The organism is Aeoliella straminimaris, from assembly GCF_024054565.1.
Taxonomy (GTDB): Bacteria; Planctomycetota; Planctomycetia; order Pirellulales; family Lacipirellulaceae; genus Aeoliella; species Aeoliella straminimaris.
Window position 1 is genome coordinate 57,672 of the sequence record NZ_JAMXLR010000006.1, and the last position, 57,233, is coordinate 114,904.

Annotated in this window: 50 protein-coding genes and 1 tRNA gene (2 of these 51 cut by a window edge); 31 read left to right on the forward strand and 20 right to left on the reverse strand. The window is 60.4% G+C overall.

The window, feature by feature from the left end:
- The 10 genes from NG895_RS01610 to NG895_RS01655 form a co-directional block, all read left to right on the forward strand.
- On the forward strand, positions 1 to 132 hold the final stretch of the coding sequence (locus NG895_RS01610; protein WP_252850691.1) for a hypothetical protein. 858 nt of this gene lie to the left of the window's left edge; the window shows 132 of its 990 coding nt (coding positions 859-990); its start codon lies beyond the left edge, outside the window; the stop codon is at positions 130 to 132.
- Positions 133 to 203: 71 nt separating this feature from the next.
- Positions 204 to 2,066: a UbiD family decarboxylase gene (locus NG895_RS01615; protein WP_252850692.1), complete on the forward strand. Its 1,863-nt coding sequence runs from the start codon at positions 204 to 206 to the stop codon at positions 2,064 to 2,066.
- 60 nt (positions 2,067 to 2,126) lie between these two features.
- Positions 2,127 to 2,630, forward strand: a complete 504-nt coding sequence (locus NG895_RS01620; RefSeq protein WP_252850693.1) for a hypothetical protein — start codon at positions 2,127 to 2,129, stop codon at positions 2,628 to 2,630.
- A gap of 26 nt (positions 2,631 to 2,656) precedes the next feature.
- The gene (locus tag NG895_RS01625; RefSeq protein WP_252850694.1) at positions 2,657 to 2,983 is read left to right on the forward strand and encodes a prepilin peptidase; all 327 of its coding nucleotides are present in this window, start codon (positions 2,657 to 2,659) and stop codon (positions 2,981 to 2,983) included.
- 520 nt (positions 2,984 to 3,503) lie between these two features.
- Complete coding sequence (locus tag NG895_RS01630) at positions 3,504 to 4,892, forward strand: MBL fold metallo-hydrolase RNA specificity domain-containing protein (protein ID WP_252850695.1); 1,389 nt, start codon at positions 3,504 to 3,506, stop codon at positions 4,890 to 4,892.
- A gap of 123 nt (positions 4,893 to 5,015) precedes the next feature.
- Positions 5,016 to 5,906: an LOG family protein gene (locus NG895_RS01635; protein WP_252850696.1), complete on the forward strand. Its 891-nt coding sequence runs from the start codon at positions 5,016 to 5,018 to the stop codon at positions 5,904 to 5,906.
- A 426-nt stretch (positions 5,907 to 6,332) separates the two neighbouring features.
- Positions 6,333 to 7,544 carry a TlpA family protein disulfide reductase gene (locus NG895_RS01640; protein ID WP_252850697.1) on the forward strand — a complete coding sequence of 404 codons (1,212 nt, stop codon included), beginning with the start codon at positions 6,333 to 6,335 and terminating at the stop codon, positions 7,542 to 7,544.
- A gap of 112 nt (positions 7,545 to 7,656) precedes the next feature.
- A complete protein-coding gene (locus tag NG895_RS01645) occupies positions 7,657 to 8,718 on the forward strand; it encodes a M28 family peptidase (RefSeq protein WP_252850698.1) in 1,062 nt (353 codons plus the stop codon).
- 117 nt (positions 8,719 to 8,835) lie between these two features.
- Positions 8,836 to 9,237 carry a hypothetical protein gene (locus NG895_RS01650; protein WP_252850699.1) on the forward strand — a complete coding sequence of 134 codons (402 nt, stop codon included), beginning with the start codon at positions 8,836 to 8,838 and terminating at the stop codon, positions 9,235 to 9,237.
- Positions 9,238 to 9,278: 41 nt separating this feature from the next.
- A complete protein-coding gene (locus NG895_RS01655) occupies positions 9,279 to 9,944 on the forward strand; it encodes a hypothetical protein (protein ID WP_252850700.1) in 666 nt (221 codons plus the stop codon).
- A 10-nt stretch (positions 9,945 to 9,954) separates the two neighbouring features.
- On the opposite strand, the gene NG895_RS01660 is transcribed toward NG895_RS01655, so the two are convergent.
- Positions 9,955 to 10,272, reverse strand: a complete 318-nt coding sequence (locus tag NG895_RS01660) for an ASCH domain-containing protein (protein WP_252850701.1) — start codon at positions 10,270 to 10,272, stop codon at positions 9,955 to 9,957.
- Positions 10,273 to 10,507: 235 nt separating this feature from the next.
- Between NG895_RS01660 and NG895_RS01665 the strand changes: the two genes are divergently transcribed.
- The 4 genes from NG895_RS01665 to NG895_RS01680 all read left to right on the forward strand — a co-directional run bounded on the left by NG895_RS01665 (position 10,508) and on the right by NG895_RS01680 (position 14,034).
- Positions 10,508 to 10,580: transfer RNA gene (locus NG895_RS01665), tRNA-Gly, on the forward strand.
- A 314-nt stretch (positions 10,581 to 10,894) separates the two neighbouring features.
- Entirely contained in the window at positions 10,895 to 12,376 is a 1,482-nt protein-coding gene (tig, locus tag NG895_RS01670) for a trigger factor (RefSeq protein WP_252850702.1), read from the forward strand.
- A 289-nt stretch (positions 12,377 to 12,665) separates the two neighbouring features.
- Positions 12,666 to 13,325, forward strand: coding sequence for a ClpP family protease (locus NG895_RS01675; protein ID WP_252850703.1), 660 nt, complete (start codon positions 12,666 to 12,668; stop codon positions 13,323 to 13,325).
- A gap of 124 nt (positions 13,326 to 13,449) precedes the next feature.
- On the forward strand, positions 13,450 to 14,034 hold the full coding sequence (locus tag NG895_RS01680; protein ID WP_252850704.1) for an ATP-dependent Clp protease proteolytic subunit: 585 nt from the start codon (positions 13,450 to 13,452) through the stop codon (positions 14,032 to 14,034).
- A 107-nt stretch (positions 14,035 to 14,141) separates the two neighbouring features.
- Here NG895_RS01680 and NG895_RS01685 read toward each other — a convergent pair whose 3' ends face one another.
- On the reverse strand, positions 14,142 to 14,576 hold the full coding sequence (locus tag NG895_RS01685) for a VOC family protein (RefSeq protein WP_252850705.1): 435 nt from the start codon (positions 14,574 to 14,576) through the stop codon (positions 14,142 to 14,144).
- Between the two features lie 158 nt (positions 14,577 to 14,734).
- Between NG895_RS01685 and NG895_RS01690 the strand changes: the two genes are divergently transcribed.
- Both NG895_RS01690 and NG895_RS01695 read left to right on the forward strand, forming a co-directional pair.
- Positions 14,735 to 15,331 (forward strand): hypothetical protein, encoded by a 597-nt coding sequence (locus NG895_RS01690; protein WP_252850706.1) that lies wholly within the window; start codon positions 14,735 to 14,737, stop codon positions 15,329 to 15,331.
- A gap of 224 nt (positions 15,332 to 15,555) precedes the next feature.
- Positions 15,556 to 16,329, forward strand: coding sequence for a hypothetical protein (locus tag NG895_RS01695; protein ID WP_252850707.1), 774 nt, complete (start codon positions 15,556 to 15,558; stop codon positions 16,327 to 16,329).
- A 56-nt stretch (positions 16,330 to 16,385) separates the two neighbouring features.
- Here the strand turns inward: NG895_RS01695 and wrbA are convergent, their stop codons facing one another.
- Positions 16,386 to 16,997 (reverse strand): NAD(P)H:quinone oxidoreductase, encoded by a 612-nt coding sequence (gene wrbA / locus NG895_RS01700; RefSeq protein ID WP_252850708.1) that lies wholly within the window; start codon positions 16,995 to 16,997, stop codon positions 16,386 to 16,388.
- A gap of 222 nt (positions 16,998 to 17,219) precedes the next feature.
- Positions 17,220 to 17,423: a hypothetical protein gene (locus tag NG895_RS01705; protein WP_252850709.1), complete on the reverse strand. Its 204-nt coding sequence runs from the start codon at positions 17,421 to 17,423 to the stop codon at positions 17,220 to 17,222.
- A gap of 473 nt (positions 17,424 to 17,896) precedes the next feature.
- Between NG895_RS01705 and NG895_RS01710 the strand changes: the two genes are divergently transcribed.
- A complete protein-coding gene (locus NG895_RS01710) occupies positions 17,897 to 19,312 on the forward strand; it encodes a PQQ-binding-like beta-propeller repeat protein (RefSeq protein WP_252850710.1) in 1,416 nt (471 codons plus the stop codon).
- 496 nt (positions 19,313 to 19,808) lie between these two features.
- On the forward strand, positions 19,809 to 21,299 hold the full coding sequence (locus tag NG895_RS01715; protein ID WP_252850711.1) for a sulfatase family protein: 1,491 nt from the start codon (positions 19,809 to 19,811) through the stop codon (positions 21,297 to 21,299).
- Positions 21,300 to 21,530: 231 nt separating this feature from the next.
- Here NG895_RS01715 and NG895_RS01720 read toward each other — a convergent pair whose 3' ends face one another.
- Together NG895_RS01720 and NG895_RS01725 are read right to left on the reverse strand one after the other, a co-directional pair.
- On the reverse strand, positions 21,531 to 22,337 hold the full coding sequence (locus NG895_RS01720) for an HAD-IIB family hydrolase (protein WP_252850712.1): 807 nt from the start codon (positions 22,335 to 22,337) through the stop codon (positions 21,531 to 21,533).
- A gap of 71 nt (positions 22,338 to 22,408) precedes the next feature.
- Positions 22,409 to 24,151 carry an alpha-amylase family protein gene (locus tag NG895_RS01725; RefSeq protein WP_252850713.1) on the reverse strand — a complete coding sequence of 581 codons (1,743 nt, stop codon included), beginning with the start codon at positions 24,149 to 24,151 and terminating at the stop codon, positions 22,409 to 22,411.
- Positions 24,152 to 24,962: 811 nt separating this feature from the next.
- Here NG895_RS01725 and NG895_RS01730 point away from each other — a divergent pair.
- Entirely contained in the window at positions 24,963 to 26,093 is a 1,131-nt protein-coding gene (locus NG895_RS01730; protein ID WP_252850714.1) for a hypothetical protein, read from the forward strand.
- Positions 26,094 to 26,138: 45 nt separating this feature from the next.
- On the opposite strand, the gene NG895_RS01735 is transcribed toward NG895_RS01730, so the two are convergent.
- The 4 genes from NG895_RS01735 to gap form a co-directional block, all read right to left on the reverse strand.
- Positions 26,139 to 26,954: a spondin domain-containing protein gene (locus tag NG895_RS01735; protein WP_252850715.1), complete on the reverse strand. Its 816-nt coding sequence runs from the start codon at positions 26,952 to 26,954 to the stop codon at positions 26,139 to 26,141.
- Positions 26,955 to 27,172: 218 nt separating this feature from the next.
- Complete coding sequence (locus NG895_RS01740; RefSeq protein ID WP_252850716.1) at positions 27,173 to 27,460, reverse strand: zf-HC2 domain-containing protein; 288 nt, start codon at positions 27,458 to 27,460, stop codon at positions 27,173 to 27,175.
- Positions 27,460 to 28,062 (reverse strand): RNA polymerase sigma factor, encoded by a 603-nt coding sequence (locus NG895_RS01745; RefSeq protein ID WP_252850717.1) that lies wholly within the window; start codon positions 28,060 to 28,062, stop codon positions 27,460 to 27,462. The genes NG895_RS01740 and NG895_RS01745 overlap by 1 nt, the downstream gene beginning before the upstream one ends.
- Positions 28,063 to 28,272: 210 nt before the next feature.
- Complete coding sequence (gap, locus tag NG895_RS01750; RefSeq protein ID WP_252850718.1) at positions 28,273 to 29,292, reverse strand: type I glyceraldehyde-3-phosphate dehydrogenase; 1,020 nt, start codon at positions 29,290 to 29,292, stop codon at positions 28,273 to 28,275.
- Positions 29,293 to 29,469: 177 nt separating this feature from the next.
- Here gap and NG895_RS01755 point away from each other — a divergent pair, with 177 nt between their 5' ends.
- Together NG895_RS01755 and NG895_RS01760 are read left to right on the forward strand one after the other, a co-directional pair.
- On the forward strand, positions 29,470 to 30,291 hold the full coding sequence (locus NG895_RS01755) for a class I SAM-dependent methyltransferase (protein ID WP_252850719.1): 822 nt from the start codon (positions 29,470 to 29,472) through the stop codon (positions 30,289 to 30,291).
- A 54-nt stretch (positions 30,292 to 30,345) separates the two neighbouring features.
- A complete protein-coding gene (locus NG895_RS01760) occupies positions 30,346 to 32,028 on the forward strand; it encodes a tetratricopeptide repeat protein (RefSeq protein WP_252850720.1) in 1,683 nt (560 codons plus the stop codon).
- A 48-nt stretch (positions 32,029 to 32,076) separates the two neighbouring features.
- Here NG895_RS01760 and NG895_RS01765 read toward each other — a convergent pair whose 3' ends face one another.
- The gene (locus tag NG895_RS01765; protein WP_252850721.1) at positions 32,077 to 33,627 is read right to left on the reverse strand and encodes a glycerol-3-phosphate dehydrogenase/oxidase; all 1,551 of its coding nucleotides are present in this window, start codon (positions 33,625 to 33,627) and stop codon (positions 32,077 to 32,079) included.
- Between the two features lie 59 nt (positions 33,628 to 33,686).
- Positions 33,687 to 35,177, reverse strand: a complete 1,491-nt coding sequence (glpK, locus tag NG895_RS01770) for a glycerol kinase GlpK (protein ID WP_252850722.1) — start codon at positions 35,175 to 35,177, stop codon at positions 33,687 to 33,689.
- A gap of 172 nt (positions 35,178 to 35,349) precedes the next feature.
- Here glpK and panB point away from each other — a divergent pair, with 172 nt between their 5' ends.
- Entirely contained in the window at positions 35,350 to 36,147 is a 798-nt protein-coding gene (panB, locus tag NG895_RS01775) for a 3-methyl-2-oxobutanoate hydroxymethyltransferase (protein ID WP_252850723.1), read from the forward strand.
- Between the two features lie 98 nt (positions 36,148 to 36,245).
- A complete protein-coding gene (locus tag NG895_RS01780) occupies positions 36,246 to 37,040 on the forward strand; it encodes an ABC transporter ATP-binding protein (RefSeq protein ID WP_252850724.1) in 795 nt (264 codons plus the stop codon).
- Positions 37,041 to 37,107: 67 nt separating this feature from the next.
- Here NG895_RS01780 and NG895_RS01785 read toward each other — a convergent pair whose 3' ends face one another.
- Positions 37,108 to 38,022 carry a diacylglycerol/lipid kinase family protein gene (locus tag NG895_RS01785; protein ID WP_252850725.1) on the reverse strand — a complete coding sequence of 305 codons (915 nt, stop codon included), beginning with the start codon at positions 38,020 to 38,022 and terminating at the stop codon, positions 37,108 to 37,110.
- Between the two features lie 244 nt (positions 38,023 to 38,266).
- Between NG895_RS01785 and NG895_RS01790 the strand changes: the two genes are divergently transcribed.
- The 5 genes from NG895_RS01790 to tmk all read left to right on the forward strand — a co-directional run bounded on the left by NG895_RS01790 (position 38,267) and on the right by tmk (position 46,319).
- Positions 38,267 to 39,910 carry a hypothetical protein gene (locus NG895_RS01790; RefSeq protein ID WP_252850726.1) on the forward strand — a complete coding sequence of 548 codons (1,644 nt, stop codon included), beginning with the start codon at positions 38,267 to 38,269 and terminating at the stop codon, positions 39,908 to 39,910.
- A gap of 286 nt (positions 39,911 to 40,196) precedes the next feature.
- A complete protein-coding gene (locus tag NG895_RS01795) occupies positions 40,197 to 42,104 on the forward strand; it encodes a hypothetical protein (RefSeq protein ID WP_252850727.1) in 1,908 nt (635 codons plus the stop codon).
- Positions 42,105 to 42,434: 330 nt separating this feature from the next.
- Positions 42,435 to 44,735, forward strand: coding sequence for a TolC family protein (locus NG895_RS01800; protein ID WP_252850728.1), 2,301 nt, complete (start codon positions 42,435 to 42,437; stop codon positions 44,733 to 44,735).
- Positions 44,662 to 45,633, forward strand: a complete 972-nt coding sequence (locus NG895_RS01805) for a helix-turn-helix transcriptional regulator (protein ID WP_252850729.1) — start codon at positions 44,662 to 44,664, stop codon at positions 45,631 to 45,633. The genes NG895_RS01800 and NG895_RS01805 overlap by 74 nt, the downstream gene beginning before the upstream one ends.
- 65 nt (positions 45,634 to 45,698) lie before the next feature.
- The gene (gene tmk, locus NG895_RS01810) at positions 45,699 to 46,319 is read left to right on the forward strand and encodes a dTMP kinase (protein WP_252850730.1); all 621 of its coding nucleotides are present in this window, start codon (positions 45,699 to 45,701) and stop codon (positions 46,317 to 46,319) included.
- A 125-nt stretch (positions 46,320 to 46,444) separates the two neighbouring features.
- Here the strand turns inward: tmk and NG895_RS01815 are convergent, their stop codons facing one another.
- Positions 46,445 to 47,422: a DUF368 domain-containing protein gene (locus tag NG895_RS01815; protein WP_252850731.1), complete on the reverse strand. Its 978-nt coding sequence runs from the start codon at positions 47,420 to 47,422 to the stop codon at positions 46,445 to 46,447.
- A gap of 242 nt (positions 47,423 to 47,664) precedes the next feature.
- Here NG895_RS01815 and ispE point away from each other — a divergent pair, with 242 nt between their 5' ends.
- Positions 47,665 to 48,576 carry a 4-(cytidine 5'-diphospho)-2-C-methyl-D-erythritol kinase gene (ispE, locus tag NG895_RS01820; protein ID WP_252850732.1) on the forward strand — a complete coding sequence of 304 codons (912 nt, stop codon included), beginning with the start codon at positions 47,665 to 47,667 and terminating at the stop codon, positions 48,574 to 48,576.
- A 29-nt stretch (positions 48,577 to 48,605) separates the two neighbouring features.
- Positions 48,606 to 49,217 carry a septation protein SpoVG family protein gene (locus tag NG895_RS30765; protein WP_425267189.1) on the forward strand — a complete coding sequence of 204 codons (612 nt, stop codon included), beginning with the start codon at positions 48,606 to 48,608 and terminating at the stop codon, positions 49,215 to 49,217.
- Between the two features lie 38 nt (positions 49,218 to 49,255).
- On the opposite strand, the gene NG895_RS01830 is transcribed toward NG895_RS30765, so the two are convergent.
- Both NG895_RS01830 and NG895_RS01835 read right to left on the reverse strand, forming a co-directional pair.
- Positions 49,256 to 51,763: a bifunctional serine/threonine-protein kinase/ABC transporter substrate-binding protein gene (locus tag NG895_RS01830; protein ID WP_252850733.1), complete on the reverse strand. Its 2,508-nt coding sequence runs from the start codon at positions 51,761 to 51,763 to the stop codon at positions 49,256 to 49,258.
- 70 nt (positions 51,764 to 51,833) lie between these two features.
- A complete protein-coding gene (locus tag NG895_RS01835; protein ID WP_252850734.1) occupies positions 51,834 to 52,418 on the reverse strand; it encodes a sigma-70 family RNA polymerase sigma factor in 585 nt (194 codons plus the stop codon).
- Positions 52,419 to 52,927: 509 nt separating this feature from the next.
- Here NG895_RS01835 and NG895_RS01840 point away from each other — a divergent pair.
- Positions 52,928 to 53,635 (forward strand): response regulator transcription factor, encoded by a 708-nt coding sequence (locus tag NG895_RS01840; protein ID WP_252850735.1) that lies wholly within the window; start codon positions 52,928 to 52,930, stop codon positions 53,633 to 53,635.
- Positions 53,636 to 53,678: 43 nt separating this feature from the next.
- On the opposite strand, the gene NG895_RS01845 is transcribed toward NG895_RS01840, so the two are convergent.
- The 4 genes in view from NG895_RS01845 to NG895_RS01860 are tightly spaced (at most 15 nt apart) and all read right to left on the reverse strand, a layout consistent with a single transcriptional unit that may run on beyond the window.
- The gene (locus NG895_RS01845; RefSeq protein ID WP_252850736.1) at positions 53,679 to 55,427 is read right to left on the reverse strand and encodes an asparagine synthetase B family protein; all 1,749 of its coding nucleotides are present in this window, start codon (positions 55,425 to 55,427) and stop codon (positions 53,679 to 53,681) included.
- A gap of 6 nt (positions 55,428 to 55,433) precedes the next feature.
- Complete coding sequence (locus NG895_RS01850; RefSeq protein WP_252850737.1) at positions 55,434 to 55,928, reverse strand: tetratricopeptide repeat protein; 495 nt, start codon at positions 55,926 to 55,928, stop codon at positions 55,434 to 55,436.
- Between the two features lie 15 nt (positions 55,929 to 55,943).
- On the reverse strand, positions 55,944 to 56,918 hold the full coding sequence (locus NG895_RS01855; RefSeq protein ID WP_252850738.1) for a toprim domain-containing protein: 975 nt from the start codon (positions 56,916 to 56,918) through the stop codon (positions 55,944 to 55,946).
- On the reverse strand, positions 56,915 to 57,233 hold the 3' portion of the coding sequence (locus tag NG895_RS01860; RefSeq protein WP_252850739.1) for a cupin domain-containing protein. 413 nt of this gene lie beyond the right edge of the window; only the last 319 of its 732 coding nucleotides appear in the window; the start codon falls outside the window, past its right edge; its stop codon occupies positions 56,915 to 56,917. The genes NG895_RS01855 and NG895_RS01860 overlap by 4 nt, the downstream gene beginning before the upstream one ends.

The following is a 57,233-nucleotide window of genomic DNA, read 5'->3' on the forward strand; positions in this document are numbered from 1 at the left end:
TTTGAAGTCGCCTTCCCAGCTGGGGTGCAAGTGATGACCATTAACGAGAAAGGTCGCAAGCATATCGTCCTGCCGCGCAAGGATAAGCCAATTCCCGCAGACGAGTGGCAGTTTGGCAAGTCCGAGGATTAGGGGCGGTGTGCGGTGGGGGGCTGGCGGTGCTACGATACTCGTAACCCACTGCACACCGCCCACGGCCCGCCATGACCTACCGCTCCCTAAGACAATGCACCGACGACCTCGAGCGTCACAAGCACTTGGTGCGGATCGATGCGCCGATCGACGCTAACCTCGAAGCGGCCGCCATTCATCGCCGGGTGTTTGCGGCTGGTGGGCCGGCGCTCTTGTTCACGAACGTGGTCGGCTGCAAGTTTCCGATGGTGAGCAACCTGTTCGGCACCTGGGAGCGATGCCAATTTCTATTTCGCGACACGTATGATGCCGTAGAGCGATTGGTGCAGCTGAAGATCGACCCGATGGCCGCGCTGCGCTCGCCGCTCAAATACGCCACCGCGCCGCTGGCGGCCATGACCATGCTGCCGAAGCTGGTGGGTGACGGGCCGGTGATGGCCCACGAGACCACCATCAGCCAGCTGCCGCAGTTGGTAAGTTGGCCGCGAGATGGTGGGCCGTTCGTCACGCTGCCGCAGGTTTATACCGAGGACGTTCGCGCTCCTGGGCTCAAGCGGTCGAACCTGGGGATGTATCGCATTCAGCTCGCCGGCCGAGACTACAAGGCCGACGAGGAGATCGGGCTGCACTATCAGATCCATCGCTCAATTGGTGTGCATCAGCGGATGGCCATGGACGCCGGCAAGCCGTTTCGCGTGAACATCTTCGTCGGTGGCTCCCCGGCCATGAATCTGGCGGCCGTGATGCCGCTGCCCGAGGGGATGAGCGAGTTGACGTTCGCCGGCGCGCTGAGCGGTCAGCGCATCCGGATGGTTCGCCGCCCCGATGGTCTGCCGGTGCACGCCGATACCGACTTCGCGATCTGCGGCACCGTCATTCCCGGCGCGCTCAAGCCCGAGGGGCCCTTTGGCGATCACCTGGGATACTATTCGCTGGAGCATCCCTTTCCGGTGCTCAAAGTGGAGCACGTCTATCATCGCAAGGACGCCATTTGGCCATTCACGGTGGTGGGCCGGCCGCCGCAGGAAGATACGTTTTTCGGTAGGCTGATTCACGAGCTCACGGGCCCGATCATTCCCACCGTGCTGCCCGGCATCAAAGCAGTACACGCGGTGGACGAGTCGGGCGTGCATCCACTGCTCTTGGCGATCGGCAGCGAACGGTACATGCCGTTCCGCGAGGTCGACCGCCCGCAGGAGCTACTCACTCAAGCATGTGCGATTCTCGGGCAGGGGCAGTTGTCGCTAGCCAAGTTCCTCTGGATTGCGGCCGAGCACGACGACCCCGCGCTCGATCTGCACGATATTGAAAAGTTCTTCACCCACATGCTGGCCCGCGCCGACTGGACACGCGACCTGCACTTCCACACCGAGACGACGATCGACACGCTCGACTACTCGGGCAGCGACTTAAATGCCGGCTCAAAATTGGTGGTCGCGGCGGTTGGCCCGCCGCGGTTCGAACTTGCCACGGAAGTTCCCAGCAACCTCCGCCTGCCGGAGGGCTTCAGCAACCCGCGCGTCGTGATGCCGGGCGTGCTGGCGGTTGACGGCCCGAAGCTGCCCGCGCCAACGTTCGAACTGCCGAGTTCTACGCCCGACACGCAGTCCGAAGTGCGCCGCTTCTGCGAATTCTACTCGTCCAATGACGCGATCAATCGTTTCCGCATGGTACTAGTGGTGAACGATGCGAACTTTGTGGCCGAGTCGCTGAGCAACTTCCTGTGGGTGGCTTTCACACGCACCAACCCGGCGGCCGACGTCGATGGCATCGAAGCTTTCACCCGCAACAAACACTGGGGCTGCCGCGGGGCGTTGGTGCTGGATGCGAGGATCAAGCCGCATCATGCACCGGTGTTGGAGGAGGATCCGGAAGTGACGAAGAAGATTGAGACGATGGCTGTGAGCGGAGGACCATTGGCTGGAGTGATCTAGCCGATGATCTACTGAATTGGAGCTTGTTTCCACTGTCAGAGCAACATTGAGAGGTACCAGATGAGTTTTGACATCTTCTTCATTTCCAGCCGCTGGTCAGATGAGCCCCAATCTAGGACCAATCCTTTCACGGGAGAAACATCGTGCGAGAAGGTGCTATTGCCATTGTCCGATAGAGAGCGCATAGCGGCACAAGCTGTCCTAGAAGAACTAACCCCAGAAGGGCTGGACAATCATGGCTGCTATTCTCGTGACTTCGCAGAAGGTGGTTCGGTTGAAGTGTTTGCGGAAGATCTGGTTGACGGGTGCATGGTCGCCATTCGAGGCAGTCTATCAGACCCGGTGCTTGACCTGCTGCTTCGGCTTGGGACAGCAGGCAATATGAGCATGTGTCCCGCAATGGATCCACCAGTCGTAGTCGCCACGTCGGATCAAGTACTGCGAAACGCTCCTGCCACTTATAAGAACCGCGCGCTATGCACTACCATAGAAGAATTACGTGCAGTCCTCGCTAATGGCTTTGAAGGCTGGAAGCGATTCCGTGATATGGTGGTCGACAGTTAGTCAAGAAAGCAACGGCCGAGCGTTTTATGCTCGCTAGTTCCCTCAATCTGAACGACGCCCAGTGGTGGTTGGTGATGGTGTTCGTCGCCTTCCTGGGTGGGTGCGTCGGTAGTTTTTTGAACGTGGTGATGTACCGCCTGCCGCGCGGCGAAAGCATCGTGTGGCCCGGCTCGCACTGCCCCAAGTGCCAGCATGCCATTCGCCCCTGGCACAACTTGCCGGTACTGGGCTGGCTGATGCTCCGCGGCAAATGCTACGACTGCAAGGAACCCATTTCGCCCAAATACCCACTGGTCGAGTTCGTCACGGCCGCCGTGTTCGTCCTGGTGGCGCTCGCCATGGGGATGAGTTAGACTCAAGGAACTGCAAGAGAGAATAACCACAGAGGCCACAGAGGGACACGGAGAAGAGATTTGGAAATCGCTCGCCCCATTGATCCCGGTTTCTCTACGGCGGATGCCGATCACCCTGCACTTCACTACGAGGACCATACACTCGTCTTGGAGTTCGTCGATTGGCGTGAGAAACAAGTGCGTGTGTGCTTTGACACAGTGTATGCAATGCGATGGCAATCTATCGAGGAGCTATTGGACCAAGAACGCTACGATGGAGCCTGCGAGGTTCTAAACTCAGATTGGTTCGCCAAACACGTTTCTCAGCAGTGCCTGGACGACGACGGCGAAGAGCACCACCACTATAGATTCAATTTTAATTCAGCAGGATCTCTTGATGTGATTTGTAGAGACTTCAGCCTTGAATCACCGTGACACTCTCGGTGTCCTCTGTGCTCTCTGTGGTTAGTCTTCTTCGAATCCTTAGCGGTTCCATACGAAATTCCCTGATCCCCGACCCCTGACCCCCGACCCCTCATCTATGGTTCAACTCACTTTTCACGGTGCGGCTCGTACGGTAACTGGTTCGAAGTATCTCTTGGAGGCCGATGGCGCCCGGGTGCTGGTCGACTGTGGCATGTTTCAGGGGCTCAAGAAGCTCCGCCAGAAGAACTGGGAGCCAACGCCGTTCGATGTGAAGTCGCTCGACGCGGTGATGCTTACCCACGCTCATCTCGACCACGTTGGCTATCTGCCGAAGATCGTTCGCGAAGGTTACAACCACCGGGTGTTCTGCACGCCGGCCACGGCGGAGCTGGCCGAGTTGATCATGCTCGACTCGGCAAAAATTCAGGAGTACGACGCCAAGTACGCCAACAAGAAGGGCTTCTCGAAGCACAAGCCGGCGCTGCCGCTGTACGAAGGGCGCGATGTGCTGTCGGCGGTGAAGCTGCTGCGCGAAGTGGAGCGCGAAAAATGGCATCACATCGCGGGTCCCATCCATGCCCGGTTCCACGATGCGGGGCATCTCTTGGGTTCGAACATGATCGAGGTCGAAGTTCGCGATCGCGACCCGGCGCTGCGGATCTTGTTCTCGGGCGACGTGGGCCGTTACGACGGCCCGCTGTATCACGACCCCGCGCCGGCGCCTGAGTGCGACGTGCTGGTGTGCGAAAGCACTTACGGCAATCGCGACCACCCCGACAAGGACCTGTCCGAAGGGCTGGCCGACGTGTTCAACCGCGCTGTGAAGCGCGGCGGCGTGATCCTGATGGCCTCCTTCGCCGTGGGGCGAGCGCAGCAGCTGATCTACCTGATGCAGGTACTAAAGTGCGAAGGCAAGATTCCTGACCTGCCGATTTACCTCGACAGCCCCATGGCCTGCAACGCCACGGACATCTACCGCGAGTTCTCGGTGGATCACGACCTGTCCGAGGGCGATCTGTGCGGCGACCGTCCCGTGCTCGGCGGGCCGGCCGTGCATTTGTGTCGCTCGGTCGACGAGTCGAAGGCGCTCAACCACATCGAGGGGCCGGCCGTTATTATTTCCTCCAGCGGCATGATGACCGCCGGGCGGATCGTGCATCACTTGAAGCGGCGGCTGCCCGAGAAGAAAAACACCATCGTGCTGGGCGGCTACATGGCCGTCGGCACCCGCGGTCGGGCGATCGAGGAAGGAGCCCCCACAATCCGCATGCACGGCATGGACGTCCCTGTACACGCGGCGGTGGAAAAAGTGCCCGGTCTTAGCGGTCACGCCGATCGTAGCGGCCTATTGCGCTGGCTGTCGCACATCGAACAGCCGCCCAAACAGGTGTTTTTGACGCACGGCGAGCCCGACTCGGCCGAGGCGCTGGCCAAAACGCTAGCAAAAGATCGCGGGTGGAAAGTGACAGTGCCCGATCTGGGCGAATCGCATACGCTAGGTTAGATAGGGCGCGAAGTTCGCCCCCCCATGGAGCCATCGGCCATCCTCACGCAGCGAGAACCCTGCGAGCGGGTGGCGGAGACCGCTTCCGACCTACGTATAACTGCCAAACCACTCGTATCCCCCATGCCCAAGCCCGCACCCGACGAATTCACCCTGGATGCCCATCGCGAGGACCTCGAAGAGGCCGTGGAGCGTAACCGGCAGGCAATCCTCCGCTCGCCCAGCTACAAGCTGGCCGAGTACGACGTCGACTTTCTAAAGCGGTCGGAGCAACGCCCGGTGCGGATGCAGCTCGAGCTGCAGAAGACCGAACAACTGCTGCGCGACCACAAGATCGAATCGACGGTCGTCGTATTCGGGGGGACGCAGATCGTGCCCAAGGAAGAAGCCGAGGAGCGGGTGGCGGCTGCGAAGCTCGATCTGTCCGAAGCGCCCGACGACGAACGCCTGCAACGTACGCTGGCCCGGGCAGAGGCGCAAATGGCCAAGAGCTATTACTACGACCATGCCCGAGAATTCGCCAAGCTGGTCTCCGGCGTCTGCCAGACCGATGGCAAGTGCGAGTTCGTGGTCACCACAGGTGGCGGCCCGGGCATCATGGAAGCCGCCAACCGGGGGGCGTTCGAAGTGGGCGCCAAAAACGTGGGCCTGAACATCGAATTGCCCCACGAGCAGGAGCCCAATCCTTACATCACGCCGGAGCTGTGCTTCCAGTTTCACTATTTTGCCATGCGGAAGTTCCATTTCATCCTCCGCGCCGCGGCGTTGGTGGTTTTCCCCGGTGGCTATGGCACGCTCGACGAGTTGTTCAACACGCTGTGCCTGCGTCAGACAGGCCGTATGCAGGCAATTCCCATCATCTTATACGGACGCAAGTATTGGGAGTCGGTTATTAACTTTCAGACGCTGGCCGACGAAGGGGTGATTGCCGACGAGCATATGGACCTGATCTCGTTCGCCGAAACGCCGCAGGAAGCCTGGCAACTAATAGCCGACTTCCATGGCGTCAAATAGCGCAGCAGATCCTGCCGGCTCGCATCACCGGCATGCTGGCACTGCTGTCCATGGTCGGAGGAATGCCGTGGATGTGGTCCTCCAAATGTCCGCTTTCGACTTTTGGCTTACCTGTTTCGCTTTTGGGCTGCTTTCGCATTCGGAGTGTGATATTCCGCAGCGGTCATATTGACCGTTTTCGCTTGCTTCTTGTCGCCGAATCGGAATACTAAGGAATTAACCATCCAGCTCGGCGGTTCGAGTCTGGCAGAGAACAGGTTCTTTGTGACGATTCCCAGGGCAAGGCGGCTCTCCCCCACCATTTAGCAATGCTCGGCAAGCAGGAATGCCAGGCGATGCTCCTACCGACTGGTTTGCAACGCGGCCCGACAGTGCCATGCACTGACGCCAGGTCATCCGCGGCAACCGTCTCCACAGGTGAGTTGTATGAATGCCACAAGGTCAGGCTTGTTGCAGTTGACTTCTTCCGCGCTGCTGCTGGGTACATGCATGGTGCTGCCCTGCCCCTCGATGGCCGAAGAACAGGACACCCAGGCGAAGGCGAAAGCCAGTAGCGATCCCTACAAAGTTCCCGATGGCGACGTCGACCGGATGATGCGCTACCTGCGTACCGGCAAGCAGAAGATGGACCCCAAGACCGTGCCTGACGCGCAACGGATGTTCTGGGCGCTCGACAAGGCGGCCGAGCGAGTGTTCCGTTCGCCCGACGCAACGGTCGACCAGCGTCTGAAAGTGGCGCGGTACCGCACGTTCGACTACCTGCGATCGCTGCAGGTGCTGAATGCCGATGGTGCGACCAAGAAGCTCAACACATTTCTCGACGAAGCGGCGAACGATTCGGTGCCCGAAATTCAAGCCTTCGCCAAGCTGACGAAGTTCGGACAACGCATGGAACAATGGCCACGCATGCAGCCACAGGACCGCGAGAAACTGATTGCCGAAGTGCAAGAAGGCGTGAGTGGCGACGACGCCCAAGGGGCGGACGTGGCCGTGCTATTGATGCTGGCCGACACGGTGGCGCAGACTCCCGAATCAGGGCGCGTGGTCGAAGTGATTCGTGGTGCGTTGCCACAGCTGGCCGACAACCCCGACCCAGGTGTTGCCCGACGCGTGCAGCGGCTCGAAGGCGTGGTGCGGCGGCTCGACTTGCCTGGCAACCCACTGGAAGTCGAAGGCACTTTGCTCGATGGCGAACAGGTCGACTGGCAGTCGTACCGAGGCAAGGTGGTGCTGGTTGATTTCTGGGCCACGCAATGCCCGCCTTGCATCAAGGAATTGCCCAACGTGAAGGAAGCCTACCGCACGTATCACGATAAGGGCTTCGAAGTGCTGGGCATCTGCCTCGACTCGGATAAGGAGGCCGTCGAGCGGTTCCTCAAAGCGCACAAGGTACCCTGGCAGACTCTGTTCCATCACGAGCTGGGCGAGGAGGCCACGTGGTGGGAGCATCCCATGGCCAACAAGTACGCCATCAACGCTATTCCGCGCGCCTTCCTGGTCGACCGAGAAGGGAATGTCGTGCACATGAATGCCCTGGGTGCCGAGCTCGACAAGGCGCTCGACGCCCTGCTGGGGCCCGGTGAAACCAGCTCGGCCGCCGTGCCCGCCACCGAAAGCACAGCCCAGATCGAGCCATAAGGCCGCCGCCAGCAGCGGACTTCGCCTCGCTTTTAAAGGACTCGGGCCCTAGAATGGGGCGATGAACTTTACGCCGCTACGCTCCCCGGTCCCGCTCTTTATTCCTCGGCTGGTGATTTGCGCACTGGTGGCCAGTCACGCGGGTTGCAGCCAGGGCCAATCGCCTGGCGAGTCGCCGTCGCGCAGCAAGCCGGCCGCCAACCAGGTAGCGGTCAAGCAGCCCGCCTCGGTGACGCCGCGGAACGGTTCGCGCGAGAATCCGCTGAGCGCCACCCGGGCGATGAGTTACCTGGAGCAGATCTGCAAGTTGGGCCAACGCCCCAGCGGCAGCACCGGCATGATTCGCCAGCAGTCGATGCTGCAGAAGTTCTTCGAGAAGCATGGCGCGAAGGTCTCCCGCCAGGAGTTCTTCGTCGATCACCCCCTGACCGGCCGCCGAACGCCCTGTGCGAACCTGGTGATTGAGTGGAATCCCGAAGCCAAAGAGCGGGTGCTGCTGTGTGCCCACTACGACACGCGACCGCTGCCCGATCGCGACCCAGATCCCAGGGCGCGTCGCGAAGGCGTGTTCATCGGTGCAAACGATGGCGCCAGCGGGGTGGCCGTGCTAATGGAGCTGGCACATCAACTGGAGCAGGCCAACCTGAACATTGGCGTCGACATGGTGCTGTTCGATGCCGAAGAACTGGTGTTCGAGGACTACCGCGGCCAGCGCGGCGACTACTTCGAAGGCAGCACGTACTTCGCCCGGCAGTACCGTGAAAACCCTCCCCAGCATCGCTACAAATGGGGCGTGCTGATGGACATGGTGGGTGACAAAAAACTCGAACTGATGCAGGAGAAATTCAGCATGACCTGGCCCGATACCAGGCCGCTGGTGCTCGACATCTGGAACACGGCCGCGCGACTGGGGGTGAAGGAATTTGTTCCTCGCACCAAACGTGGACGCGACCAGGGCTTCATTCGCGACGATCACGTTCCGCTACGCAACATCGCCCGCATTCCCACCTGCGACATCATCGACGCCGATTACCCGGACGCCCCCTTCGGCGCGGCGGGCAGTTACTGGCACACCGAACAGGACCTACCCAAACACTGCTCGGGCGAGTCGCTCGCCAAGGTGGGCTGGGTGGTGCTCGAGTGGCTCAAGTCGGTGGAACCCGGTAGTAAGTAAGCGGAGGCGGGCCGCCGTCGGCTCACCTCCATCGGGGAAGCATGCCACTTGTCGATTCCTGTCAGGGCACATCGCAAGCCGAAAGCCGACGCTACTTCGCATTTCTCACTCCACACCATGGCCTACCTTCCTTTCATCGCCCTGGCATTGCTGGCCCTTTCGGGACTGCTGATCGATGCGCACCGGCGGACCTGGAATGCGGTGGCCGAAGACTCCGAGCTGGACGAGCGGGACCGACGGGCTGCGCGGGCCCAGTACCTGCGGCGGTTGCGGGCCAGTGGCACCATTGGCGTGCTGGGGGCCCTGTTAATTCTCCGCCCACTGGTGCCGGCCGAGCCGTTGTGGTTTACACTGTATCTTCTGTTGCTCGTATTGCTCTGTGCGTGGATGCTGATGCTGGCCCTGGTGGATGGGTTCGCCAACGCCTTGCGTGTCCGCCGAGCTCGCCAGCAAACCGAGTCGCTGGAAGCCAAGCTGGAGCGAGAACTGCGGGCGGCCCGCGATCGATTAGACGATTGAGCCCCCCTACCCCCGTTCACCCCAAGCCCGCCCGAACACTGTTGGATCCTGTACGCTACACCATCGCCATCGTCCCGCTGGCCGCCTATCTGGCGGTGCTCGGTTTGGTGAATTGCCGTCGCCGTCCGCTGGTCACCAGCGGCGCTAGCGAAATAGCCGCCCTGGGTATTGGCCTGGTGGGCCTGGTTTTTGTAGGGCCGATCGAGCTGTTTCGGCCCGAGCTGGCCACCGTGCAGTTTCTCAACTACGTCTGGTTTGTACTGCTGGCGTTCTACCTGCTGTGGGTGGTGCTGGCAGCCATGATCACCCGGCCGCGGCTGGTGATTTACAACATGACACCCGAGGAATTGCGGCCGCTGCTCTCCGATGCGGCTGGCACCGTGGACGCGACGTTCCGCTGGGCGGGCGACTGCCTGGTGCTGCCCAAGCTGGGGGTGCAGCTTTACGTCGACGGATTTCCACTCATGCGAAACACCTCGCTGGCGTCCAGCGGCCCGCGGCAAAGCCTCGAGGGCTGGCACCGCTTGGCCCGACAGCTTCGCGCCAACTTGCGTTCAGCCGTGGTGCGCCCTCACCCGCCAGGCGTATCGCTGGTGGTGCTGGCCGTGCTACTGATTGCTAGCTGCGAGCTGCAACTGGCCCGCCACAGCGACCAAATCGCCGAGTCGGTGGCCGAGATCCTGGCCTTTGGCTGGCAGCGAAGTTAGCTAGTACCCGCTAAGACGGCGCTGGCTGGTCGTCTCCGACCCGAAATCGCACCCGAAAGGCGTGATAGCCGGCGGCCAGCTTTTCGCCGTAGATGCTCCTGAGCTCTGTTTTCAGCGTCTCGGCATCGGCAAATCCATCGGGCACGGCATCCTCGTCGCGCAACTGGTCGACTGCCACCTGCTCGACCGAGAGAATGCGGATCGGCCCAATGCCCGGTATATAGCTCCGCTGCCCGTCGCGCATCATGCGGTGCTTCCACAGCCGGATGGTCTGTGTCTTCTGGCCGCTGCGGATAGCCTCAAGGAACTTTTTCTTGAATAGTAGCATTGCCCCATCTTACCCAAGTCCAGGGCTCAGCGAGCCGATAAGGAATATTCCAGGGCCGACTGGCACGCACCGCGAGCCAGGTGGCCACGCCCCTCAGGCGAAAGACTTGGCGTAAGATGGTAAAACCAGGGGGCGTCCCTTGAAAGGCCTCGCGCAAGGCATATAATCTGAGGTTCGGCAGTGGCGAGACTGCCCGCCCCTGGCGGAATTGGCCTCGCAACCGCCGGGAAACGATGCGGCTGTAGCTCAGTTGGTAGAGCATCACGTTGCCAACGTGATTGTCGTCGGTTCGAATCCGATCAGCCGCTCTTGAGTCAGGTCAAATCGAGGGTTCAGAGTGCAGTGCGTCGAAGCGCTTTGGTGATTTAGAGCTTCGCAAAGCACCGCCCTCCGAAAGCTCGCTTGACGAAGAACTTGTGCCCTCGCGTGTCGCGTTTGACAGTTGTGATGGGCGATTTTCCCCAACGAGCGGCCCGCGCTTCCTTTTTAATCCAAGGGGTGCGGGCCGTTGCAGTTTATGTACGCGGAAGTACACAAGGCGACAGTTCGAGGCCTCTGCTAGGCCGCCAGTGCACCCTGTGCACCGACCCCCGTCGCCCAGCCAGGAGAAAGGTGACTTTCCATGTCCGACGAAACCAATGCCCCCAACGACGACGCCGGCGTTGCTGCCGAAGAGACTCCGTCTCTCGACCTGATTGTGAACGTCACGTCGCCCTCGGCATGCGAGCGGCACGTCACCGTGACGGTATCTCGCGCCGACATCGATCGCTACTTCGACGATGCCTTCAGCGAGTTGGTGCCCACGGCCAGCGTGCCCGGCTTCCGTGTAGGCCGCGCGCCACGCAAGCTGGTGGAAGGCCGCTTCAAGAAGGAAGTGTCCGATCAAGTGAAGGGCAACCTGCTGATGGACTGCCTGGAGAAGATCGGCGAGGACAAGCACTTTGCCGCGATTAGCGAGCCGGAAATCGACCTCGAGGCCGTCGAAATTCCCGAAACGGGCCCCATGACCTTCGAGTTCGACATCGAAGTGCGTCCCGAATTCGAGATGCCCAAGTGGAAGGGCCTGTCGATCACCCGGCCCACTCGCGAATTCACCGACGAGGACGTGGCCGAGCAGCTCGAGAACATGCTGACCCGCTACGCCCAATTGGTGCCCACCAAGGAAGCCGCCAAGACGGGCGACTACGTCACGTTGAACGTGAAGACCACGCTCGATGGCAAGCTGGTCGAACAGGAAGAAGAAGTGGTGGCTCGCATCCGGCCGACCCTCAGCTTCACCGACACCACGCTGGAAGGTTTCGACAAGTTGATGGATGGCGCCAAGGCGGGCGACAAAAAGACCGCTAAGGTCGAACTGTCCGAAGGTGCCCCCAACGAAGAACTGGCTGGCAAGACGCTCGACGTCGAGTTCGAGGTGCTGGAAGTCAAAGTACTGAAGCTGCCCGAGCTGGACGAAGACTTCCTGCAGGAACTGGGCAACTTCGAAAACGAGGACGCCCTGCGTGACGCCATCCGCCAGAACCTGGAACGTCAGCTCGAGTACCGCCAGCAGCAAAAGTCCCGCGAGCAAATCACCTCGCTGTTGGTCGAATCGGCCGACTGGGAGCTGCCCCCCGGCTTGCTCAAACGGCAGAGCGCTCGCGAACTGGAACGGGCCACCATGGAGCTTCGCCGCAGCGGTTTTGGCGAGGCCGAAATTCGCGCCCGCGAGAATCAGCTCCGCCAGAACAGCAGCGCCAACACGGCCACGGCCCTGAAGGAGCACTTCATCCTCGAGCGGATCGCCGAAGAAGAAGACATCGACGCTGCCGAGGGCGATTACGAGCAGGAAATCTTCCTGATGGCCATGCAGAGTGGCGAGTCGCCTCGCCGGGTGCGGGCCCAGCTCGAGAAACGCGGCCTGATGGACGTGCTGCGAAACCAGATCGTCGAGCGGAAGGTGCTCGAGCTCGTGCAGAACGAGGCCAAGTTCGAAGACGAGCCCTACACGCCCGAGAAGAACGAGGTCGAGGCCATCCACATGGCAGCCGGCGGACCGGGCGATATGCCCGAAGCCAGCGAGAAGGAAAAAGCGGCTGAGGAAGCCGAAGCGGCCGACGAATAGGAACGTCGCGCCCGCCCGGCGACCCGACGGCGGGCGAATGTCCCGCGATCCAATCCCAATGACCAATGGCGCCATCTCCTCGGGAAGGTCCATTGGTCATTGTGCATTCGTAAGCGGCCCCTCGCCCCCCCCGTTCTGCCCTATCCCCAACTGCGGAGTTTGGGGTAAGTTGGAGATGACTTCCCGGGTGAGTGCGCGTACACTTCCTAGGTGCACTCAGTGGCCTGCGGTCGCTCGTCCCACCTGACAATCCTGCTGTTTAACATATAACTCGCATAAAGGACTGGCGATGAACCTGCCTTTTGGACTTCCCTCCGGCGCGCTCGAGGCACACGCCCGCGAGCCGCAACTCTCCTACCGCGACTATCAGCGGCAGCGGCAGATGACGCTAGGCGACCTGCTGCTGGAGAACCGCGTGATCTTCCTGCAAGGCGAGATCTACGACGGCAACGCCAACGAACTGGTGATGAAGCTGCTGTACCTGCAGAGCGAAAACCGCCGCAAGGACATCCATTTCTACATCAACTCGCCCGGCGGTAGCGTCACGGCTACCCTGGCCATTTACGACACCATGCAGATGATCACCTGCCCGGTGGCCACCTACTGCGTTGGCCTGGCTGCCAGCGGCGGTGCCGTGCTGCTGGCCGGAGGCGAAAAGGGCAAGCGATACGCCCTGAAGCACTCGAAGGTCATGGTCCATCAGCCTCACGGCGGCGTCGGCGGGCAGATCTCCGACATCGAAATCCAAGCCCGCGAAATCATCAAGACCCGCGACCTGTTGGATCGCATCATGGCCGAGCACTCGGGCCGTACCGTGGAGGAAGTGGTCAAGGAGCGCGATCGCGACCGCTACTTCTCGGCCGAGGAAGCCAAGGACTTCGGCCTGGTCGACGAGATCATGATCAAACCGCCCACACCCGAGGGCGACGACGAAGACGACGACGAATAGCACCGCCCTGGTGGCGGATGGCGAAATCGACTCTCGTCATTCGCACCAGCGGAAATTCGTCCTTCAGGCCAGCTAGTCAGCGTTGCCGAATCGAACAAATCAGAGCGCATCAGGAAGCCCTATCATGCCCCTAATTCCTTACGTTATCGAAAAGAGCGGCCGCGAAGAGCGGGCGATGGACATTTACAGTCGTCTGCTCGCCGATCGCATTATCATTCTCGGCTCGGCCATCAACGACGAGGTGTCGAACAATATCGTCGCCCAGTTGCTGTTCCTGCAGTCGGACGATCCGAAGGCCGACATTCACCTGTACATCAACTCGCCTGGCGGTAGCGTCACGGCGGGCCTGGCGATGTACGACACCATGCAGTTCATCAACTGCGACGTGGCCACCTACTGCATCGGCCAATGTGCCTCGATGGGGGCCGTGCTGCTGGCCGCCGGCGCCGAAGGCAAACGTCATGCGCTACCCAACAGCCGCATCATGATCCACCAGCCGCTCGCCGGCATGGAAGGCACCGCCGAGGACATCATGATCCACGCCGAGGAGTACCTGAAGACCAAGAAGAAGCTCAACACGATCCTCAGCAACCACACCGGCCAGACTTACGAGCAGTTGGAAAAAGATACTGACCGCGATAAGTTCATGAGCGCCGAAGAAGCGGCCGAGTACCGCATCATCGACAAGGTGATCGAGAGCATGGATTGAGATAAACCCAATTACGAATGACGACTAACCAAATCGTCGCCTTTCAAAACAACCAAATAGCCCGCGGCTTCAGGCCGCGGGTTTTTTATGCGCCGACAGTAGCGTCCCTACTGGAACATCTCCGTGAACCGCCGCTGCATCTCTTCCGGCGAGACGTCTTCGATGTGCGAGCCGAGCAGCCACTCGTGCCCGAACGGGTCGAGCACCTTGGACGACCGCTCGCCGTAGAATTGGTCCTTGGGCTCCATCACCAGCTTCGCGCCAGCGTCGACGGCCGCCTTGGTCACAGCGTCCACATCGTCGACGTGCAGGTGCACCGAACTGCCGGTACCACCAAACGCCTCGGGCCCCTGCACACCATACTCGGGATACTCGTCCGAGAGCATCACGATCTGCGAACCGAATTCGAGTTCCGCGTGACCGATGCGGCCAGAGGGCTCTGCCAGGCGGAACTTCTCGGTGGCGCCGAACGCTCGTTGGTAGAACTCGATGGCCTCTGCAGCGCCGCGAACGCGCAGGTAGGGAAACGCCTGTTTGATCATGGCAACGGTTCTCCAAACAGAGGACGGGACTTCGCCTACGCCGACAACGTATCAGACACCGCCGAGGTCCACAACCATTTCGGTGCCTGGCGTACAGTAGTTAGCGGTTTCGCAGTAATCTCTCCACCCGCTTGTCTTTCGCGGGTAGAATCGAGGTCATGTTCCGCTTCCGCCTCCGCACGTTCCTCGTGGCCATCACATTGTTCTGCCTGCTACTCGGTTGGCGGATCAGTGCGGTGGAAAGTGTAGAGCGGCCAATTCGGGAGTTGGGGAGATTGGGGTGGAAGATCGAGTACAAGGCGCAGATATTCTACCCGCTGTCTGGCGATCCTATACTGACGGATGGACCACGTCGCACGTACTGGAAGAAGTTGTTACTGGGACATCGACAGTACGACTTGCCCAACTTCGTGTGGCTCGGGACAGAGTCCGAGATCGACAGCTCCCATGAATTGCGTCCAGTCTTACAGCAGACCGTCCCCTGGATCAACGACCTGCCCACCATTGAATCGGTCGATCTCTCCAGAACACCGGCCGCCAGCGACTGCATAGAGCCACTTTCGCATTGGCGGCACCTGCGTACACTTAGCCTGAACTCCACGAACCTCGACGATACCTCTGTCGATCAACTCGCCAAGCTAACTCGACTCAACTATATCTCCCTCTGGAACACGGACCTCACCGCCGAAGGCGCCGCTGAACTTGAGCGTCGATTGCCGAACATCCAGATCGAACACGACTTCAACGACGACTAGACGCTCCAGTCCCTGTCATTCTGAGGGAGTCCCGACGACTGAAGAATCTCGGTTGCCGAACGCCAGGATTGGCCAATTGGAAAGCTCGACATTCCGAGTTCCCACTTGTTGTGATACGTTCACCGTTGCATGCTAGATCCTTCAGTCGCTTAGGCTCCCTCAGGATGACATGAACTTGGCTCCCTCAAGGTGACACGACGGAACACACACCGAACACACTGACTATGTCAAAACGCCTCCTCGGATACCTTGCCCTCATCGCCGGCGCGATCGGCCTGGCCGCTTGTGTGGTGGTGCTGTTCGTTGAATGGAGGGCCGCGTCGCGGGCGCATCAGGTGACCGATCGGCTGTTCGCTGCAGTGGATCACACCCTGGACGGCACCCAAGAGAAAGTCGTGCAGGTCCAGCAGCGCGTGGCCGCCATGACCATCACCGCCAGCGACGTGGCCGATGGCCTCAAAGACCGTACGACCGACGAAATTCGCGAGCGGCTCACCTCCGAGCTCAAGCTCGCAGAACGATCGGAACAACTCTCCGCGGGCATCGAGCAGGCGGATGAGTGGGCCGGCGTGGCGGAGTCGTCGGTCGAGTCGGCCCATTCGCTGGTCGAACTGCTCACGGTCGCCGGCATCGAAGTCGATACGGCCGGCATCGATGGCGTGCTGGAAGAAATCACAGCGCTCCGCAGCCAGCTCACCGAGACGGGCGAGCAGGTGGCCACGTTCCGCGCGCACCTCGAAACCGACGATGAGGAGCACGCCGGGCAGATCGTAACGATTGTCGCCCGCGTTGCCGCGACGCTCACTTCGCTGGATGAACGGATCGACAAATTTAGCGACCGTCTCTCGGTAGCGCAAGAATCCATCGCCACGGCCGAGCGAACGTCACAGCGGTGGATCACCACCGCGTCAATCACCCTCATGCTGCTACTCGTGTGGCTAGCGGCGGGGCAAGCAGCGCTGGTATACGTCGGGTGGAAGAACGTGCGGGCGGGGTAGTACGTGCCAAGAACGCTTCCGAGCGTAGCGGCCAACGGCCGCAACACTGGAGAACGCTAGCTTGCCAGCTTCGCCGCAATCTCCGCCACGTGCTTGCCCTGGAACTTGGCGATCGACAGTTCGTTCTCGCTGGGCATTCGCGAGCCATCGTCCTTAGCGAGCGTCGTCGCGCCGTAAGGGGTGCCGCCGGTGATTTCGTCCATCACGGTCAGGCCGGCACACGAGTAGGGCACGCCGACGATCACCATGCCGTGGTGCAAGAGCGTGGTGTGGAAGCTGGTGATGGTGGTTTCCTGACCGCCATGCTGCGTGGCGGTGCTGGCGAACACGCTGCCCACCTTGCCGACCAGTGATCCGTTCTTCCACAGCCCGCCGGTGGCGTCGAGGAACGAACGCATCTGGGCTGCCATGTTGCCAAACCGAGTGGGCGTGCCGAAGATCACGGCGTCCGCTTCGGCCAGTTGCTTAGGCTCGATCACCGGCACGTCGGCGAACGCCTTGCGAGCCTCCTTGGCCCCCATCTTCTCCAGCACCACCTCGGTAAGCGTCTCGGGCACCTGAAACAGCGAAACCTCGGCCCCGGCTACCTCGCGGGCGCCATCGGCCACGGCTTCGGCCATTTGGTAGACATGTCCGTAAGTGCTGTAGAATACGACGTGAACTTTCATCGAGTGTTCCTTTACCGGCGTGTTGATGTCATCCTGAGGGCGTCGGTCGACGAGTCGACCGCGACGTCGAAAGACATTCTACCCCGGTTGTCCGGTTTGGCGAGCACCGGGGTTCCGTACCCAGGGTGTCCTGGCAGTGGTAAGCATGAACACCCTAAGGACGCGGAGAATTCGGCACCACTTAGGTCACGACCAGCAGGCACACCGGAGGACTGCTCGCCATCAAGCATCCAGGGCCGCGCGGGTCCGTTGCACGAGATCGTTGTCCGGGCTCTGCGAACCGCGCAGCATGAACACATTCGAGGCCAAGTAGAAATTCCTGAATTGAGGTGACACGTGATAGTTGTTCCTCAGCACCGCTGACCTGAACTCATTGTCGTGCGCGTTGTTGCCTTTAAGAAACACCAACACGCGGGCGGCATCCATCAGTGCTTGGGGGCGCCCGTCCGGTTTAATTAGCCCACCACACGTGTCGCAGCGTGTGGTGCATCGCTATTGAGTTGAGAAAAAATCTCTTCCACGCTCGAGGGGCTGGAGCATCCCAGTTGTCCCTGGCCGTGGCGAACGCTTGCGGCGACTGCAGCGGAGTTGGCAAGGCGGACCCGTCGACTCGACCGGTCGAGGTTCTACATTCTTCACGCCCGCCAGCAACAGACCCGCGAGCAACTCGCGATAGCTCCAGCCATCTCGGGGCATGGCTCTTATGAATAACTCACGGCCTCCCACGTGCATTGTGGCGTGTTTCACTCGTGATCGCATCGACCGGGCAGCTGGCCGCTATCGGCGCTGCCCGATTCACGCTTGCAAGCAGCGAAATGGCAACGGATAATAAACAACAGTGCGTTAATTTCAACAACCGTCGCCTGGCCAGTAGAATCGGGCAAGGATCGTTCAGCAGAATGACTACGCGACAAGCAAGAGAACTTTTGGTTCTACTGGTCTTGTGCGGCATTCCCAAGGTCGCAAGCTGCGAGCATCTGGGACCGGACGACTGGCCACAATTTCGTGGAACCAACGCAGCGGGTGTAGCCAGCGGCGACGCGCCGCCTGCGAGTTGGGACATCTCCGCACCCCAGAACATCGCCTGGAAGACCGAGATCCCAGGACTTGGCCTCGCCTCGCCCATCATCTGCCGCGACCAGGTGATCATCGTGACAGCCGTGGGCCCTGCACAGGACTCCAGCCTACGCACTGGCCTGTACGGCGACATTGATTCGGTGGACGACGAAGGATCGCATTCCTGGCAGGTGTACTCCCTGTCGCTGGGCAACGGACGAGTCCTTTGGAAACGAGTACTGCATACCGGTCCGCCCACGATGAAGCGGCATACCAAGTCGTCGCATGCCAACGCGACGCCCGCGACGGACGGACAGCATGTGATCGTGAACCTGGCGTCTGAAGGACTCTACTGCTTGGACCTGTCTGGCAAGCTCTGCTGGAAGAAAGACCTCGGGCCACTCGACTCCGGCTACTACGTGGCGCCGGACGCCCAGTGGGGGTATGCCAGTTCGCCGATCATCTTTCAGGGCACGGTCTTCGTGCTAGCCGACGTGCAGGAGGATTCGTTTCTGGCAGCATATGATGTTCGCAGCGGCCGCGAGCGATGGCGGACCAACCGGCACGACGTTCCCACCTGGGGTACTCCCGCGGTGGTCGAAGGGCCGCACTCCACAGAGTTAGTCGTCAACGGCTACCGGCAGACTAGCGGCTACGAACCACAAACGGGGCGTGAGCTATGGACGCTCGATGGCGGGGGCGACATCCCTGTTCCGACACCGGTCGCCGGCCATGGATTGATCTACCTGAGCAGTGCTCACGGACGAAACCGACCGCTGAGAGCGATCCGACCTGGCGGCGCCGGCGACCTCCGTCTTCAAGAAGACGACGCAGAATCCAAGTCCATCGCATGGACGAACCCCAAGGACGGAATCTATATCCAGACACCCCTGGTCTACGGTCCACATCTTTACGCTTGCCGAGTAAACGGTGTGCTCAGTTGCTACGATGCTCGAACCGGAGAACGCCTGTATCGCAAGCGCCTTGGCGGTGGCGGAGGTTTTACTGCTTCGGCAGTTGCCGCTGCTGGACAGCTTTATTTCACGAGTGAGGATGGGGAGGTATACGTGGTGCAAGCCGGCCCGGAGTACGAACTGCTCGCCAAGAACCAGATGAACGATGTGTGCTTAGCGACACCCGCCATCTCCAAGGGCATGCTCGTCATCCGCACGAAGGGGCACGTCTATGGCATCAAAGAAAAGTCTGAGAACGATCGCAGCTATCACATCGATTCAATCGCAACCCCACCCAGCCAGTGACGAATGGGCCGCCCGTTTGTAGGCGGTGGCGCCACCGCTGCACCTAAGCGGCCGCCCATTGAACGCCCAATTGGCCTGCGTTGCAGTGGCCGACTATACTGGCGCCCATAAAGAACGTCACACTCATATGGCAGCAGATCCAGGAGGGCTTGGTCGAGGCCAATCTACAATCACGCATTCGAGTGGCCCCAAGATAGAAAGCTCAACTTGCCCGGCACGTACAGCGAGGTTCTCTCGGCACAAGTGCTGGCAACTAACGAGCTGGTCGATGTCACGAGCCCCGAACCAAGGCTGGTTGTGCTAAGGGTCCCCCGCCAGGCCGCCCCCCCATTCAAGCGTGATTAAGACTAGCACGAAGGATATCTCAAGCCGGGGCAGTACGTGCAGTAAATCCAGCCGTGAATCACCCACTCCCTAAGCCTTCCGTCCGGACTATAGGATGCCACGCAAAACAACGTTGATCAGGTGTTGGTCCGTCGTGCTGACTTGCTTGTTCATGTCAACCGCGGTGCTGGCATCGACGCCAAACATCATTGTGATCTACGCCGATGACCACGCGCAGCACGCGATCAGCAGCTACGGCTCCAAGATCAACTCAACGCCGAACATCGACGTGCTTGCAAGGGAGGGGATGCGCTTCACTCAGAGTTTCGTGGCAAATTCGATCTGTGGGCCAGCTCGTGCGACCCTGCTGACAGGGCTTCATTCTCACGCGAATGGACAGACGAGCAATCGAGCAGTCTTTCGAGACGAACTGCCAACGTTCGCCAAAACGCTTCGGGACAATGGATATGCAACGGCGGTTGTTGGGAAGTGGCACCTATCGACCGAGCCCAACGGTTTCGACTATTGGGCGCTCAAGAAAGGAAGCTTCTTCAATCCGGACTTCGAGACGACAGACGGCATCGAGCATAGTGTGGGCCACGCAACCGACGTCATAACAACGCGGTCTTTGGATTGGATCGAACGAAACAGCGACCAGCCGTTTATGATCTGGATCTCTCATTCTGCTGCGCATCGCACGTGGGAACCACCTCTGCGTCACCTGAATAAATATGCCAACCAGAGGATTCCAGAACCTGACAATCTATTTGATGACTATGAGGGCAAGAACTCGGGTGCCGAGACCGCGCAGATGCGAATCTCCCGAGATCTTTTCCCCGCCTATGACCTGAAACTGCCAGCTACCGGTAAAGGAATCCTGGACGGGGCAGCAACCGCACAACTGGCGAGGCTCACTCCCAAACAACGGGAGCAATGGGACAACGCCTTTGGGCCACGAAACAAGGCGTTTGCGGAGATGAATCTCCAGGGTGATGAATTGACCCGTTGGAATTACCAGCGATACATCAAGAACTATCTACGAAATGTGGACGGACTGGACGACAGCGTTGGGCGTATTTGCCATTTTCTTCGCGAGAACAATCTGGAAGAAAACACGGTGGTGGTCTACACGTCTGATCAGGGATTCTTTCTTGGCGACCATGGCTGGTACGACAAGCGTTGGATGTACGAAGAGTCTTTCCGAACTCCAATGATCATTAAGTGGCCAGGAGTGACACCGCCTGGCACTGTTTGTGACTTGCTTGTTCAAAACATCGACATGTCTCCCACGTTCCTGGACGTTGCAGGACAAGAAATTCCCGATACCATGCACGGGCGTTCTCTGGCACCTCTACTGCGAGGCGAAACACCCGAGCAATGGCGTGATGCCATCTACTACCACTACCAGATGCAGGAGCCGATGGCCCGGACGTCGCACCTTGTTGCCAAACACTATGGGATCCGAACAGAGAAGTACAAGTTGATCTACTTCTATGAACTCGATGCATGGGAACTATACGATATGGGGAATGATCCGCATGAGATGCACAACCTCATTGGTAACTCCGAGTATGCAACAGTCGTTGCAGGCTTGAAGCAACGGCTGGCGGAATTGCGAACCGAGTATGGCGATACGACAGGCACTTCGTTTAAAGAGCACTGATCAATGATTCAGTTTTGCCGCTACCGACGTAACGAAGACCTGGGCTGCTCGCGTTTGCCTATCAGGAGGCAGAGCGTCTGGACGAAGCGTTGCCGTTGTTCGACAAAACGCTACGTCTGACCAGGACGTTCTGGCGGCGCGAAGACATGTACACGTTAATCTGCGTAGCCCACCTTGTCCAAGACTACGAGCAAGCGGGCTAGCCACATTCCTTGGGGACTCCACCCGCTGTCAGCCAAAAATACCGTAGTGGTACGCGCCTTCGATCACCCCACTGGTGTAGTATCCGCTCAGTCCCATGAAATCTCCCTTGGCGAAGAAGGCCTGAAGTGAGGGGTCCTGATCCAAAGCGTTTCTCACGTTTTCCAGCAATTGATCGTCAGCGTTTTTCACCAGAACGCCGCGGAAGCCAGCCGTTAAGGGGAAGATATCGTTACCACTGTCGCCGCAGAACACGACTTCGTGCTTCGCTACTTCAAACGAAGCCGCAACATATTCCAATGCCGTTTGTTTCGTAGCGCTGTTCGGCAAGAAATCGAGCAGCCCCTTGCCGTCTTGTGAGTCGAAGCTGTAGATGATGACCTCGTCAAACTTACCCTTAATCAGGCTTTCGACCTGCCGCAATACGTCGTCCTTCTTTTCGTGCTCGACGTAGTAGCTTTGCTTGAATTGGTTCTGATGCTCTTCCTCCTGCTCGCGGATGCCCTGGACTTCTGCAACGACTTGCCGGATACTAGCTGCATCCCACCGCGGGCTGGACCGCTTCACGTGCTCCACCCAGCCGGCGTCGTCTTGCCACCGGCCATGCTCGTATTTACGGATGGTGGTTCCGACATCACCGCACAGGTAGTGCGGGTATCGGACGCCATATTCGCGGATGGCCCTCTCGGTCAATTTCAGGTTCCTGCCGGTTACGTAAACGACCAACGTATTGTGTTTCTCGGTGAGTTCGTTGAACAGCGGGATTGCTGACTCGTCAGCTTTCCATCGACCGTTAGGCAGTAGCGTTCGATCCAGGTCGGTTGCGAGTATTTGCATACAGGTTTTCTCCTCTTTACTCTTCTCTTGCTTTTGCGTTATCGAAAGCTCGCCGCTAGCATCCGCCTCATCTAACGGTAGGTCAACAGAGTTTCGACCCGGTCCGAGTCTCCAAGCCTCACTGTAAAACTGAGATCTATCAGATCTGCGTATAGAGATGCGGTACAGTCGCCATTTGCCCAGGTAAGTTCTAGCACATGATCTGGAGAATCTGAGATTGTCAGCTCGCCATGAAAGGCGGACGACGTGTTACGAAGCTTAATCAACTCCAACTGGTCGCGTACGACGATCCGCTTCAGACCGTGTTCCACATCATAAGGACTGAGTGAGGTGCGATTAATCTCCTTGTGTCCGCCAGCAACGCGCCGGTCGGCTGCCTCGTAATTATTCACGCCAGCAAACAGATCGAGATACCAAACTTGCGGAATGCCGGGAGTAAATAACTGAATTGCGCGTGCTAATCGTAGCTTCCGCTCGTCCTCGCCTAAGGCGCTAAAGTAAGTTGCATTGACTTGGTAGTAAGCGATTTTCGTTCCGTCGGGGCCGTAGAGATTTTTCACTCGTCCTCCACGACTCAATATCCTCTCAATCACCGCCTCGATCTCCTTCTCGCTCAACAATCCCGTTTCGCACTTCGTGCCCCCACTGAGATCGAGGACGGGAATGCCGTCGTGACAGCCAAGCATGTTAACGGGCTTGATGTTCTTGGCGACAAGTTCCCGGATCCAATGGAGCAGATGCCGATTGGTGCCGCGATCCAGTGCATCGATCACGAGTCCCGGCAGAAAGAAGTCGTAAATCGGGAAGCCCTCATCAGAAACTTCCTCGTGCAACTTGTTGCCATATTGCGAATGGATTTCAGGAAGCAGCGTCAGGTCGTACTTCTGAGCGATGCCTCGCAATCTCGCGAGATACTCCCACGTACCAGGCCTATTGAAGAAATTAGGCTGCCCCGGCTCTTTGTGGAGATAAGCAAATGCATCCAAACGAACAAGCGTCGCTCCGTAATCGCTTAGCTTCTTCATGGTTGCATCGTAGAAGTCCCATACCTTCTCCGATTTCGCGTTCAAATCCATTTGCCCTAGATAGGTCCGTTTTCTTCTGGCTATGTCGAGGACTGCCTCCCGATACTGCGACATCTCGCCCAGGTCGATTCCCTCCAGATTGCCGCTAGCCGCCAACGACTCGTTGAATATTCGAACGATTGGTTCGATCAGTTTCTGTGGAATATCTTCGCAACCGCTCAAATCCTCTGGCTTAAGTTGGTGATAGGTTTCTTCCTGATAGAAGGTGTTCCAATACGGACGGACGGTCCCATCCGGAAATTGGACTTTCAGTATCGGCAGTCCGGGCTTACGCATGAACAACTTTTCGAGATGCTGTTCATTCGGTAGGATTTGCCCGTCGTTGTCCAATTCTCCCTCACCTCGCCAGAATTCATTCCAATCGATGAAGAAGTCCTTGTATTTCGAGACGTCTCCGTGCCGCAGCAGGTCCTGAAACTGAGGAGATCCTACCGAGAGATGATTCAGAACCATATCGAATTTGAGCTTGATGTTCAGCTGCTTGATTTCCTCTAAGTCCTCAGCTGCTACAAGTTCCTCTTCGAAGTTGTAGTCAATCACGGAAAAGCCGCGATCCAAATCGCTGTGAAAGAACGTGGGAAGGATGTAGAAGAGTGAGAAGGCGCCGTCGAACTCTGGTCTCTTAAGCAACTCGACAGTGTCAGACAGTTTGCGACCAATGCTATCAGGGTAGGCATTAAACATCACGCCTTGTGGTAAGTTTTTGCTTGCTTCTCGTTCGGATGTCATTGTGATGGTCAGTACAGCTGAGTATTTACTTGATTTCGACGGCCCAGTCGATTCTGTAGAAGCTGCCGAGCGAAACGGGCCACTCGCTAAGACCGATGAGCGCCGCTTTCGGTCACTCGCCAGAGCGAAAAGAGTACGCCTGTATTTCTCGCGTGCTGTCACGAGGCAAAACCAACGAGCTTCAAGTGACAACCCGCGAGACGGCCCACTGCAATGCAGGCTACCCATCGCAGTTTAGCAGATCGCTGTCCACTTGACTGGTCCGATCATGGGGCGGCGAATGGGCATCTGTGATGCGAGTGATCGATTGGAGCGTCACGCGTCTTTCGTCACGGATTTTCAGTCGCTTACGTGCTCCGTTTCCAATTACAACCACCCGCGGCTAGCGCCGTCGGCCCACGGACGCTTTTTTGCTCTTGTTGGCCGCTGCTCGTAGGAATCTTACACGGGCTGTGAGAGAATGCGGGGTGCGGGAGGCTTTGTCAGTCTGGACGTGGCGCCGAAACAGCTCCGGGCGGTAGCACTTCCGGCTTGTCAGTCTCCCCCGACCCCGAATGCTGCCCCCTCCTTCGAGTTTCCCCCACCGCGGTAAACCGAAGGGGCAAAACTCCAGGAGTGCCAGATCGCTGTTGTGCGAAAAACCTCGACAAAACGTGTGTTTCTGGGCTCAGCGGAGGGCCAATCCCGCAGGAGTTTTGGGCCCATGGTTCGTTTTGGCCCCCTCCTGGGGAACAAAGTCAGGGGGACAAAACGCTGGCCGGCGGCTGACCAATCTTGACCCCCACTGGCGATTTGCAGTATTCACCGCGGCATGAAAGTCTCTTCCGCCCAACCTACGCGCGCCGCTGCCAGCATCCTGGGATTGCTGCTGGTGGTGCTGTGTGTTGGCTGCCGCAACGATGCGTCGCAGCGGGATGCGTACATTCGCGAGCTGCGGTTGCATGAGGATCGGATTTACGAGTTGCAGAGCAACATGTCGGAATACCAGCAGTTGCTTCGGTGCCAGCGGATGGAGAACGCCAAGCTGCGTGAGCAGTTGGACGAGGACGGCGAGTCGCTGGAAGCCGCGCGGCTGGAAGAAGAAGCCGATGACATCGAGCAGAGTCTGCTCGATCGCCCCACCAGTGACGACGACGACATTGGGCTGCCTGACGTGCAGTTGGGCGAACCCGATCTGCCAGAGGTCGACCTGGGCGAACCGGAAGTGCTGCCCGGACCTGACGATGATCTTTCGATGCGCGCCGGCGAGGGCGAAACGCAACTGGCCTCGGCCACGGTGTTTGCTCCTCCGGCCCGGCCAAGCGAGCCGGCCGAGTCGTGTGCCATCTACGCCGAACAGATGCCGATTGAACCGTCGGCCGCGGCGGGTGAAAACGGTATCGGTCTGATGGCGATCGTGGAACCGCTGACCGCCACGGGCGGCAACGGATACTTTACCGGCGAAGTGTCGTTGATGCTGATCGACCCGGTCGAAGGCGAAGACAACTGGCAGCTCGCTCGCTGGGATTACTCACCGGAGGAAGTGGAGTCGGCCTGGCGCGATGTTTCGCGACGGGTGCTCGACCTGCCACTGGCGGTACCGACCTCCGCGCCGCGGGGCCGACCATTGGAGCTGTGGGTACGACTGATCCCTACCGAAGGAGATCGCAAGATTCTGTGCTCGACGTCGATATCACTGGCCGAAGAGGTTGCCCTGCTGGGCGTGCCGGTCAGCGGTGGCGAGAGCAGCACCGATCCAGCCGCCCGCATCACCACGGGTTGGCAAGCGGCCGACGACTTGACCTCGCCAGTGGCCAAGAAGCCGCAGGGTCCGTCGACCACCTGGCAGGCGGCCACCCGGCTGCCCCCGCCCGCTGTGGTGCGAGCGGAGGCCACCGACGGTGAGGGCAGCCGTGAATCGAACGTGGCGCGACGAGCCCCCGGTTGGAGCCCGTTCCGTTAGGGGACGTTGCGAGAGTCACTCCCATCATTTCAGGCGACTGAGTTCTCAGGCGACTCGGCGGCGCAGTAGTAGCAAGCCGAGCGCTCCCATGCCGGCGATCATGTAGCTGGCCGGTTCGGGAACCACTTGGAACGAGAACGTTACGAAACCCTCGTTGGCTGGCGGCAGCGAATTGAACGTCGTGCCGGTGGGCGTGGTAAGCCCCAGGTAGGTACCAAACTGGTCGTTGAGATCGCTGACCAGCGACACGGGACTCGAATCCTCGGTGCCGAGCGCGGCGTCGCCACCGTCGATGTACGCGGCACCGGCCAGGTCGTTCACCTCGGAACCGGCGTCCCAGATTTGCGACCCGGTGAGCTCGAATCCCGCGCCCACGAAGTTGCCACCACCGTCGAACAGTTCGACGCCCATCGGATCGTCATTGCCGATGAACGAATCGTTACTCGGCACCACCATCGCGGCGTAGCTGAAGTAGCGATTCATCGTGGGGTCGAGCGACAGGACGTACGAAGCTTCGGCGCCGGGGATCAGGATGCCAGGCCCAAAGCCGCCAGACGTGGCGACGCCCACTTCGGTGACCGCGGTGGCCTGGGCCGTGGTGACTTCGCCAATAAGCGTGGCGCCGGGACCACCCATTTCGGCGACGTCCTCGATACCGGCGCTCGCCAGCGAGCCCGACGAAAACAAGTCGACCGAACCATCGTGGGCGGCCATGATGATGGGCGAGAGCGCCACGCTGTCGCTTACGCCGGTGTTGCGAACCGTCACGCGAACTTGCACCGCCGCAGCGGATTGCATCACGCAGGCCATGGCCGCGACGGTGAGCAGCGTGGAGAGTTTCGGGAGAGTGAGATTCAGCATGTCTTGTTCCTTGGTGAGTAAGTTCGTGGGATGGCAAGCGCCGCCTCAGCCGGCGCGCACCGGTAGTGCAGAGGGAACCTTCGCTAGCGAGTTCCGATGAAAAATGCGTCCGCGGAGAAACCGCCGCCCCCCTGCCGCGGCGGTTTCAGGGAGTTAGTCGTGCACCGGGAAGATCGATTACAAGGAATCGAGAGAAGATGCCAGAAAAAGCGCGGTAGCTACTGGGTGTCGCGCATCGAGTCGGCGATTCGCTGCTTGGCGGAGGGCGACAACGATGCGGCGTCCTGCGACATAGCGGTGCGAACGTCCTGGGGAAGGGCGGAAAGGGCAGCGCGTATCCGACGCAGTTGTTTGGCCACCTTGCGGCACGGCCCGCACACCAGGTGGTGCATGCGCACTGCCCATCGCTCGCTGGCCGTAAGTTCGCGATCGAGCGACTCGGAGACCAGCCGCGACGATTGCTCGCAGCTGCAGTTGAGGATCAAGAGTATTTTGGAAAGGGACATCAGTCTTTCTCACGCTCACCTAACCAACGAGCCTGCAAGCAGCGCCGCAGCAGCAGGCGTGCACGATGCAACCGAACCGCCAGATTCTTCCGCGTGATACCCAGCAGCTCGCACGCCTGATCGACGGGGGCCGCATCGAGCTCGCGGAGGCTGAACGCCGTGGCCAGGTTGCCCGGCAGCTCGGCAACGCACAGGTGCATCATCTGGCGGAACTCGTCTCGTTCGACCTTGGTCTCCAACTCGAGCGAGAGCTTGCCAATCGGCTGGCTCCACACGCCACGCTGGTCGAACAATTCGCCCACCGGTTGCTCGGCATCCGGCGACAGGGTCTCGCGACTGCGACCGGCCCGCCGGAAGTGATCGGCAACCTTGCGCTGCAGGATGGCCACCAGCCAGGTGCCGCGGGCAGAACGGCCGTCGAAATTGTCTCGACTTTTCCAGGCCGCGAGAAAGGCTTCCTGCACCAGGTCTTCGGCCGTCGTGCGATCGGAAACGCGGGAGATGGCCACTCGATAGAGCATGTCGCCGTACCGTTCGACCCATGCGTCAGGCGATTCGGACGGGTCGGTCCGAAGGTTGCTCGCAGTGGTGGGGTCGTCCACTCGTGGTCTCCGCCGCTTTGGAACAGATACTTCTACGATTGGTCGTTCCCCGTGCCCTGCGATTACAGGCATTCCGAAAAAAGTGGGCCGCCGGCGGCGCCGAGTGCCATTCTACCTCGCCAGGGAGCGGACCGCGCAACAAAAACGGGACGCTCGCCACGAAGTGCGAACGTCCCGTGCGGTTTCACGCTACTCGGTCGAGCAGGGCTCTTACATCTTGGCCAGCTTGTCGATCAGGTCGACGGTGCGGCACGAGTAGCCCCATTCGTTGTCGTACCAGCTGACAACCTTGACCATGTTGTCGCTGATGCCGGTGGTCCAAGGACCAGCGAAGATCGAGCTGTGCGAGTCGCCGATGATGTCGGTGGAGACAATCGGGTCCTCGGTGTAGCACAGGATGCCCTTCAGCGGGCCTTCGGCAGCGGCCTTCATCGCGGCGTTGATGTCCGCAGGCTTGGCGGCCTTCTCGAGGTTAACGGTCAGGTCGACCACCGAACCGGTGACGACGGGCACACGCATGGCATAGCCGGTGAGCTTGCCGTTCAGATCCGGAATCACCAAACCAACCGCCTTGGCAGCGCCAGTGCTGGTGGGAATGATGTTCATCGCCGCGGCACGAGCCCGGTAGGGATCCTTGTGCGGCAAATCCTGCACGTTCTGGTCGTTGGTGTAGGCGTGGATGGTGCACATCAGGCCTTCCTTGATGCCGAACGATTCGTGCAGCACCTTGGCCACGGGAGCCAGGCAGTTGGTCGTGCAGCTAGCGTTCGAGATGCACTTGTGATCGGCCGTGAGCTGATCGTCGTTCACACCCATCACGCAGGTCAGGTCGGCTCCGTCCTTGGCGGGCTGGCTCAGCACAACCTTCTTGGCACCCGCCTTCAGGTGGGTGTCGTAACCGGCCTTGTCGGCCGTGGAACGAGCGGCGAATACGCCAGTCGACTCGACCACGACATCCACGCCCAACTCGCCCCAGGGGCACTCGGCCGGGTTGCGGATAGCGGTAGCCTTAATCTTCTTTCCATTGACGATAAGGTTGTCCTTATCGTAGTCCACGGTGCCGGGGAAACGGCGGTGAGTGCTGTCATACTTCAGCAGCGTGGCGAGCATTTCGTTGTCCGTCAGATCGTTGATCGCAACGACTTCGAACTCATCGCTCCGCTCTACAAGGCCCCGGAAGGTCAGCCGGCCGATCCGGCCGAAACCGTTGATTGCGACTTTGATAGCCATAAGATGTTCTCCTGCTAAAAGAGGGCGCCGCGGTAGACGCCCGCAGCAAGGTTCGCCTGTTTGATTGTTTCAATGTGAGGCAGAACCGGAATTATAGTGCTCGGGCTATCCGGTCAAAAGGGGCCGCAATTGTGCAGGACGGCTGCCACTGCCCGTATTTCGGAGTATCTTGTCGTAATGCAGATCCCTCATTGGCAGCTACCCCCTGGCGTTTCGCACGGCACCTGGGAATATACCCAGCGCGACAGCATTGCCACCGACTACGACGAATACTTCGCCTTCAATTCCCTGTTCGACTTCGACCAGGCCCTGCTGGCAGACGAATTCCAACCACCCGGTCTGGTGGCCGATCTGGGGTGCGGCACCGCGCGGGCCCTGGTGCCGCTGGTCCGCGGCGGGCATCGCGGACTGGCAATCGACCTGTCGGAGCCAATGTTAAGAATTGTGGAAGAAAAGGCGGCCCAGGAAAATCTGGATATTCGCTGCCTGAAGGCCAACCTGGTGGAACTCAATTCCGACGCCGTGCCTACCGACTCGGTCGACCACGCCATGTGCATGTTCAGCACGCTCGGCATGATCCAGGGCCACGTGAACCGCGAGCGGGTAATGGCCAACACATTTCGAATGCTGCGTCCCGGCGGCAAGCTGGTGGTGCACGTGCACAACTTTTGGTTCAACCTGTACGATCCGGGTGGACCACGGTGGCTGGTGCAGAACCTTGCCGAGGGGATGTTCGGCCGACGAATCGAAGTGGGCGACAAGTACTTCGCCTACCGCGGCCTGAACGATATGTACCTGCATGTGTTCCGCCCCCGCGAGTTGCGGCGGCTGTTCACCGAGATGGGCTTCAGGATCCATCGCTGGGTGCCGCTGGAGGTGACCCGCCGCCATGCGCTCGAGCGTCCTTGGCTGTTCCCCACGCTGCGTGCCAACGGCTGGATCGTGGTGGGGCAAAAACCGCTGGACGCAAAAGTTGCCGAACCTGCCAATAGAGGTTAAGGTCCACATTGCTACTTACCTATCCCCCTCTCCCCCCATTCCCCGCACCAAACCATGATCAAACACCTCCTCACCATCGCTCTTGCCTGGTGTCTGCTCTGCACCGCGGTCCTGGCTCAGCGGGACAATCCACTGAAGAGTGACTACTACAACATTGGCGAGATCCACCAGCAGGTTTCGACCAAGTCGGAAACAGCCCAGAGCTGGTTTGATCGCGGCTTGGCCATGTGCTACGGCTTCAATCACGAAGAGGCCGTGCGGTGCTTCGACAAAGCCATCGCGGCCGACCCTGACCTGGCAATTGCCTACGCTGGCAAGGCGTACGCCCTGGGGCCAAATTTCAACAACATGGAAATCACTCGCGAGCAGATGCTCGAGGCCTACGCCGCCAGCGAGCAGGCACTCGACCGACTGGACAGCGCCTCGCCCGCCGAGCAGGGCATCATCCGCGCGATCGCCGAGCGGTCGGGTCCGGACATCCCCGAAGACTTCGAAGAGCGCGCCCCCTACAACCAGGCCTATGCCGACGCCATGGGCGAGGTGTACGAGAAGCACAGCGATAATCCCAACGTGGCCGAACTGTACGCCGAGGCGTTGATGAATCTGCAACCCTGGAAGCACTGGACCCCCGCTGGCACCCCCGGCGAACACACCGAGCGAATTGTGGAAGTCATCGAGAATGGGCTCAGGGACCATCCCGATCATCCGGGCCTGTGCCACATGTACATCCACGTCATGGAATCCTCGCCCTCGCCCGAGAAAGCCCTGCCGATGGCAGACCGCCTGGCGGGCTCGGTGCCGGGCAGCGGACACCTGGTACACATGCCTTCGCACATCTATGTGCTGCTGGGCGACTACGACCGAGTGATCAAAACCAACCAACACGCTATCGAAGTCGACAAGGAGTTCCTTGACCGCGAAGGGGCAATGAACTTCTTCACGCTGTATCGTATCCACAATTACCACTTCATCGTGTACGGTGCCATGTTCGACGGGCAGCGCGACGTGGCTCTGAAAGCGGCCCGGGCGATTAACCAGCAGGTACCCGAGGCGTTGCTCAAGGACCAGGTCGATTTCCTCGATGCCTTCATGCCCACCGCGCTGCACGTAATGATCCGTTTCGGACTGTGGGAAGACATTCTGAACGAGCCCGAGCCAGCGGAGTATTTGCCAATGTCGCGGGCCATTCGGTTCTATGCCCGCACGCTGGCCTACGCGGCCACCGAGCGTGTGGCCGAGGCCGAAGCAGAGCGGGAGTTGTTCCTCGAAGCGGTGAAGCAAGTGCCCGAAACCAACATCCTGTTTCAGAACACCTCGCTAAGCATCCTGGAAGTCGCCCGTGCGATGGTGGACGGTGAGATTGCCTATCGCAAGGGAGAATACGACGCGGCCTTCAAGCACCTCCGCGAAGCCGTGCGGCTGGACGACAGCTTGAACTACGACGAGCCGTGGGGATGGATGCAACCCGCGCGGCACGCTTTAGGAGCCCTGCTCACCGAACAAGGAAAGTACGCCGAGGCCGAGCAAGTCTACCGCGCCGACCTGAAGCGGCACCCCAACAATCCCTGGGCGCTGCAAGGGCTGACCGAATCGCTGATGGAGCAGGGCAAGATCGACGAAGCCCGCAAGTACAACGTCGTGTTCGAAAAAGCCTGCGAGCGGGCGGACGTGAACATCAACCGTTCGTGCTTCTGCCGATTGAAGGTGGCCGACGACCAAAAGAGCAACGAAGAGTAAACACCGTTCCCCCTCATTCCCAAGCATGGGATCGAAGCGAGCATCCAATCACCCTTGCGCCGACGCCTGCGGCAGGTGCAACTCGACCAGTTCGTTGAACTCCTCGAGCTGAGACGCGATCCAGGCGTCATCGAACCCGAACTCGCTAGCGATCATTTTCGCCACGCGAGGGGCAGCCCTTCGCGCCGCTGCCGCGTTCAAGAGCAGCGCCCGGGTGCGACGGGCCAGCACGTCCTCGACGGTCACGGCCATTTCGTTGCGAATCGCCCACAACGCTTCGCCGGCCGAGTAGGGGAGCGAAGGGTCGAGCGGCTCGGCCAGCGTGGGGTCGTGGTGCGCAAGGTCGGAGATGGCCTGCTTGTCTTGTGGGCGAAGGGCCAGCGACTCGGTGCGGCACGCCAACTTCGGCAGCCCCGCCACTTCAATCGCCCGATCGACCGCGTCCTGGGCCATCCGACGATAGGTAGTCCATTTGCCACCCATCACGGATATCATGCCCGACTCGGTGACCTCGATCACGTGGTCGCGGGCTAGCTTCGAGGTGGTCTCCTCGCCGCTTGCCACCAGGGGACGGATGCCGGCAAAAATGGAGCGGATATCGCCCCGCGTGGGATTTTCGCTCAGGTAATCGCTCACGGTGGTAATCAGGAAGTCGATCTCCTCTTCCTGCGGCACCGGTTCGATAGGGGTCGATTCGAGCGGGGTGTCAGTAGTGCCCACCAGCGTGGCGCCGTTCCACGGAATAGCGAAGATCACGCGTCCGTCTGATGTTTTCGGAACGATCATCGCCGAGTCGCCCGGCAAGAAGCGGCGATCGAGCACGATGTGTGTACCCTGGCTGGGCTGAATGCGAGCTTTGCGGGAGCTGTCGTCGAGCTGCCGAAGGTGGTCGCTGAACGGCCCCGTGGCGTTCACCACCACGCGAGCGCTCACTTCGTACTCCACACCTGATAGCGTATCGCGAGCTACCAAACCAGAAACCCGATCGTCGATGTGCTGCAGTCGGTCGACGTTCATGTAGTTGACGCAGATGGCCCCCTCGTCGATGGCGGTCTCGACCATCGAGACCAGCAGCCGGGTATCGTCGAAGCCAGCGTCGAAGTAGCGAATGCCCCCTTTGAGGCCGGAAGTTTTGATCGTGGGCAGCGCCGCCCGCGTGGCGCTGGGAGATAGATAGCCCGAGCGACCGATGTTCAAGCTGCCAGCCAACAAGTCGTAAGTCTTGAGCCCCGACCAGTAGTATGGCACCTCCCACGTGGCATACACCGGCACGATGGTGGGCAGCGGATACACCAGCTGCGGTGCATTCTTCAGCAGCAACCCACGCTCGTGCAGCGCTTCACGCACCAGCGACACGTTGCCCTGCTGCAGATAGCGCACGCCGCCATGCACCAACTTGGTGCTGCGGCTTGACGTGCCTTTACCGAAGTCGTACCGCTCGCACAGGGCGACGCGAAAACCTCGCGAAGCCGCATCGAGCGCAATACCGACGCCGGTCGCCCCGCCACCGACGACGGCCATGTCGAACGCGTCGCCCCGCGCAAGAATGTCGATTTGCGTTTGGCGGGAATAATCCGGGTTGGGGGGCAAAGCGGACATAGGCGGTGACGGTTCGCGGTGGAAGGTCGGTTGTGGGCGAGAGTCTGCGGAGACGCAGTCTAATCGAGCGCCCACTCCCGGGCCCGCTCCACGGCGCGATTCCAGGTGGCTCGGCGCTCGGCTGCCAGGTCGGCGGGTATCTTGGGTCCGAACCGTTTGTCGACCTGCCACTGCGCCTGGAGTTCACCGCGGTCGGACCAAACGCCGGTGGCCAGTCCCGCCAGATAGGCGGCGCCCAGGGCCGTGGTCTCGGTCACGGCGGGGCGGACCACTTCGGCCTGCAGCAGGTCGGCCTGCATTTGCATCAGCAGATCGTTGTTGCTCGCGCCGCCGTCGACACGAAGCTCGGAAAGCGACAGGCCCGAGTCACTCTGCATGGCCGAAACAATGTCGGCGACCTCGTACCCGATGCCCTCGAGTGCCGCGCGGGCGATATGAGCCGCCGATGTACCTCGCGTCAAACCGACGATGGTACCCCGGGCGTAAGGGTCCCAGTGCGGTGCGCCGAGGCCCGCCAGCGCCGGCACAAAGTACACACCGCCGGTGTCGTCGACGGAGGTGGCCAGTTTTTCGATATCGGCCGCACTCTTGATGATGCCCAACTGGTCGCGGAGCCACTGCACCACGGCCCCGGCAACGAAGATGCTGCCTTCCAGGGCGTACTCGGTAATGCCGCCAATCTGCCAGGCCAGCGTGGAGAGCAGCTTGTGCTCGGAGGGTTTGGCCTCAGTGCCGGTGTGCATCAAGGCGAAGCAACCGGTGCCGTAGGTGTTCTTGACCATGCCGGGCTTGAAACACGCCTGGCCAAACAGCGCGGCATGCTGATCGCCTGCCATGCCAGCAATCGGCACCCCGGCCAGGGGCTGGCCTTTGGCCACCGTGGCATACACTTCGCTGGAGGAGTGAATCTCCGGCAGCACTTCGCGCGGCACACCCAACAGGGCGAGCAGTTGGTCATCCCACTGGCAGCGGTGAATGTCCATCAACTGTGTACGACCTGCGTTGGTGACGTCGGTGATGTGTAGCGCACCGCCGGTAAGCTGATAGACCAGCCAGGTGTCCACCGTGCCAGCAGCCAATTCGCCCCGCGCGGCCCGCTCGCGAGCGTCCGGCACGTGGTCGAGCAGCCAAGCGAACTTGGTTCCCGCGAAATACGGATCGATGACCAAGCCGGTCCGTTCGGCGATCCTTGCCTCGTGGCCGCCCAGACGCAGTTGATCGCAAGTATCCGCGGTACGGCGATCCTGCCAGACGATGGCCGGGTGGATCGGCTCGCCGGTGGCGCGATCCCAGATAATGGCGGTTTCTCGCTGATTGGTAATGCCCAGGGCCGCCAGATCGGCCACCTCCAGGCCCGCCTTGGCAACGGCTTCGACCGCCACTTCGAGCTGCGACTGCCAGATCTCCAGCGGATCGTGCTCCACCCAGCCAGGCTTGGGGTAGAACTGCTGGAACTCGCGTTGAGCGATGCTGACGATATTGCCAGCCTGGTCAAACACGATGGCTCGGGAAGAAGTGGTACCCTGGTCAAGGGCCAGAATGTGGGGCATCGCCTATTACCTCGCCTGTTTGGTTGAAGTGGCACCCGCGAAAAGACGGTCCGTTCAAGTTACAATGCATCCGCAGAAGTTACCACAGGTGGTTCCCAGTACGTGATCGTGCGTACGGTGCAGTGCTGCCTGGGGTCTGACCTCCGAATCCTGTCTCTCGCCCCTTAGCTATATGCCTCGCCCCAAACGCATTACCGTACCCGAGTTCACCGCCTTCAAGCAGTCGGGCCACAAGATTTCCGTACTTACGGCCTACGATTACCCCACCGCTCGGCTGCTGGACGAGGCGGGCGTCGAGTGCATTCTGGTGGGTGATACGCTGAGCATGGTGGTGCAGGGCCGCGAGAATACCCTGCCGGTAACGGTTGAGGAGATGATCTACCACGCCGAAATGGTGGGCCGCGCCGTGGATCGGGCGTTGGTGGTGGTCGACATGCCGTTTCCCAGCAATTACCTGGGGCGCTACAAGGCCATCGAAACCGCGGGCGAGATGCTCAAGCGGACTAGAGCCCAGGCCGTGAAGCTCGAAGGGGGCAGCGAACAGGCCGAAACCATTCGCTCGCTCACCTGCGCCGGCATTCCCGTCATGGCGCATTGCGGTTTGCGGCCGCAGAGCGTGCACCAACTGGGCGGCTACCGCGTGCAACGCGACCGCGAGCACCTGCTGGAGGATGCCCGCGCGGTGTCCGAAGCAGGAGCGTTCGCCATGGTGCTGGAATGCGTGCCCCGGGACGTGGCGGCCGACATCACGGCCCGCGTGCCGATCCCCACCATCGGTATCGGCGCCGGCCCCGACTGCGACGGGCAGGTGCTGGTGGTGAACGACATGCTGGGTCTCACCAGCGACCACGTGCCAAAGTTCGCCAAGCAGTACGCCAACCTGAAGCAGGACATCATCGACGCGGCCACCAAATATCGCGACGAGGTGCGGGACGGCACTTTCCCTGGGGAGGAGCATGGGTACAAGTAGCGGGCGAAGAGCCACCAAGGCCCTCGCAGCTTCCGTTGCGGGCCATGGAGTATTTCAATTGCTCATGGAATTGGGACATCGATCTTTCGTACGACGCTATGCCGCCACTGATTGACATCCAGCACGTCGACTACACGCAGGGTACCACCAAGATCCTGCGTGACGTTTCCTGGCAGCTCGACGCCGGAGCACACTGGGCGGTGCTCGGGCCCAACGGCTCGGGCAAGACCACGCTGCTGAAGATCGCCTGCGGCTACATCTGGCCGTCGAGCGGCTGCGTACTTCGTGGTGGCGAAGAGCTGATTGACCTCCGCGAATGGCGCAAGCGAATCGGCTGGATCTCCAGCGAACTGGTAACCCAGGTTCCCAAGAAAGATACGGCCGTTGAAACGGTCGTAACCGGTCGCACTGCACAGGTGGGGCTGCGTTACCTGCCGACGTTCCATCCCACCGAGGCCGAATTCGCCGAAGCCCACGAGCGTCTCGAGGCGATTGGCTGTGCGGCGCTGGCCGACAAGCCGTTCGGCGTGCTCTCGCAAGGCGAGCGGCAACAGGTGCTATTCGCCCGGGCAACAATGGCCGAACCGGTGCTGCTGGTGCTCGACGAGCCCTGCGCCGGCATGGATCCGGGCGTGCGCGAACGGTTCCTGCATTGGCTCGACGCACAACTGGCCCAGCCGGACGGCCCCTCGACCCTATTCGTCACGCATCACGTGGAAGAGATCATGCCGAGCGTCGAACGCACGCTGATCATGCGCGAAGGGACCATCGTCGAGCAGGGAGCCACCAGCGAAGTGGTCACGCAAGCGATCATCGAGTCGGCCTACGAAATTCAACTGGCCGAACTGCGCGAGTCGGGCAGGCGCCGCTGGCCTATTTGGGCTGAGTCATAGGTCGCAAGCAAACCCGGCCGCCAACGCCCAATAGCCGCTGAGCTACGCCTCGTCGGAACAAGCGCCATCACACGTCGCAAACCGCTTCGGGCCCTACTATGGTCTGCAGCGCGCCCGGCACCACGCGGAAACGAATGGGCTCTTCGTCCACCAGGTCGCCATCGATGGAGAACTTGATTACGGGCTGCGAGCGAACTTCAATCGACTTGGCCTGCCGATAGAGGACCTTGCCCGATTGGATGTACTCGTCGAACAGGTACCTTCCAGTCAGAGCCGCAATGTCCATCACGGACCCCTCTTCGATCACCACGACGTCCAACAGTCCATCGTTCAGTTTTGCGTTGGGAGCAATGCGAATCCGACCGGCCGAGGTCTGGCCGTTGGCAACAATCAAGTTCCAGACCGGCAGAATGGAGGTGGAGCCGTCGTCCCAAGTGACCGATGTCTCGAAGCTGCGCAGATCAGCCAGCACCGACAAACCGGAGATCAGGTAGCACATCGCCCCCCAGGTCTGCTTCTGCTCCGACGTGATCGATTCGGTCACGCGGTGGCTGTTGCCACCGGTGGCGATGTTCGCGAAGCGTGTGGACCGCGAAGCGGTGTGGAGTTCGGCCACGTCCAGCCGGCAGGCTGTGCCGTGGCGGATCAGATCGAGCGCGGCGTCGAGGTCGTCCGGCACGTCGAGCGATGCGCAGTAGTCGTTGGCCGTTCCCAGTGGCAACACGCCAAACACCACATCGTCGGCCGCGTCGGCCATGCCGTTGATCACCGAGTTGATGGTGCCGTCACCGCCGGCGGCAATCACCCGCCGCACCCCCTGCTGGCAGGCAGTGCGGACCTTGGCCTCCGCATCGCGGGAGTGCTCGGGCGTAATAAGCCGTGTGCCGGGTTCGGCCTCCAGTTGCCGGCGGACCTCGTCGGCCTCCTGCACTCGGCCAGCGTGGGAATTCCATATCACGAGGGTGTCGACGGGGCCGTCCATGAGCGAGGGGATCTCGGCGGGGGGATTCTGAGGGGGAACCAATACGTGGCCTCAGGCGTCGAATACCCAAGGCCCGAGGTGTTAAATCGTTACGATTATCGCGTTGGCTGGCCACGGGGGTAGCCGCCGGCGGGCAGATTTCTGCTGGCGTGCGGCCAATCCTGCGTGACCCCGCAGCCTGGAGCCGATATACTTACCCGTAGTTCTCGCCCTCAAACGGACACTTGCCGGAGGATCGTTGGTCATGGACAAACTGCTCACCCAGGTTCGCCGCGCTCACCGCCGGTTGTTGGTCGAGAAGTTTCTGCACTTTCTGGTGTGGTCGGCGTTTATTGCCCTGGCCGTGGCCGCCGTGGCGATTGCCGTGCCCCAGCTGGTGGCCATCGAGAATCTGCCCGCCAATTGGACCCAGATCTGGCTGTGGCTGGCCGGTGGTGGATGCGTGCTGGGTGCCCTGGTGGCCACGTACCTCACCCGTCAGAGCACGCTGGATGCGGCCATCGAAATCGACCACCGCTATCAGCTTCGCGAGCGGGTGGCCAGCAGCCTGGCGCTCTCGCCACACGACCTGGAGTCGCAGGCCGGACAGGCTCTGCTGAAAGACGCCACCCACCGCATCGACCGGATCGACATAGGCGAGAAATTCCGTCCGCACATGGACCGCCGGGCATGGCTGCCACTGGTGCCTGCTGTGCTCGTGTTCTGCCTGATCACCTTTGGCAGCAACAAACAGGCCATCAGCAGTGTGGAACCCACCACCAAGACCGCCTCGCAGGCCAAGGTGAAGAAAGCCACCGAAGAGCTACAGAAGAAGCTCGAAGCCATGAAGAAGAAGGCCGAGCAAAAGGACCTGAAGACCGCCGAGGAACTGCTGAAGGAACTGGAGAAGGAAACCAAGGACCTGGCAAAAGACGACGCCGAGGAACGCAAGAAGACCACCGTCAAACTGAACAACGTCGCCAAGCAGTTGGAAGAACGCCGCGCGAAGCTAGGTACTTCCGAATCGCTGCAAAAGCAGCTCGAAAACATGAAGGAGCTGAGCCAGGGTCCCGCCGACAAGATGGCCAAGGCGATGAAACAGGGCGACTGGAAGAAGGCGCTCGACGAGTTGAAGAACCTGCAGGACAAAGTCGCCAAGGACAATCTGTCGCAGGCGGACAAACAGAAGCTGCAGAAACAGCTCGAACAACTGAAGCAAAAGCTGAACGAAGCCACCCAGGCCAACCGCGAAGCAATGGATCAGCTCAAACAGCAGATTGAAGAGCAACGCAAGAAAGGCAACCTTGCCAAGGCAGGGGAGTTGCAGCAGAAACTCGACCAACTGCAGAAGAACCAGCCGCAGATGCAGAACCTGGACAAGCTGGCTCAGAAGCTACAGCAGTGCCAGAACTGCATGAACAAGGGCGACAAGCAGGGCGCCGCCCAAGCCATGTCGGAACTGGCCGACCAACTGCAACAAATGCAGCAGGAAGGTCAGGAGCTCGAGATGCTCGACGAGGCCATGGCGCAGTTGCAAGCCGCCAAGAACGCCATGAACGGCATGGACATGGACCAGGCCTTCCCCAACGGCATGGGGGGAATGGGTAACCAGTTTGCCGAGAACCCCGGCATGGGCATGGGCGCTGGTCAAGGCTCCGGACCACGGCCCGATGAAGAGAACCCCACCCAATTCCGCGACACCCGCGTCCGTCAAAAGCCGGGCCAAGGCGCCGCGACATTCGGTGGCTTTGTTGATGGCCCCAATATCTCGGGCCAAACTGGCGTGGCCGCCGAACAAGAGCTCGAGGGCATCAACGCCGAACCTGCCGATCCGCTCACCAGCCAACGCCTGCCCCGCGGCCACGGCGAACACGCCGAAGAGTATTTCAAGCAACTGCGGGAATACTAGACCACTCCAGTTGAAAGCCGATTGCTGAGCCACCAACGATGGGAGCGTGCTGCGCGCAGACGCTTCCCTTATACCCGTAGCTCCATCTGTGCCGATTCTATCGGTTATTTTATGGCAAAAGGACGCTTTGACCGCGCTGGCAGTGCGTAGACAACCTGCGCTGGCAAAGGTAGATTAGGAAGACTTTGAGGCCCCCCTGCCGGGGCGGTAACGTTGGCCGTTCGCGGGTGGTCTCTGATGCGAACGAGTGAAGGATGAACTCCCGATGTGTAGCACGAGCCACTCGATGAAGTGCGCCTGGGTTCTGTTGGCGGCTACTTTGCTGGTAGTGTCCGCCGAGTCGGCTCGGGCCGTGAGCGAACAATTGGCTCAGGCAATCGACGGGACCAAAAGCTCGTTCGAGCCGGTTACGCCTGAACAGGTGGCCGCCGCCCGCGAAGAGCTGATCGCTACCGCCGAACAGTTTGAGCAGTTTCTCGACTCCGGTGGCGAGCGCGGCGAGGTTTGGAAGCGTTACCTGGAGTGGGAAGGTGTCCAGCAAAGCCTGGGCGAACCGCTGAATCCTGCGCTGGCCCCGCTGGCACAGTCGCTCAATCGCTTTCGCTCCGGTGCTGCTGGCACCGAATTGCCGCAGTTCCGTCGGGTGGCTGTGGCCATGGAAAAGTTCATCGACCTGTCGACCCTCGCGCGTGCCAGGGATCAGCAAGCGTTCGTCGACCGCCAACTCGACCTGCTGGCAAAGTACCTCGACCGTTACGCCGAGGACAACTCGACCCGCGCCCGCTTCGAAGTCGAACGGCGACTCGACTTTTTTACCGGTATCGGTCAAGCACCCGAACTGATTGCGGCGTTGCGGAACGAATTCAACCACCCGAATTTTCGCGCGGAGATCTCGGAGAAATTCCTCGCCCGCGTGGCGTCCGATCCCGTGGATAACGTTTCTCCGGTGCGCGACTGCATCCTGGGCACTACCATTCGTGGTACCGGGCACACGACCGGTTCGGTGAGCCTTTCGACTGTTCCCAACAGTCAGCAGGCCGAACTGCTGCTGACGCTCAGCGGAGTGACGCACTCGGAGACCAACGGCTACAACGACCCGGTGGTGATACGTAGCAGCGGCACCACCCCGTTTACCGCCACCAAGCGAATCGCCCTGGAAGACAGCAACTTCTGGAACTATCCCACTCACGTGAGTGCTACCACCAGCACCACCACGCGAAGTGTGAAGAAGCAGGGGGGTGGCATCGGAAGCCGACTGATCGAGGCCATCGGCGAGCGCCAAGTGGAACAGAAGAAGCCCCAGGCCAACCGCATCGCCGCCCGCCATGCGGAGGATCGTATCTCTGAAAACATGGAAGAGGAGCTGCTACCCAAGCTGCAGGATGCTCGCTACGAGTACGAGAACCAGTTCCAGAAACCGCTAGCAAATCGCAACGCCGAGCCGCAGATGGTGGCCTTCTCGACCACCGATAGCAGCCTGAACTTCGACCTGCTGCAAGCGGGGCGGGGTGAACTGGGAGCCGACGCTGCACCGCCCGCCTTCGCCGCGGGACACGACCTCGCCGTGCGGTTGCACGAGACGGGTGCTTCGAACCTGGCTGCGGTCATTCTGTCGGGTGCCACGCTGTCGCAGCAGACCAAGGACGGGCACCCCAAGCTGAACGTTGAATTACCACCGGCCATGCGCAAGGCAATCGACAATGCTCGCGAGGAAGCCGAGGACGAGCCCGCTGCGGACGACGAGCGCGAGTTCAAACCCTGGTCGCTGACGTTCCGCCGCCTCCGCCCGATTACGCTGGACTTCAAAGACCAGAAGATCGTCGTCCGCATCCACTCGGCCCGCATCCAGGTACAGGACGACACCTACGATGGCTGGGACATCGTGGCCACCTACGGCATGCATCTCCAGAATGGCGGATTGTTCCTGGTCCGAGATGGTGACATTGAGGTGATTCCCACGTCGTTCGATCCGGCCGAGGGGGGCAGCTTGAACAATCGCCAGGTCGGCACCCGCGGTGTGCTCGCCAAAGAGCTCAATCGCCAGTCCGACGCCGGCCGTGGCTTCCCCGAGGAGATCGAGATTCCGATGATCGATCTGCCCGAGGCCATCGCGGAACATGGCCCGCTGTTGCTGGAAGATGCTAGCAGCGACGCCGGTTGGCTCCAGCTGGGTTGGCAGCTGCCACCAAGGTAAATCGGCCCGCCTGCCTACTTTTTCTGCCACGCGAATCGCCCATGTGGCGCTCGCCCTGCACCGCGAATCCACGGCTTTTCTCCTCATAAACTGCGGTCGTATCGCCAGCACTGGCAGGCCGACTTGCGGATTTTTCTGCGCTCTTCTCGCGCGCCAGCCTCGATTTGTCAAAGTTTGACGGTTAGGCCGACGATACCAACTGTGCTGAATACTCACGGGGGGGTGAGGATTCGAGCGACTGCGCCCTGCGAATTGCGAGCACTGCTGGCAACTCGCAGGGGCGGTCGACTCGATGGTCGGAATCCCTAAGACTTTACCCCCCGAACTGACATGAGTCGGAACACCCGCAGCAACCTGAGTCTCGCCCTGGCGTTCTTGATGCTGGCAACAGGTTGCCAGCCGACCCAGCCGTTCTTCTTCCATGAAGACGGCGATCTGTCGCACTACGTCGACGTGTCGACCGACATCGAGTTTCCGGACGTGGAAGAACCGGTGCTCGACGAGGTGACCCAGGCGCAGCGCCCCTTGTCGCTGAAAAACATGGACGACTACGAGATGTGGGACCTCACCCTCGAGGAGGCCACCCGCATCACGATGTGCAACAGCCAGGTCATGCGCCAACTGGGCGGCCGTGTCGCCACCAGTGCGCCGGATACCATCTCGCGAACCATCGTCAATGCCGCGCAGGTTACCACCACCTACGACCCGGCGCTCGTGGAGACGGGCAACGGACAGTCGTTCGGCTCGCAGTTCGATGGCGTGGGCGTCGAGTCGGCGCTCAGCGAGTTCGATGCCCAACTGCAAGGTAGCATGGTCTGGCAACGCAACGACCGGCCGGTGAACTTTGGCAGTGCGTTTGGCACCTTCTTCGCACAGGACTTCCAGCAGGACCTGGGCGACTTCAACATGGGCGTTACCAAGAACACTGCCGACGGCAGCACCTGGGGATTCCGCAATGCTACGACCTATGACAGCAACAACAATGGCAACCGGCAAACCCCCAGCGACTGGGAAACGAACTTCGAAGCCTTCTTTAATCAACCGTTGTTGCAGGGACGCGGCACGCAGTATAACCGTATCGCGGGCCCCTACTCGTTCGATCAATATGCGGCCAACGCCCCGAACAGTTTCGACGGTGTGATGATCGCCCGTATTCGCACGGACCTGACGCTGGCCGACTTCGAAGGTGGCATTCGCAATCTGATGCGGGACGTCGAACAGGCATACTGGGAACTCTACTTTGCGTATCGCGATCTCGATGCTCGCAAGCAAGGCCTGGAAAGTGCTCGGGGCACCTGGCAGCGGTTGAATCTGCTGTACCTCAACGAACTGGCTCGTGCCAGCGACGAGTCGCAGGCCAAGACGCAGTTCTTCCAATTCCGTGCACAGGTGGAGCAAGCCCTGACCGAAGTGTTCCGCGCCGAAGCTCGCCTGCGATACATCATGGGTCTCAGCGTCTCGGATGGCCGCTTGATTCGTCCGATCGACGAACCGGTCATCGCCCGTGTCGACTTCGACTGGGCCGCCACCAGCGTGGAAGCCTTGTCGCGACGCGTGGAAGTGCGGAAGCAGAAGTGGCAAATCAAGCGTCGCGAACTGGAGCTAATCGCCGCCCGCAATCACCTGCTGCCTCGTTTGGATGCCGTGGGTCGCTATCGCTGGGTGGGTGCCGGTGACGAACTGATCGACTACAACGCACCGACTGGCATGGGACGTTTTGCCGAAGGGACCAGCGCCTTCCAGTCGCTGACCTCCGGCGACTTCCAGGAATGGGAACTGGGACTGCAACTCGCCATTCCAATTGGATTTCGCCGTCAACTCGACGGGGTGCGTCACGTCCAACTGTTGCTGGCTCGCGAACGGGCGGTGCTGCAAGACCTGGAATTGGAAGTTTCCCACCAATTGGGCGACGCCTTCCGCGATATCGACCTGAACTACCAATTGGCGCAAACCCAGTTCAACGCTCAAGTTGCAGCCGAACGGGAGGTCGCCTCCGTAAAGCCGGCCGTCGAACAGGGCCTGCTTAACATCAATGTTTTGCTCGACGCTCAACGGCGGAAAGCCGAAGCCGAAAGTGCTTACTACCGTTCGATTGTGGACTACAACTTGGCTATCCTGGAAGTACACTATCGCAAGGGATCGTTGCTGGATTACAACGGCGTCTACCTGGCCGAAGGCCCCTGGCCCGGCAAAGCGTACTTCGACGCACTGCGTCGGGCTCGTCAGCGTGACGCCAGCATGTACCTGGACTACGGCTTCACACGTCCCAACGTGATGAGCCGCGGCCCGGTCAGCCAGTCGATGGGCCAACCCGGTACGATTCCTGCTGACACTTATTTCCAAGGTGAAGTAGTTCCCCGTGGCGAACCGACTCCGGCTGGTGAGCCTCAGGAGACCGTGCAGCCTACCGACACCGGCGCGGCACTGATGCCCGTCTCGCCAGTGCAGCCGGCAGGATACATGGAAACCGCTACGCCACGGTCGGGTAATCTGCAAAACGCCGGTTACCAGGCACCGACCCCACAAGGACGCATCACTTACGCCGCCAGCACGCCCCATGAAGGACAAGCCAATCACGCGCCTGGTCCGCCTGCTGCGGGTGCTGGAACTGGAGGGGGCTCGTTCCGCTAGGGAACTGATGAAGGCCACCGGCGCGAGCCGCCGCACGCTGTTCCGCGACCTGGACGCCATCCGCGAAGCGGGCATCGAGGTTGCCTATAGTCGCCGCAAGGGTGGCTACCAGCTGGCCGAGTCCTGCGGGTTCTCGGCAGGCGAGCTGACCTCCGACGAGCTGGTTTCGCTGGTGGTGCTGGCCGAGCAGGTGGGCAACGACCAGCATGTGCCATTCTTCGAGCCGGCTGGCACCGCGGCCCGTAAGCTGCAGTCCAACATGGCGCCGAAAGAGAAGGCGCAACTGGCCGAACTGGCCGCTGCCATTACGCTGATACCCAATGGCGTGGCCGATCTCGACTCCAAGTCACAGCAGTTCGGTCAACTGCTTGACGCCCGCCGCGAACGAAGAGTTCTGCGGATGAAATACGCCAGCCTCACCGAGTGGGACACCATTGTTACGAAGCTGCGGCCGTACCAGTTGATCTACTCGCGCCATAGTTGGCACGTCATCGGCCGATCGAGCGTGCATCGCGAAGTACGCACCTTCAAACTGTCGCGAATCGTGTCACTGGAACCGCTCGACGAATCGTACAAGCTGCCTCGCGGCTTTAGTCTGCGACGCTACCTGGGCAATGCCTGGCGGATCATCCCCGAAGCGGGCAGCGACATGAAGGTGGCCGTGCGATTCTCGCCGCTGGTGGCAACAAACGTCTCCGAGGTGCTCTGGCACCCCACCCAGCGGCTCGAGCCCCAGCCGGATGGTTCGGTGGTTTTTCACGCTACGGTTTCGGGGGTGAACGAAATTAGCTGGTGGATCCTGGGCTACGCCGACCAGGCCGAAGTGCTCAGGCCGGCAAGACTGCGAAAACTGGTAGGCGACCGCGCCCGCAATATGGCCCGAGTGTACGATCGATAATCGTTCGGCCGTGGGGTATACTCGGGCCGTTCCCAGTATTCGTTCTTCAGCCCCCAGTCCCAAAATTGTTCTTTACGTTCGATGGCATCGATGGTGCAGGAAAGTCGACCCAGATCGACTTATTCTGCCAATGGGTTCGCGACCAGGGACACACCGTGACACAGTGCCGCGATCCGGGAAGCACGCCACTGGGCGAGCGCATTCGCGATCTGCTGCTCACGCACGATACCAACGTTTCGATCCATCGCCGCAGCGAGATGCTGCTGTACATGGCGGCGCGGGCGCAGTTGGTCGAGGAGGTGATCCGCCCGGCCCTAGGGCGGGGTGAAGTGGTGGTGTCGGACCGCTACTTGCTCGCAAACATCGTGTACCAAGGCCACGCAGGACAGTTGCCACTCGAGCAAGTGCGGGCGGTGGGCGAAATAACCATCGATGACGTGCGGCCCGATGCGGTGTACGTGCTCGACATGAGTGTCGAGGCCGCCGATCAGCGGATGGCCCGCGAGCGTGATCGAATGGAAGAGCAGGGGGCAGAGTTCCGACGACGCCTGCGCGATGGCTACCTGACCGAAGCGACCAGCGATTCCGCCATTCATGTGATCGATGCATCGCAGAGCATCGAGAAGGTGCACGCCTCGATCGTAGCTATCGCCAGCGAGTTGATGCAGCGCGGGGCATCAACCTAGAACGCTTTGGACTCTGGAGTACCGGAATGGCTTGTGGTGTCGGTGGGCTGCTTTGTCGGCCGGCATCAATGGCTCGCCCTTCGCCTACTCCGACCTCCGCACAGCGAACCAATTCTTAAAAGGCTCTAAGCCTTCGTAGCCTGCTCGTGGTCCTCGCTGGACGAGCGTTGGGCGAAGTGGTCGGCCGCGACCACGATCGCGAAGGCGACCACCGCAATCACCGCACACCAGATAACTTGCGAGTCGATTGGCTCGGGCCAGTACGGATGCGTGATGGTGGTCTTGGTGATCTCGGTAACGCCAGCAGGCGGCTTCTGAAACGGCCAGACCTTCACCAGCGAGCCCAACATGAAGCCTCCAAGCACGGCCATCGTTGGATTGTATTGCCGCACCAGCAGTGCCTTGAGCACCTTGCTGAAGGTCAACAACCCCACCACACACCCAGCGGCGAAGACCACCAGCGTCCACAAGTCGTCACCAGTTGCATCGAGCGCCTTGAGCCGGTGAAGGATACCTGTGATGTCTTCGTACTTTCCCAATAGCACCAGGATGTACGCGCCGCTGATGCCCGGCAAAATCATCGCGCAGATGGCGATGGCGCCGCAGATGAAGACATACAACAGTCCCTCGCGCGGCTCCAAGTAAGCACTCTGCACCAACCAGGCAGCGAATCCCGCGGCCACGATCCCCGTGAGCCAGCAGTTCACGGTTTGTTGTTTCGACGTGGGCTTGATCATTCGCAAGACGATCACGCTCGAAGCAAGGATGAGCCCAAAGAACGCCGCTAAGGTCAGTTCGCGATAATCTTGCAACAAGAAATGCAACAGGCCGGCTAGAGTCACCACGCCTGTGAGAATGCCCACGGCCAGCGCCACCAGAAATCGCAGGTCGAGATGCTTTGCGGCATCGCGCCATTGTCCCTGGCGCAGGTACCCAAGGAATTGGCCGTCCACGTGACTGATCGCGGTGAGCAGTCGCGGGTAGATGCCCAGCAATAGCGCAACGGTTCCCCCAGAAACTCCGGGAATGATGTCGGCTGCGCCCATCAGCAACCCACGTGCGGCATTCGGCAAGTCGACGGCGAGGAATCTTCGGTTGGACATCTTAAGTTGTGCTGGATGTTCTGATTTACGCGATGCCCGTGTCCATAAAATTCCCCTGCAGGGTGGTTTCCCGCAGCTTTTAGATTGACCCGTTTTGCAAAACGCTATAAAATTTGACGCCATACTAGTTTACGCTCATCGAAAAGTAAAAGTCTGGCACAAGGCGAGTTTGTGCCAAGTTATAAGCTCCCCCCGGTTTGCTTGCATCCGATGTTGGACAGTCCGTTCCCTCAGTGGAAAGCATGTTTGTCGAGCGCATCAAGAATGGATGGGTCGTCCACGCGCCCGCCAAGATCAACTTGGCGTTGGAAGTATTAGGACGTCAGCCTGACGGTTACCACAAAGTCGAGACGCTACTTGTTCCAGTGCGTCTTTTCGACAGGCTCGTTTATTCACCTTCCGCCGAGCCGCTTAATCTGGTCGTTCGCGGTTCACGAACCTGTCCGGCCAGCCTGCTCGAGGCGGACGCCAACACGAACCTGGCTGTCCAAGCGGTGCAAAAGTTGGCCGAGCTCAGCGGACACCCCCCCACCGGATACCTGGAGTTGACCAAGCGGATACCCCTTCAGGCGGGATTGGGCGGCGGATCGAGCGACGCCGCGGCGGCGCTGGTGGCGGCCAACGCTGCGTGGAAGCTGGGCTACGACCGCCAGCAACTGGCTCGTGTTGCCGAGCAATTGGGAACCGACGTTCCGTTCTTCCTCGCCCCCGGCGCCGCCATCGGCACCGGTCGTGGCGAACAACTCGAACGGATCTCGCTGGGCCGGTCGCTGCCGATTGTCCTGGTTCAACCGCCGGCTGGCTTGTCGACACCCGTCGTGTTCGCCGGTTTGAATTTAGCGCGCGGTGAGCAGATGCCGCACCCCCAAGGTTGGTGCCGCGAGCTGGCTCACCGATTGTCGCGTGGCTGCGGCCTCGCAGCGTGCAAACATCTGGTGCAGAACTCGCTGCAACAGGCTGCACGCAACGCAACGGAGTGGATCGATCGTATGGCTGATGCCATGGAACGTTTGCCCGTCCTGGTACACCAGATGACGGGCAGTGGTAGTGCCTACTTTGCTGTGTGCCACAGTTGGCGTGACGCTCGAGTTACGGCGTCGCGTTTGCGTGGGGGGCATTGGCAGTGCGTGTTGGCAACTCGCACTAGCATGTAGTTGGCGAAGGTTCGCAAGGAGAACTTGCAGTGGAAATTACCGAAGTCCGTATCAAACTCATGGAAGAACCGGGCGAACGTCTCAAGGCGTTCTGCTCTATAACATTCGACGACTGCTTCGTTGTCCGTGATCTAAAGATCATTGAGGGGTCAACGGGGCCGTTCGTCGCCATGCCCAGCCGCAAGTTGACGTCGCATTGCCCCGGTTGTGGAATGAAGAACCACCTGCGGAGCAATTACTGCAACCAATGTGGTCGTAAACTCGACTCGAATCAGGCGGTACGCCAGCCCGATGGTCGAGCTAAGCTGTATGCCGATATTGCGCATCCCATCAATTCGGATTGTCGCGAACAAATCCAAGATGTTGTCATTCACGAATTCGAAGCCGAAATCCAACGTGCCAAGGAGCCGGGTTACATCTCGCGTTACGACGATTTCGACGACGATTATGGTGCACGCCCCACTGCGCGTGTCGACGAAGCGCATCGCACTCAGGGCACGCCAGCGCCGCATCATCCGCCACCCAGCACGCCATCGCATGCTTCGGGGTCGCCCACGCCCTCCAGCGGAGGCCACCAGACGCCCGCGATCGAGCAAGAGAAACGGGATCCCCCGAGCGACTTCGGCGCCGGAATCCTGTAGCGCCAGCCGAGGCTCACCTCGCTTTGGAATGCCGTGCCCTACTCCAACGGCTCGGTGGTATCCGGCGCAGATTGCGCCTCAGCTCCCGCCACAGACGGGGCTTCCGGAAAAGATTCGACCGAAGAGCGGGAAGGTCGCTTCCGCGGGGGCGCCGACCAGCGGCCTCCCCACTGTTGATGCAGCCCCTCGAGTAGATCCAGCCACTGCTGCTTGCTGCGCGTCTCGGGGAAGGGCGTAGGGTCTTTGGTGCGGACGCTGCGATATTCCAGCTCGAATTGCCCCGTCTTGCTGACCCGACCGATAATGGGTCGACGATAGGCGTACTGCGTTTCGGAGTTGATTCCAATCACGCCCCCCGGCGCTTTGACGGACATAATCCGCATGGCGTCGCGAATGGCAGTTGGCTCGAACGATCCCGCTTCGGTGGCCGCCTTGGCCCACAGCTTGACTGCCGCGTACGAGGTGTGCATTGCGTCGTTAACCAGCCGCTGTGGGCCGTACCTGCTGCGGAATCGCTCGATGAAGTCCAAGTTCTCAGGGGTGTAGATCGACTGAAAGTAGGTACTCACGGAGAAATCGCGGGCATCGCGATAGAAATCGGCATTGCGAACCTCCTCTTCACCAAGGCCGGTCGCGAGCTGCACGAGTTCCATGCCTCTGGACTGCATATCGCGCAAAAAAGCGGTTTGCGAATCGCCGCTGATGGTATTGATAATGGTGTCCGCCCCGGACAATTCAATATCGTCCAGAAGGGTGCGAACTTCGGTCGTACCCAGAGGCAAGTAGTTCTCACCCACCACCTTGCCGCCGAGTTGCTCCAACTCGTCTTTAACAATCTCGTTGACTACCCGCGGAAAGACATAGTCCGAACCAATCAGGTAGAACTGGCGGCTTTTTTGGGTAACGTAGGCCCACCCCAGGCAAGGGACGATGGTTTGTGTGGGATCGCCCCCCAGGTACATGATGTTCGGGCTGGTCTCCAGGCCTTCGGTATTCAGGGAGTACATCAAAAGATTGTCGCGCGACTCGACGACCGGCGCCACCATCTTTCGACTGGCTGAAGTGAAGCAGCCAAAGATGGTCGCGGCGTTCCATTCGTCGATGAGATACTTTGCCTGTTTTGCGAACATTTCTTCGTCGGACCGCCCGTCGACAATCTTGTAGTCGATCTTGTGACCGAGCACTCCCCCTTCGTCATTCAGCTCATCCGCCGACAGTCGCAAGGCATCCACGATGACTTGTTCGGGCTGCCTCATGGTGCCCGATAGCGAGTGCAGAAAACCAATTTTTACCCTATCGGCCGTGCCGCCGGGCAGGACCGCTCCCGGCTGCGCCGGCGAGCCTTGGCCGCCCCACAGCCCCCAGTAAGCAGCTCCCACCAGGCCGCCGCCGGCGGCTACACCAGCAGCGATAGCGGCACGGCGCGTCAGCCGCTTGTCGCTCTTCTCTGCTGGTCGCACCTTTTCGGGGAGCGTGGATTGCACAGTGCACGCCCGCAGATCCTCCAGCATCTCGGCGACCGTTTGATACCGCGCCTCGGGCTCGATGGCCATGGCTCGTTCGACAATTGCCGCGCAGGCGGACGGCACGCTGGCCACCGACTTTCTCGGATCGGGACGATCGGCAAAACAGTGTGCGTGAATGATGGCCACCAGGCTGTCGGAATCGGCATACGGAATCTCGCCGGCGAGCAAGCTAAAGTACGTGGCGCCCAGCGAGTAGATGTCGCTGCGTACATCGACCTTGCGGCCGGCGCATTGTTCGGGACTCATAAAGTGGGGCGTGCCGACGATCTGCCCCTGCTTGGTAAGTTTCAGGGAACCTTCCTCGGCACACTTGGCCACACCAAAGTCGGCCACTTTGATGATGTCGTCGTTGTTGATCAACAGGTTGGCTGGCTTCAGGTCGCGATGAATGAGCCCCACTTCGTGAGCGGCCATCAAGCCTTGCGCGGCTTGGATGATGATCTCTGTCGCCTGCTCGGGGGCGATCGCGCCTTGTCGCGTCAGCAGGTCGTTGGCACTACCCTGTTCGGCCAGTTCCATCACCAGAAAGTGGACTCCCCCCGCCTGGGCGATGTCGAACAGGGTAAGCACGTTGGGATGATGCAACTTGCCGGCAGCGCGGGCCTCGGACACAAATCGCTGCAGCCGCGCCGTATCGTTGGCCAGTTCTTCATGCAATACCTTCAGCGCCACCATGCGGCCGATAGCCGTATCCTGGGCCTCCAGCACAATGCCCATGCCGCCGGCACCCAGCGCGCTGGTCACCCGGTAACGTCCCAACGTCTCGCCAACCCAAGCCCTGGCCTGGCTCATATAGCGCTGACTGCGGACGCGCATGCCGGTGTCCCGGCTGGTATCGCTGCTGCATCGGACTTGGTCGAGAAACGTATTCTTCTGGCTATCGTAACTGTCGAGTTGGCGCGCGCATTCATTGCACTGGGTCAGATGATCTTCCACCACCCGCGACTCTTCGGGCGACAGTTCGTCATTCACCCAGGCGGCTAGTTCTGCTTCGCCAATATGGTTTGCTTCAGTTGGCATCTGATCGTAGTAAGCAGGCTGGGTCCGTAATGGACGGAAAAGAAAAGTGGGGCGAGCCGCGGGCCTACGACTAGTCGATCCATCCTTTGCCCATTGCGCGCAAGGCTTTCAGCACACGATGCTGCGCCACGCGGGCTGCACCCAAGGTCATGCCCATATCGTCCGCCACCTGCTGCGCCGGCTCTTCGTCGAGAACGATCCGCTCGAAGACCTGCATACTTTGGGGACTGAAACGGTCGGCAATCTGGTCCAACAAGTACTCCACAATGTAACGGTTGTGTTCCCGATCCCAGGCAGCCGTCAGGGGACTGCTGGGGTCGGCCAATTGGTCCGCCAATTCAGAAAGGTCGGGCCCTGCCTGATCGGGCCTGGAGCCTCGCTTCTGCCACAAGCGATGTAGACGATTTGATGTTATTTTCCGCAGCCAGTTTCGGAAAGCTCCCGGCCGCCCATTGTGCTCGAACTTGCCAATCTGCTGCATCACAGCCGACATCACCTCTTGGCGGACGTCGTCGGCGTCGTGCGACTGGACCTGATGTGCGCGTAACCACGACATTACCAGAGCATCATACACCTCGGCGAACTCCTGCCATGAATCGCCCGTGGTTGTATCGCGTACGCGTTCAAGAAGCGTCAGTCGTGTAAATTTCGACATCGCGCGCAGGCCCCCAGCACCCGCTTGGTCCAGTTCTCGCCAGCTTCACTGCTGATCCACACCAACTCGCCTGCATCATGCAATCACAATTACGGAGAACGGAAGGCAGTTCTTTGTGCCCCGGACCAGAGATCAGTATCGCGCATAAACCCTTGCCGAACAATAGATTACGACATCGGCGCGGTGGTTCGCAAGAAAAGGCACTTCCATTTTCGCGATTTGCCGTAATTAAATCGCCGCTGCGACTGCTTTCCTTATGTGCGACACGCCGCGGTCACCCGACATGGGCGAACTGGGGAGCTCGGAGTGACGACAGCATGGTGGCAAACCACATGCCCTGGTCGTTACGGCCCTCCAGAAAACATGCTGATTGCCGCCATCCCCACTTGTGGGGGATACGGCAATACACCGTCGCATTGCAAGCTGTAGCGGTATACCACTCCTACCTGGAGTACGGGGCCGCGAACGAAGAGAGGCAGAGTCCTAGGTACGTAATGGGAAGTTTAGCCATGCACGATAAGAATCAAGAGTTTGTCTACCTGATCGAAGACGATCTGGAGACCCGCAATTCATTGAAGGCCTGCTGCCAGCAGGCCGGATATCAAGTGCATTGCTTTGATTCGGCCGAACAGTTCCTGGCTGCCGAGCCACACCAACGGCCTTGCTGCGCGGTGGTCGATATTCGCCTCAGCGGTGGCATTACCGGCATTGCGCTGCAATCGGAACTCAAGCGTCGCAGCATCAGCGTTCCCACCATTGTCATCAGCGGCTATGCGGACGTTCGTACGGCAGTCAACTGCATGCGTCTGGGGGCCACCACGTTGCTGGAGAAACCTATTCCTCCCTCTGACTTGCTGAACGCCATTTCGGATGCCATCGAGCGGGACAAGGTGCGCCACGTGATTAGCGAGCACGTGCACAAGCTGCAGTCGTCTCTCAATCAGCTCACGGGCCGTGAACTGGAAGTGCTCGATTCGCTGCTGGCCGGCAAGCTGAACAAGCAGATCGCCTTGGAGTTGGACGTTTCGCAGCGGACCATCGAGGTCGATCGCTCGCGGATTCTCAAAAAATTCAACGCAGCCAATGCGGCGGAGCTGGCGGTCAAGGCAACCGAGCTGAAAATGCTCAAAGGGCTGAATTGCCGCTTCGACCCGGCCGAAGCATCCCCCACGGGATCGGCGCTGGCCATGCTACAGAGGTCGGTAGGAGCCAACTGACCGCACGCCGACCGGTGGGACAACCACCCGTGCTTGGGCGGCGTTAAATCGACTCGCGCTCAAGCACGATGCGTCGCCAGAGTTCGAACGTCAGCAGCATCCACAGCCGTAGGCCGTAGCGTCCAGGCCCTTCCTCCGTGCTGTAGTCCAACAGTTGCCGGACACGCTGATGCTGAAACAGCCCGGCCTGGTCGAGCGCGCGGCGGCTCAGTACCTTGCGAGCATAGCGCCGCAGCTCGCCGCGGAACCAGAAGTTCACCGGCACCCGCATGCCACTTTTGGGGCGGTCGATCACCGACGGTGGCAACGCATCGGCGTAGGCTCGTTTGAGGATCACTTTCTCCACCCCGCGGTTCAACTTCAGCCGGGGCGGGATCTGCATGCTGAGCTGGACGATCTGCCCGGCGAACAATGGAGCCAACGGCACCAGACCCGCCGCACCGGTCATCCGCTCGACCTTGGGCAGGATGAGCTGTGCTCCTTTCAAGCGAATGTTGATCGCCATCAGCTTGTTCAAAAAGTGCCGCGGCTGGTCCGTCCGGAAGAATGGACTCAGCACTTGCTCCAGGTCTCGCTCGAAGTCGATCTCGTGCGCCGCTTCCGGTGTGAGCAGCCGCAAGATCTCCTCATAGGCCCGGCGGTACGATGCCAGGTAGGCTTGCTCTCGAAAGCGTTTGTGGCGTTCGATGCCACCGTACCAATGCTGCAACAGCATCGGCAGGTTCTTGGGTCCGCCAAAGCAGGGATCGCCCCCTTCGCCGTTCAACACCACGCGGTGCTCGCGGGCCACCAGTCGCGATAGTTCGTAGTTGGGCATCGTGATCGGGTCGCCGATCGGATCGTCCAACTGCCAGATCATCTCCCGCAGCCGCGGCAGGAAGTCGCGGGGCCGCAGCAGTACCTCGTGGTGCGACGTGCCGGCGCGATCGGCCACTTCGCGAGCGAAGGACAGTTCGTTGGGATAGCGTGGCCCGAAGTGCAACGCATAGGTCCGCACCCGGCCTGGAGCCTGTCGAGCGGCTTCGGCAGCCACCAGGCTCGAGTCGAGCCCTCCTGACAGGAACACTCCCACTGGCCCGGTGGGATTCAAACGCTGAGACACCGCTTGAGAGATGGCCGAGCGAAAGTCGGCCACGATCTCCTGCTCGTCGCGCTGGTCGGTGGCTTCCTGCAACTCGGGTCGGAAGTACCGCACCACCTGCGGCGAAGAGTCGCCGGCAAAAGTCGCCACGTGCCCGGCGGGCAGGGCCAGTACCCCCTCGAGCATCGTATGTGGCGGTGGCACGAAGCTGAACGCCAGGTATTGGGCCAGCGACGCGGTACGCAGCCGGCGGGGAAAACCGGGCACGGCCAAGATACCCTTGGGCTCCACGGCAAAGAACCACCGCCCTGCATGGTGGCCGTAGTATAGGCTTCGCCCGCCAGCCGGATCACGAACCAGGTGCATCGCACGGCCATCGAACAATACCATCACAAAGTCGCCCTGCACCTGCAGTAGAGTACGGCTGCCGTGTTGCAGATAGTGAGCAAGCAGTCGCGCGAGCGGTGGCCCTTCTCCAGGGGGCAGCGCGGTAAAGTAACCGGCCGCCGCGACAAAGGCATCTCCCTGGTGGTACACGCCCCCGTGGCCGATGCCCAGCCCCTCGGTCTGTGTTGCATGATCGTAACCAACCGAGATTTTGGGATGCTCCTCCCATCGCGGCTGGCCACCACCGCGGTGGGCGAGCGTACGCCCCATGACCTCGAGCTGCTGGCGATCGGGAGAGCCGTTGAATCCAAACAAAGCCGACATACCGCGCTACTCGTCTCCGGCATCGGCTTGGGGCGGCGCAGCGGCCTGTTTTTTCAGCCACCGCTGCCAGGCGGTCGCTTCCGCGGCCAACGGACCGTCCGGCTTTTCGGCCAACGCTGCAAACCTCTCGCCGGCTTCGCCGTAGTCCTCTTCCAGCACCGCACACATGGCGAGCTTGTAACGACACTTATGCCCCTCGAGTGTCGTGGGGTGGTTGTCGACGGTCCATTGAAACCACTTCTTCGCCTGTGGCATGTCGTCTTGCGCCAAGTACGCCTTGCCCAGAAACAACCCGGCGCGGCTGCAAAACTTGCTGTTGGGATGCGCCGTCACAAAGGCTTCGAGCGGGCCGGTTGCCTCTTTGTACTTTCCGTCGACCACCAACTGGCGGCCGGCAAGAAACTCGTCTCGCTCGGCCGTGCCGGCGCCGTTGCCACAACTCGTGCAGCCTAACACCACTGCGACGATCGCCACTAGTCGTTTCGAATTCTTCCAATTCATGTCCCACCCTTTCGTTCAGCCAAAGCTCACGGACTCGTAGCCTCCGGCTTGCTGTGTATCGAGCACGGCGGCTAGCGCCACTTGCTCCTCAAACGCCTGAGACAACCCGCTCAGCAGCATCCCGTACCCAATATAGTCGAGCGGAATGGCATAGTCGTCCTTGGCCGGCAACAGTGGTCGCAGCCGTCGGATTCGCTGCACATCCACAGGGAACAGTCCGAGGTCGATAAACGGACGATCGCGGGGCGGCAACTGAAGTTGTCGTTCGACGCGCTCGATCATCTTCCCTCCATGACGAGTGGCATCGTGCAGCAGATAAACCGGCAGGTCGGGCTGCTCGCGAAGCAACGTTTCGACGCGCCCCGCAATGTAGCTGGGGTAGCCCGTCTCCGATACGACCAGACACCGCTGGCTGGCATGGAAGCCATTTTTGACGAACAGATCGACCAAGATGTCGCGTTCGACAATCAAAATCGATTCGACACCGTAGTCGTAGATATCTGGCTCTTCCCACTCCGGGGGTGGCTGGTGCAAGCTTGGCTTCAGCAGCAGGCGGGGCACCCTCCTACCTGCCGCGTGCCACTTACGGATGGCGGCTTCCATAACTTTGCGGTTGGGCCGGTGGAACAGTAGCCGCCAACCGCTGCCAAGAATAACCAGCAGTCCCAAAGCCAGCAGGATGCCCCAGCCCATGCCACCACCTGCCTGCGCTGCAAATAGCGCCATCGCCACCATGACACCGCCGATCGCCATAAACACTGCCAAACCGGCCCCCGAGCCGCAACCCTTGAGCTCCCGCCGGCAGTAGGCCGTTGCCAGCTGGTTCTTCGTAAAATAATAGGTGTCGTTGCTACTGGCGTTGGCCACCAGGGCCAGAAAGCGGGCGTCGCTAATTTGGTCGCGTTTTGGGTCGAGCGCGAATTGATAGCCGCACGAGCAGGTCATGCCGTACTTGTGTTTCTGGTTATGGCCACACTCCGGGCACTTCATGGGGCCTGCTCGCAGATGCGGCGTTCGGCGGGCGATAGCTTGGCAGCCGACACCCCGTCGACAATGGTGCGATTGACCATCGGGTGGTCGTCGCGATGAGGACCAAAGTCGCTATCGGGGTGAAACGCAATGACCGACAGCGACTGCTCGGTGGTATGGAAGCTGTGCAGCCCCTCGGGCTCGATGACGAACACGTCGCCCGCCTCGAGCGGCACCCGCTCGCCTTGCAACTGACAATGGCCGCTACCTCGGCAGATGAGTCCTGCGCGGAAAGACGGATGCGTGTGCGCGGTCTGTGCGGTACCGGGAGGAATG

What these genes read in the sequence shown, in the direction of transcription:
- NG895_RS01805 (WP_252850729.1), top strand. Translation starts at nt 44,662, where the DNA reads ATGAAGGACAAGCCAATCACGCGCCTGGTCCGCCTGCTGCGGGTGCTG.
- NG895_RS01705 (WP_252850709.1), bottom strand. Translation starts at nt 17,423, where the DNA reads ATGGATGCCGCCCGCGTGTTGGTGTTTCTTAAAGGCAACAACGCGCAC.
- NG895_RS01845 (WP_252850736.1), bottom strand. Translation starts at nt 55,427, where the DNA reads ATGTCGGCTTTGTTTGGATTCAACGGCTCTCCCGATCGCCAGCAGCTC.
- gap (WP_252850718.1), bottom strand. Translation starts at nt 29,292, where the DNA reads ATGGCTATCAAAGTCGCAATCAACGGTTTCGGCCGGATCGGCCGGCTG.
- NG895_RS01635 (WP_252850696.1), top strand. Translation starts at nt 5,016, where the DNA reads ATGCCCAAGCCCGCACCCGACGAATTCACCCTGGATGCCCATCGCGAG.
- NG895_RS01850 (WP_252850737.1), bottom strand. Translation starts at nt 55,928, where the DNA reads ATGAATTGGAAGAATTCGAAACGACTAGTGGCGATCGTCGCAGTGGTG.
- tig (WP_252850702.1), top strand. Translation starts at nt 10,895, where the DNA reads ATGTCCGACGAAACCAATGCCCCCAACGACGACGCCGGCGTTGCTGCC.
- NG895_RS01690 (WP_252850706.1), top strand. Translation starts at nt 14,735, where the DNA reads ATGTTCCGCTTCCGCCTCCGCACGTTCCTCGTGGCCATCACATTGTTC.
- NG895_RS01685 (WP_252850705.1), bottom strand. Translation starts at nt 14,576, where the DNA reads ATGATCAAACAGGCGTTTCCCTACCTGCGCGTTCGCGGCGCTGCAGAG.
- NG895_RS01715 (WP_252850711.1), top strand. Translation starts at nt 19,809, where the DNA reads ATGTCAACCGCGGTGCTGGCATCGACGCCAAACATCATTGTGATCTAC.
- NG895_RS01835 (WP_252850734.1), bottom strand. Translation starts at nt 52,418, where the DNA reads ATGTCGAAATTTACACGACTGACGCTTCTTGAACGCGTACGCGATACA.
- NG895_RS01615 (WP_252850692.1), top strand. Translation starts at nt 204, where the DNA reads ATGACCTACCGCTCCCTAAGACAATGCACCGACGACCTCGAGCGTCAC.
- NG895_RS01620 (WP_252850693.1), top strand. Translation starts at nt 2,127, where the DNA reads ATGAGTTTTGACATCTTCTTCATTTCCAGCCGCTGGTCAGATGAGCCC.
- NG895_RS01675 (WP_252850703.1), top strand. Translation starts at nt 12,666, where the DNA reads ATGAACCTGCCTTTTGGACTTCCCTCCGGCGCGCTCGAGGCACACGCC.
- NG895_RS01660 (WP_252850701.1), bottom strand. Translation starts at nt 10,272, where the DNA reads ATGCTACTATTCAAGAAAAAGTTCCTTGAGGCTATCCGCAGCGGCCAG.
- NG895_RS01790 (WP_252850726.1), top strand. Translation starts at nt 38,267, where the DNA reads ATGGACAAACTGCTCACCCAGGTTCGCCGCGCTCACCGCCGGTTGTTG.
- NG895_RS01735 (WP_252850715.1), bottom strand. Translation starts at nt 26,954, where the DNA reads ATGCTGAATCTCACTCTCCCGAAACTCTCCACGCTGCTCACCGTCGCG.
- NG895_RS01840 (WP_252850735.1), top strand. Translation starts at nt 52,928, where the DNA reads ATGCACGATAAGAATCAAGAGTTTGTCTACCTGATCGAAGACGATCTG.
- panB (WP_252850723.1), top strand. Translation starts at nt 35,350, where the DNA reads ATGCCTCGCCCCAAACGCATTACCGTACCCGAGTTCACCGCCTTCAAG.
- NG895_RS01630 (WP_252850695.1), top strand. Translation starts at nt 3,504, where the DNA reads ATGGTTCAACTCACTTTTCACGGTGCGGCTCGTACGGTAACTGGTTCG.
- NG895_RS01795 (WP_252850727.1), top strand. Translation starts at nt 40,197, where the DNA reads ATGAAGTGCGCCTGGGTTCTGTTGGCGGCTACTTTGCTGGTAGTGTCC.
- NG895_RS01765 (WP_252850721.1), bottom strand. Translation starts at nt 33,627, where the DNA reads ATGTCCGCTTTGCCCCCCAACCCGGATTATTCCCGCCAAACGCAAATC.
- NG895_RS01855 (WP_252850738.1), bottom strand. Translation starts at nt 56,918, where the DNA reads ATGAAGTGCCCGGAGTGTGGCCATAACCAGAAACACAAGTACGGCATG.
- ispE (WP_252850732.1), top strand. Translation starts at nt 47,665, where the DNA reads ATGTTTGTCGAGCGCATCAAGAATGGATGGGTCGTCCACGCGCCCGCC.
- NG895_RS01780 (WP_252850724.1), top strand. Translation starts at nt 36,246, where the DNA reads ATGCCGCCACTGATTGACATCCAGCACGTCGACTACACGCAGGGTACC.
- NG895_RS01695 (WP_252850707.1), top strand. Translation starts at nt 15,556, where the DNA reads ATGTCAAAACGCCTCCTCGGATACCTTGCCCTCATCGCCGGCGCGATC.
- NG895_RS01720 (WP_252850712.1), bottom strand. Translation starts at nt 22,337, where the DNA reads ATGCAAATACTCGCAACCGACCTGGATCGAACGCTACTGCCTAACGGT.
- NG895_RS01800 (WP_252850728.1), top strand. Translation starts at nt 42,435, where the DNA reads ATGAGTCGGAACACCCGCAGCAACCTGAGTCTCGCCCTGGCGTTCTTG.
- NG895_RS01725 (WP_252850713.1), bottom strand. Translation starts at nt 24,151, where the DNA reads ATGACATCCGAACGAGAAGCAAGCAAAAACTTACCACAAGGCGTGATG.
- NG895_RS01625 (WP_252850694.1), top strand. Translation starts at nt 2,657, where the DNA reads ATGCTCGCTAGTTCCCTCAATCTGAACGACGCCCAGTGGTGGTTGGTG.
- NG895_RS01830 (WP_252850733.1), bottom strand. Translation starts at nt 51,763, where the DNA reads ATGCCAACTGAAGCAAACCATATTGGCGAAGCAGAACTAGCCGCCTGG.
- NG895_RS01650 (WP_252850699.1), top strand. Translation starts at nt 8,836, where the DNA reads ATGGCCTACCTTCCTTTCATCGCCCTGGCATTGCTGGCCCTTTCGGGA.
- NG895_RS01785 (WP_252850725.1), bottom strand. Translation starts at nt 38,022, where the DNA reads ATGGACGGCCCCGTCGACACCCTCGTGATATGGAATTCCCACGCTGGC.
- NG895_RS01640 (WP_252850697.1), top strand. Translation starts at nt 6,333, where the DNA reads ATGAATGCCACAAGGTCAGGCTTGTTGCAGTTGACTTCTTCCGCGCTG.
- NG895_RS01755 (WP_252850719.1), top strand. Translation starts at nt 29,470, where the DNA reads ATGCAGATCCCTCATTGGCAGCTACCCCCTGGCGTTTCGCACGGCACC.
- NG895_RS01740 (WP_252850716.1), bottom strand. Translation starts at nt 27,460, where the DNA reads ATGTCCCTTTCCAAAATACTCTTGATCCTCAACTGCAGCTGCGAGCAA.
- NG895_RS01815 (WP_252850731.1), bottom strand. Translation starts at nt 47,422, where the DNA reads ATGTCCAACCGAAGATTCCTCGCCGTCGACTTGCCGAATGCCGCACGT.
- NG895_RS01710 (WP_252850710.1), top strand. Translation starts at nt 17,897, where the DNA reads ATGACTACGCGACAAGCAAGAGAACTTTTGGTTCTACTGGTCTTGTGC.
- NG895_RS01760 (WP_252850720.1), top strand. Translation starts at nt 30,346, where the DNA reads ATGATCAAACACCTCCTCACCATCGCTCTTGCCTGGTGTCTGCTCTGC.
- glpK (WP_252850722.1), bottom strand. Translation starts at nt 35,177, where the DNA reads ATGCCCCACATTCTGGCCCTTGACCAGGGTACCACTTCTTCCCGAGCC.
- NG895_RS01680 (WP_252850704.1), top strand. Translation starts at nt 13,450, where the DNA reads ATGCCCCTAATTCCTTACGTTATCGAAAAGAGCGGCCGCGAAGAGCGG.
- wrbA (WP_252850708.1), bottom strand. Translation starts at nt 16,997, where the DNA reads ATGAAAGTTCACGTCGTATTCTACAGCACTTACGGACATGTCTACCAA.
- NG895_RS01730 (WP_252850714.1), top strand. Translation starts at nt 24,963, where the DNA reads ATGAAAGTCTCTTCCGCCCAACCTACGCGCGCCGCTGCCAGCATCCTG.